This is a genomic window from Micromonospora sp. NPDC005172 (assembly GCF_040608555.1).
Classification (GTDB): domain Bacteria; phylum Actinomycetota; class Actinomycetes; order Mycobacteriales; family Micromonosporaceae; genus Micromonospora.
Map to the genome: position 1 here is coordinate 1 of NZ_JBEXIL010000053.1, position 41,199 is coordinate 41,199.

A 41,199-nucleotide genomic window follows, 5' to 3' on the forward strand; every position below is an offset into this window, starting at 1 on the left:
GTCCCCGGCTCCGGGCGGTCAGGCTTGATCCCTCCGCCGGGGACGCTCGCCCCCCCAGCCCCGACGTTGGTCGCGGTTCGTGGGCCGTCGCGGTTCCTTCGGGGGTACGTCGCTGGTGCGTACCCGTGGGGTGTGGCTCGTTCGGTGGGGGGCTCGGCGGCCCGCGTACCCTGAATGGTCGGTGACCTGGCGCCTCGAAGGGGAGACGATGACCAAGCAGCCCGGCCGCGACTCAGCCGCGGAGTCGGACCAGCCGGCGGTCGACGCGACCGGCCCGAGTGGCCGGCTCACCGGGGCGCCCGGAGCGGCGGTCCTCGCGCTGCTGGCGCTCGGCTGGCTGGCCGCCATGCTCTGGTCGACCCGGGAGGCCATCACCTCGGCGGCGGCCGGCATCACCGCGATCAGCCTCTCCGCGTTCGCCCTGCCCGGCGTGATCTCGGCCGCGCTGGTGGCCGGCGCGGCCACCGCGCTGGCCTTCAACAACCTGCTGGCCCGCCGGTACGGCGACTGGACCACCCTGCGCTTCGTCGGCGCGATCGGGGCCGGGATGCTGGTCGGGCTGGCCGCCGCGGTGGCGATCAACCTGACCTACTTCGACACCTCGACCACCAATGTGATCGCCGGCACCACCGCCGCCGCCGCGATCATCGGTGGAGCGATCGCGGGCGCGCGGACCGCCCCGGCGGTCGGCGCGGTGGTGACCGCCGCGCTGGGCACGTTGATCTTCGTGGTGGCGTTCAGTCGTGCACGGGACCCGCTGTTCGACCTGTTCGGCGCGGGCGACACCCAGCAGTCGCTTGTCGACGCGGCCAAGTGGGTGTCGCGCACCGAGTCGCTCCTGGGTGGCCTGCTGGCCGGGCTGCTCGCCTTCGGCTACCTCACCTGGGCACGGCGGCGCGCCGTACGGCGAGACCCGCAGACGCCGGCGCTGCGCTGGCCGGCGTATCTGCTCGCCGGTGCCGGGCCGGGTCTACTCCTGCTGCTCGCCGAGGTGATCATCCGGATCGGCGGTCGCTCACTGCTGGACCTGGCCAGCGCGCTCAGCGAGGCCGACGCGGTGGCCCAGACGTCGCTGGGCACCTCACGGGTGGACAACGGCATCTGGGTGCTCTTCGTGGGGGCGCTCACCGCGATCGTCGCGTTCGGCCGGACGCTCGGCCCAGCGCAGACCGACGACGAACCGGCCCCGACCGACCGACCCGGTTCCGAGTCGGCGACAACCGCGAACGCCGGCGGCGAGGTCGAGGAAGACGAGCCGGACCCGGCGGTCCGGGAAGCGGACGCCGACCCGGCCCGCTGACCGCTGCTCAGTCGGCGCTGCGCAGCAGGAGATCCAACTCCGTCACGTCGTACCACTCCAGCTCGTGATCCTCGGCGCCGTCGACGGTGAACTGCGCGTCCGGGTCGCCGGCGGCGGCCTCGGCCACCACGTCGGCCGCGGCGGCGACCTCCTCGACGGCCTCCGTGCCGTCCACGTGGATCGCCGCGACAGCGCCCACCGGAACGGTGTCGACCAACGTCACCATGCTGGAACCCAGCTCACCGTCCCCACGGCCGAGCGCGGCGGACGGCAGGTCGACCGAGACGACAACGCGGCGGCGGGGCGCAGCCGGATCGGCCCGGAGCAGGTGCAGGGCATCCTGCGCGGCCCGGGTGAACGCGACGTACTCCAACTCCTCCTCGTCGCCCTCGGCGTACCACTCGCGCAGCGCGGGCGTCACCGCATGCGCGCTGTCGGCGGTCAGCCCCTGCTCACGCAGGCGGGCCAGCATCGGTACGGTCGCCGGCACGTACACCCGGACAAGCTCGTCGGTCACCGGTCGTCTCCCCGCTCGGTTCCGTGCCGGCGGTAGCCGGCACGGGCGCAGATCATGCCGCACGCCGTGACCGTCATACACCTCGCCTCCGGGTCGGTGGAAGTTTCCCGCCGGTGTGTCTGGCACCGGGTGGCAGTCGTGGCGGCTGGGCGGCGAGCGCCGTCGGTGGCAAACTGAGGCAAACGACGTCAACCCTGGGGAGTTTCCGTGGAGCCGAGGTTCCTGCTGCTCTCCGACGTGGCTGCCGAGCTGAACGTTTCGGACTCGCAGGTCTACCACATGGTCCGCAGCGGAGAACTGCCGGCGATCAAGATCGGCGGACGCGGCCAGTGGCGGGTCGAGCGGGCCCGGCTGGAGGAGTACATCGCGCAGAAGTACGCCGAGACCGCCGACTGGGTCCGTGGTAACCCTCTCGTCGAGCGCGATCCGGAATAACCGCCCGACTCACTGCACCGTGATCAACTCCAGCTCACCGAACCGGGGCTGTTCGAGCCGCATGAATACCGCCACCTCCACGATCTGGAGTGGATCATGCCGACGTGTGGCGGGTTCGCGGCCCTACTCATTGACCAAGGCTGTTCTCTCGCTCAGAATCTAAGCAGTAGAAAGCAAACGAAGGCAAACGCAAGATCGAGGGAGCAGCGATGAGCGAGCGGCGACCCGGGCCCTCCCGACCACCCGTACGCCTGCGCCCCGTCCCACCCATCGATCCGCCGTACCCGGACGAGACGTACTGGCCCGGGCCGACCCACGGCCAACTCGCTCTCGACCTCTTCGCCTCGACACGACCGGACCCGGTCCGGCCCGCGGAACGCCGCTCTGCCCCACGCCGGCCGACCGTGCGTCCGGCCAGCCAACCCGGCGCACCTTTGCCACCGGCGACCGCCCCCGAGGCCACTCGCGCCGCGCACCGCTTCGTCGGCACCTGCCTGGAGGTGGTCAACGGCTATCGGTCGCCGGCCCAGGTACGGCCCCTGCTCGACCCGGGCCGCGCCGTCGAACTGCTCACCGAACTCGCGCGGGCGACCGGGCGGGCCGGGCCGGTGCGACGTCGGGCGGCGCGTCCGGCTCTGCGACTGCTACGGCTGCGGGTCTGCGCGCCTCGGGAGGCCGCGGTGGAGGCGGCGGCTGTGGTGAGCGGCCTCGGTGGCCGGAGCTGGGCCATGGCGCTGCGCCTGGAACACCGGCGCGGCCGCTGGCTGTGCACCGCCCTGCACGTTCTCTGACCCCGCCGCCGTGGTTCATCGACCCGACGTCCAGAGAATCGGGGCATCAACCTGCCGCCGACACACCGACTCCCAGGAAGCCGAGTCGATCTCCCACCGCCACCGAATGGCGACCGGGCCGGGCGGGACCAGGGCGGGATCGGGCCAGGCGGGGCAGGACCCGGCCGGGCGGGACCAGGGCGGGGCGGGATCAGGCCGGGCGGGGCGGAGACGCCGACGGGCCCCGGCCATGTCGGCCGGGGCCCATCGGGACGCGCGGTAGGTCAGTTGCCGCCGTTGGGCGCGCCGTGGCACCGCTTGTACTTGCGGCCCGAGCCGCACGGGCACGGCGCGTTGCGGGACGGGCCGTTGCCGGCGTCGGCCTGGCTGGGGGCCGGACGCCGCGATCCCGCGCTCGGGAGCATCGGGCCACGCAGCCCCGAGGCCGGTCGCTGCGGGGCGGACGGCGCGCTCTGCCCGGGTGCCGCCGGAGCGCCCTGGGCCGGCCGGCCCACACCGAGCGCCGGGGCCTGCTGCTGCTCCTGCTCGATGGCGGGGGCGCCAGGGCTGGCCTCGCCGTCGATGGTCGGAGCCGAGTACTGCAGGCCCTGCCGCTGCGGCGTGCGGTTGAGACCCTTGGCCCGGATCTCCACCGGCTTGTCGAGCAGCTTGACCTCTTCCGAGTCGGGGTCGGGCTCCGGCTCGGTGACCTGGACGTCCACGTTGTAGAGGAAGCCGACGGTCTCCTCCTTGATGCCCTCCATCATGGTGGCGAACATGTCGAAGCCCTCGCGCTGGTACTCCACGACCGGGTCGCGCTGGGCGTACGCCCGGAGGTTGATGCCCTCCTGGAGGTAGTCCATCTCGTACAGGTGCTCGCGCCACTTGCGGTCGATCACCTGGAGCAGCACCATCCGCTCGAGCTGGCGCACCCCCTCGGTGCCGAGCTCCTCCTCGCGGCGGTCGTACGCGGCGTTCGCGTCCTCCTTGAGGCGGGCGACCAGGAAGTCGGCGTCCATGCCGGCCCGGGAACCGCCGGCCTCCTCCTCCAGCTCCTCGATCGTCACGGCGACCGGGTAGAGCTGCTTGAGGCTGGACCAGAGCTGCTCCAGGTCCCAGTCCTCGCCGTAGCCGTCGGAGGTGGCACCCCGCACGTACGCCTCGACGGTGTCGTCGATCATGTTGCGGACCTGCTCGGAGAGGTCCTCGCCGTTGAGCACCCGCAGCCGCTCGGCGTAGACGACCTGACGCTGCTTGTTGAGCACCTCGTCGTACTTCAGAACGTTCTTGCGGATCTCGGCGTTCTGGCCCTCGATCTGGGCCTGGGCGCTCTTGATCTGGCGGGTGACCATCTTCGACTCGATGGGCACGTCCTCCGGGATGTTGAAGCGCTCCATCACCGCCTCGACCGCGCCGGCCCGGAAGCGGCGCATCAGCTCGTCCTGCAGCGACAGGTAGAACCGGGACTCACCCGGGTCGCCCTGCCGGCCGGCGCGACCGCGCAGCTGGTTGTCGATCCGCCGGGACTCGTGCCGCTCGGTGCCGAGCACGTAGAGGCCACCGGCGGCGGCGACCTCGTCCGCCTCGGCGTCGCAGGCCTGCTTCCAGGTGGGCAGGACCTCCTCCATCGCCTTGGCGTAGTCCTCCTCGTTCTCCAGCGGGTCGAGACCCCGCTGGCGCAGCTCGTTCGCCGCGAGGAACTCGGGGTTGCCGCCGAGCAGGATGTCGGTGCCACGGCCGGCCATGTTGGTGGCGACGGTGACCGCGCCCTTGCGCCCGGCCTGGGCGACGATCTCGGCCTCCCGGGCGTGGAACTTCGCGTTCAGCACGTTGTGCGGGATGCCCCGGCGGCGCAGGAGCTGGGAGAGGATCTCGGAGTTTTCCACCGAGACGGTGCCGACGAGCACCGGCTGGCCCATCTGGTGCCGCTCGGCGATGTCCTCGATGACGGCGTTGAACTTGGCCTTCTCGGTCTTGTAAATGACGTCCGGCCGGTCCTCGCGGACCATCGGACGGTGCGTCGGGATGCTCACGACGCCGACCTTGTAGACCTTGTTGAACTCGCTCGCCTCGGTCTGCGCCGTACCGGTCATCCCGGACAGCTTGCTGTAGAGGCGGAAGTAGTTCTGGAGGGTGATCGTGGCCAGGGTCTGGTTCTCCTGCTTGATCTCCACCCCCTCCTTGGCCTCGATCGCCTGGTGCATGCCCTCGTTGTAGCGACGGCCGTGCAGGATGCGACCGGTGAACTCGTCGACGATCAGGACCTCACCGTCGCTGACGATGTAGTCCTTGTCGCGCTTGTAGAGCTCCTTGGCCTTGATGGCGTTGTTGAGGTAGCCGACCAGCGGAGTGTTCACCGACTCGTACAGGTTGTCGATGCCGAGCCGGTCCTCGACCTTGGCGACGCCGCGCTCGGTGACCGCGATGGTGCGCTTGGAGTGGTCGACCTCGTAGTCGCCCTCGCCGTCCGTTCCGGGCTGGAGCCGGGCCACGACGCCCGCGAACTCGCCGTACCAGCGGGCCGAGTGCTCGGCCGGGCCGGAGATGATCAGCGGGGTACGCGCCTCGTCGATCAGGATCGAGTCGACCTCGTCGACGACCGCGAAGTTGTGCCCCCGCTGGACCAGCTCGTCCCTCGACCACGCCATGTTGTCGCGCAGGTAGTCGAAGCCGAACTCGTTGTTGGTGCCGTACGTGATGTCGCACTCGTAGGCGGCCTTGTGCTCGGTGGCCGGCCGGTTGGGCAGCACCACGCCGACGGTCAGCCCGAGGAACTCGTGCACCCGGCCCATCCAGGCCGCGTCGCGCTGGGCGAGGTAGTCGTTGACGGTGACCACGTGCACGCCGTCGCCGGAGAGCGCGTTGAGGTAGACGGCCATGACCGAGGTCAGCGTCTTACCCTCACCGGTCTTCATCTCGGCGATGTTGCCGAAGTGCAGCGCGGCGCCGCCCATCACCTGGACGTCGTACGGCCGCTGGCCGAGCACCCGGTCCGCCGCCTCGCGGGCCACCGCGAACGCCTCCGGCAGGAGGTCGTCGAGGGTCTCGCCATCGGCGAGCCGCTCCCGGAACTGCTCGGTCATGCCGCGCAGTTCCTCGTCGGTGAGGTTGACGTAGTCGTCCTCGATCGAGCTGACGGCGGCGGCGATGGCCTTGAGCCGGCGCACCATGCGGCCCTCGCCCGCGTTAAGGACCTTTTCCAGAATCGACACGGATCAACGCTCCCCTAGACAGTCTCGAACCATCGTAGGCGCAACATCGGCGCGATGGTCACTGGTGGCGGCGGTCCGCTCCACCGAACCCGACATAACACGCGCACGGGATGCGCCCGGGACGTTATCCGGTTACGCCCAGGGCGAACGTTCCGGCACGATGCACGGGTGGAGCCTGTGAAGATCGTCGAGGACGGGGTGCTGCTGCGACCCTGGCGGGACGCGGACGCCGACGGCGTACACCGCGCGTGCCAGGACCGGGACATTCAGCGTTGGACCACCGTACCGCGCCCATACCTTCCCGAACACGCCCAGGATTTCGTCACGCGGATGAGTCCGCAGGCGTGGGCGGACGGTACCGGGGCGCCGCTCGCGGTGTGCGACGCGGACACCGGCGACCTGCTCGGCTCCTGCGGACTGATCTCCATCGACGGTGCCGGAACCGGTGAGATCGGCTACTGGACGGCCCCGTGGGTCCGCGGCCGGGGTGTGACCGTCCGGGCCACCCGGGCGCTGTCCCGCTGGTCCTTCGAGAAGCTGGGGCTGCGCCGGTTGCTGTGGCAGGCCGAGGTGGGCAACCACGCCTCCCGGCTGGTCGCCCTCCGCGCGGGATTCCGGATCGACGGGCGGGTACGGCTGGCGAACCCCGCACCGGACGGCGACGCGGACGGCTGGATCGGCTCGCTGCTCCCCGGCGAGGTGCCTGAGCCCGGGACGCCCGGGCCGGCCGCCCGAGGCACCCTGGTGGCTCGCCGGGCCGCCGTCTTCGGCCGCCCACAGCCGACGCTGTTCGCCACCTCGGCAGGCGCTGAGCTGCGACTACGACCAATGGAGGAGCGCGATCTGGACGCCGTGGTGCAGACCTGCCGGGACCCGGAGACGATCCGCTGGACCACGGTCCCGGACCCGTACGACCTCTCCGACGCGCGGGGATACCGGGGCTACGCCCAGGGCGCCTGGGCGCGGGGAGACTCCGCCTGCTTCGTGATCGCCGACCCGGACGACAGGTGGGTCGGCACTCTGGACCTGCGGCTCTCCCCCGCCGACCCGCTGCTCGCGGACGTGGGCTTCATGATCGCCCCGGCGGCACGCGGGCGGGGGTACATGCCGGCCGCGCTCCTCGCGCTCAGCGCCTGGGGCTTCACCACGCTGGGACTGGCGCGCATCGAATGGAAGGCGAACGTGGGCAACACCTCCTCCCGACGGGCCGCCGAGAAGGCGGGCTTCACGTTCGAGGGGACGGCCCGGGGCGGGGTCCAGCACCGGGGTGAGCGGGTCGACACCTGGGTGGCCGCGCTGCTCGCCGAGGACCTGGCATGACGGGCTCGCCGCCGGTCGTCGAGGCGCACGGGGTACGACTCCGGCCGTTCCATCCCGGCGACATCGCGGACCTCGTCGACGGCTGCGCGGACCCGCTCAGCCAACGGTTCGTGTCCACCATGCCGTCCCCGTACACCGAGGTCGACGCCCGCTGGTGGGTCGAGGCCGGCGCGCCGTCGGTCTGGGCCGGCGGCGGCGCCGCGTACGCCATCGCGGACCCGGTCACCGACCGGCTGCTCGGCGCCACCGGGTTGAGCAACCCGATGCCCGCCCGGAGTCAGGCGGACATCGGCTACTGGCTGCGGCCGGCGGCGCGGGGACGCGGACTGGCCACCGCCGCGACCCGTGCGCTGAGCGAGCACGCCTTCGACACGGGAACGCGGCGGCTGGAGCTGCACACCGAGCCGGAGAACGCGGCCAGTCAGCGGGTCGCGCTGGCCGCCGGCTTCCGTTACGAGGGCCTGCGCCGGTCCGCCGGTCAGGACCGGGACGGCGGACGGTACGACCTGCTGACCTGGGTACGCCTCTCCGACGATCCGCCCGGTCCGACCCCTCGGCTGCTGCCGGACCTACCCGACGGGGCGCTCAGCGATCAGGTGGTGGTCCTGCGCCGGCTCGCGCCGGACGACGCGGAGATGATGTACGGGCTGCACAGCCGGCCGGAGGTGCTCGCCAACCAGGCCCCGCCGGTGCCACCGACGCGGGAGTCGATCGGGCGGCGCTGCCGGCTGGCGGAGAGCGCGTGGCTGACCGGTGACATCGCCCGGCTCCTGATCGTCGACGCGGCGACCGGCGAGCCGGCGGGCAGTTGCGGCCTGTCGTACACCGAGGTGTCCAGCGGCGAGGGGTCGATCGGCTACGCGCTGCTCCCGCGCTGGCGGGGGCACGGGTACGCCACCCGCGCAGTGCGGCTGCTCGCGGCGTGGGCGTTCGGGCCGGCCGGTTTCGCCCGGCTGACGGCCGGCACGGTGCCGGAGAACACCGCCTCGCACCGCGTGCTGGAACGGGTCGGCTTCCAGCGCGAGGGCCTGCAACGCGGTCGTCTGCCCGGGCTGGCGGGATCTCGCCTCGACGACCTGACCTTCGCTCTGCTGCCGACCGACCTGCGCTGACGAAGCATGGGGCCGTGCCGGGCGACCGGCACGACCCCATGCTCGGCGGGATGTGACCCTGCTCAGGTGTCGAGGGAGATGATGCCGTAGTCGTAGGCGTGACGTCGGTAGACGACGCTGGGGCGACCGGTTTCCTTGTCCTGGAAGAGGTAGAAGTCGTGGCCGACGAGTTCCATCTGGAACAGCGCGTCGTCGATCGTCATGGGCTCGGCCGGGTGCACCTTCTCCCGGGCGATGTGCCACGGCTGGTCGTGCTCCTCCTCGACGCGCTCGGCGACGGCGGTGCCGGCGCGGGCGGCCGGTGCCGACAGCGGGGCGGCCACCAGGTCCGTGACCGGCAGGTCGGCGGTGGCGGCGGCCACGGAGATCGGCGCGTGGCGACCACGGTGTACGCGCCGGCGATCCGCCGCGCGGCGTAGCCGGGTGTCGAGTTTCGCGATGGCGGCGTCGAGCGCGCTGTAGAAATCGTTCGTGCAGGCCTCGGCCCGGATCACCGGGCCACGGGAGACGCAGGTGATCTCCACCCGCTGGCAGTGATCGGCCTGGCGCGGATTGCGCTCGTGAAACAGCTCGACATCGATGCGAATAATCTTGTGGTCGTAGCGTTCGACCTTTGCGAGTTTCTCGGCTACGTGTACCCGGTAATGGTCCGGCACTTCGACGTTGCGGCCCTTGACCACGATGTCCACGTGACCTCCTTTTTTCGGACGTCTTCGATCCGGTTTCCCGGTCGTGCGCCGTAGGAAGACCCGCTGGCGTCGACCGGTCAGTACGGCTACGCCTCCTCTCACCGCCAGGGGCGGGATGGAACGACCTCCTACCCCCGACAGCGAAACGCTAACTCCTGTTCGCCCGGCAGTCACCCCATGTTGCCAAGACCGCCCGGAATTTTTCGCACCTCATACACCATCGGGTGAAACGGAAACACGGTCGGTTACGAGTGGTGTCTTTTCTCGGTCGCGGCGAGCACCGCCGCGACATTCGGTCGCCATCCGGTCGCGGTCAGCACCCGGGCCGCCGCGGCCAGTGTCACCCCTGTGGTGACGATGTCGTCCAGCAGCACCACCACTGGCGCGTCGCCCGAGGTGCCGGGGCCACCGGACGCCCCGGAGCGGGGACGGAACGCTGCCTCGGCGGCTGCGGCACGGCCCGCGCTGTCCAGGGTCACCGAGTCGGGTCGGGGCAGGGCGCGCAGCGGGCGATGCACCCGCGCGGGCCAGCCGGACCGGCTCAACCGGGTCGCGCAGTGCCGGGCCAGCCGGTCCAGGTGATCGCCGTAGCGGGCACGTGCCGCCGCGGCGGTGTCCGGCACCGGCACCAGCGCGACGGGGCGTACCTCGCCGACCGCCACCGCGACCACCTCGGCCAGCAGCGCGCCGAGCGGACGGGCCAGACCGTGCCGACCATGCTCCTTGTACGCGATCAGCGCCTCGCGCAGCGGACCGGCGTACGGGCCGAGGGCGACGCAGCGCGGCAGGCCCGCCGGGGCGGGCGTGGGGCGGGCCGCCCGGGGGCGCAACGCGTCCAGCGCCGTCGCACAGGCCGGGCAGACTCCCTGTCGCATCGGTTCGTGACGCGCCCGGCAGCCGGCGCAGTCCGCGGGGAGCACCAGGTCGGCGAGGTCCGCCCAGAGCCCGCGCACGACGTCAGTAGAGGAAGAACGGGGCCGACGGGTTGCTCGGGCGGACTCCGGCCGGCGGCGCGGGGACGTCGCGCACGCGCTCGGGCTCGATCCGTTCGAACGGGCTGCTGCGGTACGCCACTTTGTTCGCCTCGTACATGTACGACCCGGTGGGCACCCGCACACTGCGGTTGGTGGGGTACGCCGTCAGGTGGTTGACCTTCGCGCCCACGTCGGTGCGCAGCGGCGTCTCCAGGGCGCCGTCCACGCTGATCTCGTAGATCGCCGGCTGACCGGCCGAGCCGGCCACCACCAGCCGGTCCTCCCCGATCCAGTCCACCGCGGTCAGGTTGGTCAACGAGGTGACGAGTGCCCGGGGCGGGCCGATGGACACTCCGCTGCCGGAACCGTCGAGGTTGAGCGCCGCGACGTAGAGCCGTCCGCCGGCGATCAACGCGATCCGCTGACCGTCCAGCGCGGAGGCCACCGCGGTGACCTCCGACGAGGGCAGGTTGAGCGGCACCTCCGACATCCGGGCGGCCTCGTCGAAGCGGTAGAGGCGACCGTCGGCCACCACCAGCCCCTGCGCGGGACGCGAGTCGGCGGTACGCAGCCAGACCGGGCGGCCGATCGAGGCGTACTCCCCGGCGCTGCGGCCGACCGCGGCCACGGTGTCCGCCCCGGCGCCCACCGCGAGCCGCTGCCGGTCCCTGCCGCTCGTCACCACCAGCGCGGCGAGCACCCGGTTGACGCCCCGCGCGAGACCGGCCGACACGATGGCGCGGTTGACCTCGGGCGTCAGCGGCACCACACCGCTGGGCTCGCCGGCGAAGTCGAGCGGACGGATCGCGCCCTCGTAGACGCCGTACCGCTGCGGGCTCTCCCGGACGGGGTAGAGCTGGTAGGCGGCCCGGCGCTCGTCGAGGTCCTGCACGGGCTGCGAGTTGTTCCGGATCTTCAGCTCCAGCTCGCCCGGCAGGTCACCCAGCGACCAGGCGAGCTGCGTGATCACCTGGTCGACCCGGCTCTGGTCGTCGCCGGACATGTCCAGGTTGACCTCCCACCGGTTGTTCGCGCCGGTGGCGTTGTTGATCAGCTCGGTGCCGTCGGGCAACCCGACGACACCCGGCCGCAGCCAGTCGGAGGGGCCGCCCACCAGCCAGCGCACGACCTCGTTGACCCGGCGCTCGTCCGGCACCGCGTACGGCAGGTAGCGCTGGTCGGGCACCAGCCGGGTGCGGTCGGAATTCCAGAAGTAGATCGACTCGTCCTGGTAGTACTGCTGAAGGGCCACGTCGCTGAGCAGCAGCACGTTCGGCGGGTCGAGCAGGTACTGCCCGGCGCGCTCGTCGCTGCCGGTGCCGCCGAGGGCCGCGCTGCGCAGCCGGAACTCGTACTGCGTCTCGGTCGCCACCGGGGGCGCCAGGGTGCCGTTGGTCCGCAGCACGCCGATCTGCTGCACCGTGATCTTGACGGTGGTGGTGGAGTCGCTGTTGAAGGTGAAGACCGTCTCGCGCAGCCGGACCACGGTCAGCGCGACCTCGCTGCCCTTCTTGTCCTGCAGGCGGGACTTGTGCTCGGGAGCGATGAACGCCTTCACCCGCTCGTACGCCCGGTCCGGCTCGCCGGCGGCGGCGGACAGGAAGTTGCGCACGAAGGCCGCGTTGTCGCTACCGCTGGCGTTCCGCGTCGGCGGTTCGCTACTGCGGCCGTTGCTCGACCCGGCCTCCGTCGCGGTGCCGGCCCTGCCGTCGACCCGTACGTCGGACGAGGCCGGGATGCCGCACCCCGCGCTGAGGAGCAGGGCCGCGCCGAAGGCGCCAAGCAGTGGTCGAGCCCTCACGAGCGCACCTCCTCCCGCTCGCCGCTGTCGGTAGACGCCGGGCCGATCGCCAGCGCCGGGCCACTGCCCGGGCCGATCGCCAGGGGGCCGCCGTCGCGCGGGCCGCCGAACGGAAGGGCAGCGTCGGCGGGTACCAGCCGCAGCGGCGACGTGGTGAGCCGGTCACCGGCGCGGGCCGGCAGGGTGAGGCGGAACTGGGCGCCCTGGCCGGGCGCTCCCCAGGCCTCCAGCCAACCACCGTGCAGGCGGGCGTCCTCCAGACTGATGGAGAGGCCGAGCCCGGTACCGCCGGTCTGGCGGGCCCGCGACGGGTCCGCCCGCCAGAACCTGTTGAACACCAGCTTCTCCTCGCCCACCTTCAGCCCCACCCCGTGGTCACGGACGGTGATCGCCACGGCGGTCTCGTCGATGCCGAGGGTGATCAGCACCGGGCGGGCCTCGCCGTGTTCGACGGCGTTGCCGACCAGGTTGCGCAGCACCCGCTCGACACGGCGAGGGTCGACCTCGGCGATCACCGGGGTGCTCGGCAGGTCCAGCTCGATCTCCACGCCCGCCCGCTCGGCGAGGCCGGCCAACCGGTCGACGACACGGTGCACCACCGGCACCAGGTCGGTCGGCTCGGCGTCCAGCATGGCGAAGCCGGCGTCGAACCGGCTGATCTCCAACAGGTCGGTGAGCAGCTCCTCGAAACGGTCCAGCTCGGCCTGGAGCAGCTCGGCGCTGCGGGCGACCGCCGGTTCGAACTCGTCGCGCTCGGCGAAGATCAGGTCGGCGGCCATCCGGACCGTGGTCAACGGAGTACGCAGCTCGTGCGACACGTCGGAGGTGAACCGCCGCTGCAACCGGGACATCTCCTCCAGGCGCAGGATCTGCCGTTGCAGGTTGGTGGCCATCTGGTTGAACGAGGCGGCCAGCAGCGCGAGGTCGTCCTCGCCGTTGACCACCATCCGCTGGTCGAGGAGGCCTGCGGAGAGCCGTTGGGCGGTCCGCGCGGCGACCCGGACCGGGTTGACCACGAGCCGGGTGACCAGAGCGGCGAGCAGCCCCAGCAGGATCACCAGGACGATGCCGGTGCCGACGACGGTGGCGCGGGCGTCCGCGGCTGTGGCGTCCTGACGGGTCAGCGGCACCAGGTAGTAGAGCTCGATCTGCCCGAAGCGGGTCGGCACCGGGGAGCCGTAGACCAGGTACTTCGTCGGCTCGCCGGTGAGGCGGCCGGTCTGGATCTGGCTGGCCACCTTGCCGCTGGCGACGGCGGCCCGCAGCTCCTTGCTGATCAGGGGCTGGACGTTTGCCGCCGGCGCGGTGCGGGTCTGGATCATGGTGGGGTAGTCGGCGGCGGTGATGGCCACCACCACCCCGCTGGTCTGCTGGGGGTCGCCGCCGGCCAGGTAGTTGACCGTGCCCTCGATCGTCTCCTGGAGCTGCGCCTCCTGCGGCTGACCGTAGAGGGAGACCTGCTTGGCCGCGTACCCCGCGCCGCCCTTGAGGCGCAGTTGGACGTCGGTGCGCGCATTGTCGAGCAGGATCGTCGTGATCTTGTCAGCGATCAGGTACGCGAAACCGCCCACCAACAGGCTGGAGGCGACCAGCGTGATGGTCACCACCCGGACCTGGAGCGAACGCCGCCAGGTCTGGTGCGCCCGGGCCAGCAGTCGCGCGACCCGCCCGCTCAGCACACGCCAGACCTCCCGGCCGGCGGCGAGCCGGCGGGCTGCGGTGGTCTGCGGGGGCGGCGGGGTCGACACAGTGTGACCAGGCTATCCGGTACCCGCCTTGTAGCCCACGCCCCGCACGGTGAGGATGATTTCCGGCCGTTCCGGATCTGGCTCGATCTTGGCGCGCAGCCGCTGCACGTGCACGTTGACAAGTCGGGTGTCGGCGGCGTGCCGGTAGCCCCAGACCTGCTCCAGCAGGACCTCGCGGGTGAAGACCTGACGCGGTTTGCGGGCGAGCGCGACCAGCAGGTCGAACTCCAACGGCGTCAGCTTCACCTCCTCGTCGTTGCGGCTGACGGTGTGGGCGGGCACGTCGATGGTGATCTGGTTGCCGGGCGGACCGATGGTCAGCATCTCCGGCGCGACGTCCTCGCCACGGCGCAGCCGGGCCCGCATCCGGGCCACCAGCTCCTTCGGCTTGAACGGCTTGACCACGTAGTCGTCGGCGCCGGACTCGAGCCCGAGGACGACGTCCACGGTGTCGCTCTTGGCGGTCAGCATGACGATCGGCACGCCGGACTCGGCACGGATCGACCGCGCCACGTCGATACCACTCATTCCGGGCAACATCAGGTCGAGCAGGACGATGTCCGGCCGGCTGTCACGAAACGCGGCCAACGCCCGCTCGCCATCGGCCACGAACGAGGGCAGGAAACCCTCACTGCGCAGCACGATACCGAGCATCTCGGCGAGTGCGGGGTCGTCGTCGACCACCAGTACCCGGGCTCTCATGGGATTAATATTGCATCCCCGTTCAGATCGGTGGGACCGGCGTCACCCGGCACGGACAGCCTCATGATCCCCCCTCGACGCGGTCCGCCGCCACCACAGCTCGGACGGGTTGCGCCGCCGGTCAGCCGAAGAGCGCCCGGCCCCAGTGGTCGCCACCGTCGCGTACACCGGGCGGGCACGCGAACAGGCCGCTGGAGACGTGCCGCAGGTACTCGTTCATCACGTCGTGGCGGGCCAACTGGGTCTGGATCGGCACGAACTGCCGGCGCGGGTCCCGCTGGTAGGCGATGAAGAAGAGACCGGCGTCGAGCCGACCGAGACCGTCCGAACCGTCGACGAAGTTGTAGCCACGGCGCAGCAGGTGCGCGCCGTTGTTGCGGCTCGGATGGGCCAGGGCGACGTGGGCGTGCTCGGCGATCAGCGGCTTGCCGTCGTCACCGCGTGCCGCGAAGTCCGGCTCGTCGAACTCCTTGCTGCGCCCGAGCGGGGCGCCGCTGCCCTTGGTCCGACCGACGATCTCCTCCTGCTCGGCCAGCGGGGTCCGGTCCCAGGTCTCCACGATCATCCGGATCTTCCGGGTGACCAGGTACGACCCGCCCGTCATCCAGTCCGGCCCGTCGCCGGGCTGCACCCACAGTTGGTCGCGGAGCAGATCGGTCTCCTCGGCCTTGAGGTTGGCCGTGCCGTCCTTGAAGCCGAACAGGTTGCGGGCGGTCGCCTGGTCGCGGGAGGTCGACGAGGTACGGCCGAAGCCGAGTTGCGACCAGCGGACGCTGACCACCCCCATGCCGATCCGTGCCAGGTTGCGGATCGCGTGCACCGCCACCTGGGGGTCGTTGGAGCACGCCTGCACGCACAGGTCGCCGCCGGAGATCGGAGCCTGCAACGCGTCGCCGGGGAACCTGGGCAGCTCCGCGAGGGCGGCCGGGCGGCGGTCGGCGATCCCGAACCGGTCCCGCCCGTCGGCATCGCGGAACAGCGTCGGACCGAAGCCGATCGTCAGGGTGAGCTGCGACGGCGGGAGTCCGAGGGCCTCGCCGGTGTCGTCCGGCGGGGCTTCCGGCATCCCGCCGACCGCCCCGAGGACACCGGCGTCACGGCCGGCCGTCATCCGGGCGGCGGCGGCCGTCCACTCCTCGAGCATCCCGGCCAGGCGGGCCCGGTCCTTCGTGATGACGTCGAAGGCGACGAAGTGCAGCCGGTCCTGGGCCGGGGTGACGATGCCGGCCTGGTGCTCGCCGAAGAACGGCACCGCGCCCGCCGGATGGTCACTGGCTGCCGCCGGGCCACGGGAGTCGCCGACGAGCGCACCCGCGCCAGCGGCCACCCCGGCGACTCCGGCCACCCCCGCGCCGGCGAGCGTGATAGCCCGCCGACGGGTCAACCTGCGTACGCTCATCGACTCGACTCCCCCTGCGTCCCGGTCACTTGGCGACGACTGCGGCGACCTTGCTGATCGGCTCGGCGAGCGCGTTGATGCCGTCCGAGAGCTCCTTGAGCTCGGCCTTGCTCAACGCGGTGTGCAGCTTCCACCCGTCGCCGTCGCGGTGCTTGCCGAGCTGCGCCTCGACGTTCGCGAACTCGGTGTCGAGCTGCTTGACCAGCTCCGGCGAACGCTGCTCGAGCGCGGGCCGCAGGGCGGACAGCGCCGCCTTGGAACCTTCCAGGTTGGCGGCGAAGTCCCACAGGTCGGTGTGCGAGTAGCGGTCCTCCTCGCCGGTGATCTTGCCGCTGGCGACCTCGTCGAGCAGCTCCTTCGCGCCGTTGGCGAGCTGGAGCGGCGAGAGCTTCTCGGCGTTGGCCTTCGCCACGATCTCCTTGACGTCGACCAGCAGCCGGTCGGCGATCGGACCGTCCTTGCTGATGTCGCCGGACTGCCAGAGGTCCTTCTCGATCCGGTGGAAGCCGGTGAACTCCATCCCCTCCTCGATGACCTCCTCGCGGCCGTCGATCTTGGGGTCGAGGTCGCCGAAGATCTCGGCCACCGGCTCGATCCGCTCCCAGTAGGTGCGGGCGACCGGGTAGAGGCCCTTGGCCTTCGCCACGTCGCCGGCCTTCACGGCGGCGACGAACTCCTCGGTCTTCTCCAGCAGCGCGGAGGTCTGGCTCTTGACGTAGCGCTGGTAGTTGTCGGTGGCGCCGGCCAGGGCCGCGTCGGCGGTCAGCGGCTGCGCGGACCCGCTGACCTTGAGCGCCCCCCGGATGCCCTTGCCGCTCATGCCCGGCTTGCAGGCCGTCTCGTACGTGCCGGCCGGCAACTCGACGTGCAGCTCGCGGCTCAGCCCGGGGGCGATGTTCTCCACCTCACCCATCACCCGGTCGCCGGAGGCGTACACGTAGAACTCGGTCACCTTCGCGCCCGAGTTGGTGATCTTGAAGGTGGCGGTGCCGGCGCCGAGGTCGGTCGTGGCGACGTCGCAGGCCGTGTCGGTGGCCTTGACCACGATCGGGCCGCCCGCCGCGTCCGACTTACCGGAGTCGTCCTTGGAGCAGGCGGCGATGCCGGTCGTCGCCAACACACCGGCAGCGGCCAGCGCGAAGAATCGGGTGGTACGCATCTGAGCTGTTTCTCCTCGTGGGGGTCAGGCACGCTGCGGCGCGGATGCCGCCTCGGCCTCGGCCTCGGTGCCGGTGTCGGCCCCGCGCTCCGTGACGGTGGTGGTGGACGGCGAAGCTGCGGCCGGTACCGGCGCGGAAGGCTTCGCGGTGGTTGCGCCCGGCGCGGGGGTACGGCGGGTCGGGCGCAGGAAGATCACCAGGACCGGAACGGCGTACCCGATCCAGGCGATCGTCTCGAGCACGGTGGGCGCGGGGGTCACGTTGAACATGCCGGCCAGCAGCGCCGCGTACCAGGTGGTCGGGTCGAGCACGCCTGTGATGTCGAAGGCGAGGTCGCCGAGGCCGGGCAGGACACCGGCCTCCTGGAAGTCGTGGACGCCGTACTTGAGGATGCCGGCGGCGACCAGGATCAGCAGCGCGCCGGTCCAGGTGAAGAACTTGCTGAGGTTGATCCGCAGGGCGCTGGCGTAGAGCAGCACGCCGAGCACGATGGCGGTGACGATGCCGCCGACCAGGGCGAGCAGCGGCCCGCTGTCCCCAGCCGCGCCCTGTGCGGCGGAGTAGAAGATCAGCGCGGTCTCCAGGCCCTCCCGGATCACCGCGAGGAAGGCCATCCCGGCGACGGCGAGCGACCCGACGGCCAGCGCCTCGGTCAGCTTGCCGCGCAGCTCACCCGCGATGGTGCGGGCCGCCTTGCGCATCCAGAAGATCATCCAGGTGACGAACACCACTGCGGCGACGGAGGTGATCGCCTCGAACAGCTCACGATCCTCGGATCGGGCCAGCAGCGAGGTCGAGGTGTACTCGATGAGCCAGCCGAACAGCACGGAGAGCACCACGGCCAGGGCGACGCCCGCCCACACCTGGGGCAACCGGTCCCGGCGCTGCGACTTCACCAGGAAGGCGACCAGGATGCTGACCACCAGGGTCGCTTCCAGGCCTTCCCGCAGGCCGATCAGGTAGGTGGCGAACATCCGAGCTCCGTGTTCATTAGGCACGCCTCAGCTAACTTAGGGCAGCCATACCTTCCTCCAGTTCAGGGGCCTCGTCAAGTTGTTCATGGCAAGCTCACTCTTCCCGTGACCTGGCCTTCGACGCCCCGTCGTACGCCGTTCATCGACCGGCCGTGCGAGGATCCCCGTCGTGAAAGCCTTCCTGCCGTGGCTGGCGGTGCTGGCCGTGGTGATGCTGCTCAGCGCCCTGCGCCAGCGAGCACTTGCCACCGTCGTGTCACTGGGCTGGCTCGCCTGGTGCGCCTGGACCTGGCTCCGCCCCACCCGCCGCCGCCCCCGCTAACCCCCACCCCCGCACCCCCCGCACCCCGGCCCCACCCCACACCCCCGCGATCTTGCACTTTCTGTGGCGACACAGCGGGGCAAGCGCCGCAAATCCACAACAGAAACTGCAAGATCGCGGAGGGTAGGGGCTGCGGGTACGACGAACCGGGCCGGCTTTGTGCAGCCGACCCGGTTCGGTGACGTCGATCAGTAGCGGTAGTGGTCCGGCTTGAACGGGCCCTCCTGGGAGACGCCCAGGTACGCGGCCTGCTCCTTGGTGAGCGTGCTCAGCTTCGCGCCGAGCGCGCCCAGGTGCAGGCGGGCGACCTTCTCGTCCAGGTGCTTGGGCAGCACGTAGACGCCGACCGGGTACTCCTCGGTCTTGGTGAACAGCTCGATCTGGGCGATCGTCTGGTTGGCGAACGAGTTCGACATGACGAAGCTCGGGTGCCCGGTGGCGTTGCCCAGGTTCAGCAGACGCCCCTCGGACAGCACGATGATGGCGTGCCCGTCGGCGAACCGCCACAGGTCGACCTGCGGCTTGATGTTGATCCGCTCCACGTCGGAGCGCTTGGCCAGGCCGGCCATGTCGATCTCGTTGTCGAAGTGGCCGATGTTGCCGACGATGGCCTGGTGCTTCATCCGGGCCATGTGCTCGTTGGTGATGACGTCGAAGCAGCCGGTGGCGGTGATGAAGATGTCCGCCTGCTCGACAACGTCGTCCAGGGTGGCGACCTGGTAACCGTCCATCGCCGCCTGGAGGGCGCAGATCGGGTCGACCTCGGTCACCACGACCCGGGCACCCTGGCCACGCAGCGACTCGGCGCAGCCCTTGCCCACGTCGCCGTAGCCCATGACGACCGCCATCTTGCCGCCGATCAGCACGTCGGTGGCGCGGTTGATGCCGTCGATCAGGGAGTGCCGGCAGCCGTACTTGTTGTCGAACTTGCTCTTGGTGACCGAGTCGTTGACGTTGATGGCCGGAAAGAGCAGCGTGCCGGCGCGGTGCATCTCGTAGAGGCGGTGCACGCCGGTGGTGGTCTCCTCGGTCACGCCCTTGATGCCGGCGGCGACCCGGGCCCAACGCTGGCCGTCCTCGCCCAGCGAGCGGTGCAGCAGTTCGAGGATGACCGCGTACTCCTCGGAGTCGGCGGACTCGACCGGCGGCACGACGCCGGCCTTCTCGAACTCGGCGCCCTTGTGCACGAGCAGGGTGGCGTCACCGCCGTCGTCGAGGATCATGTTGGGGCCCTGCCCGTCCGGCCAGAGGAGCACCTGCTCGGTGCACCACCAGTACTCGGGCAGCGTCTCGCCCTTCCAGGCGTAGACGGGGACCCCGGCGGGGGCGTCGGGGGTGCCGTCCGAGCCGACGACGATCGCGGCGGCGGCGTGGTCCTGGGTGGAGAAGATGTTGCAGGACGCCCAGCGGACCTGTGCGCCGAGGGCGACCAGCGTCTCGATCAGGACGGCGGTCTGGATGGTCATGTGCAGCGAGCCGGTGATCCGCGCGCCGGCGAGCGGCTGCGCGTCGGCGAACTCCCGCCGGATCGCCATCAGGCCGGGCATCTCGTGCTCGGCGAGCTGGATCTCCTTGCGCCCGAACTCGGCGAGCGACAGATCCGCCACCTTGAAGTCGCCCTCGGCGAGCGTGCTCGGCCGAGCCTCGGACGGCGTGCCGCTGGCGGCCGCCGGGAGGGTGCTGGTCATGAAAGCTCCTGTCGAACGATGTCTACGCCGATCCTCCACCTTACGCGCGCCGACGAGGGCCGCCGGGGGACGGGCAGCGGACAGCGCACGGGGCGGTCGGTGGTGGACAGACCTGCTGCCCGCCTCCGCCCGCCCCGCGCATCCCCCCGGTTTGGTTCCCCGCACGTTGCCGGACCGTCGTCGCGATAACGCTGCGTACTCATAGAGTCACACTCGGCCAAAGCTGAGTCAAGCTATTCCGGGAAAGTCGGACTTGTGTCGGGTCAGCGCAGGCCCGACGTCGCCACGTACGCCTCACCGTCACCCGTGATCCGCAGCAACTCGCCGGCCGCCGTGCCGATCGCCGCCTGGCCGGACGTCAGCGTCAGGGCACCCGCCCCGTCGTCGACCGTCACCGAGCCCGCGCCGCACAGCACGACCCGGGGGCCGGGCAGCGCCAGGGTGGCCTCCGGCACGGCAGCGCCGACCCGCACCCGGTGCAGCGCGAAGTCGTCCACCGGCACCGCCCAGCAGTCCACCCCCGGGCCGACGTGTCGGGCGGCACGGACCGGTTCGTCGAGCACCTCGAAGCGCAGCACCCGCAACAACTCGTCCACGTCGACCCGCTTGGGGGTGAGGCCACCGCGCAGCACGTTGTCGCTGGCCGCCATGATCTCGACGCCGCAGCCGCTCAGGTACGCGTGCAGGTTGCCGGCGGGCATCCAGATCCCCTCGCCCGGCACCAGTCGCAGGTGGTGCAGCAGCAGGGCCACCAGCACGCCCGGGTCGCCCGGATACGCCTTCGCCAGCCGGTGGGCCAACTCGGCGTCCGGGCTGTCGGCAGCCGACGAGAGGACGGCACGCAGCAGCCCGTCGCGCTCGGCGACCGGCCAGCCGAGCAGCGTCGCCACCGCCGTGCGCAGGCCAGCCGGTCCGGTCCGCAGCGCGTCCACCACCGGCGCCAACTCGGGTACGCCGAACGCGGCGAGCGCCTCAGCCGACTCCACCGGATCGCGGAACCCGCACAGCGCCTCGAACGGGGTGAGCGCGACCAGCAACTCCGGCTTGTGGTGCGGGTCCGAGTAGTTGCGCTCCCCCGGAGGGAGATCCGCCTCGGCGGCGAACCCCGCCCGGGCCTGTTCGGCGTCCGGGTGTGCCTGCAGGCTCAGCGGCGCGTCGGCGGCGAGAACCTTGAGCAGGAACGGCAGCCGGGTGCCGAACCGGTCGGTCACCCGTTGCCCCAGCCACTGCCCCGGCTCGTCGTGTACCAGGTCACAGAGGCTCACCCGGGCTCCGGCGCGCTCCACGCTCGCCGGCGCGCCCGGGTGGGCACCCAACCACAGCTCTGCCTCCGGTCCGGCGCTGGGCACCGGCCGCCCCTGCAACAGCGCGATGGCGGAGCGGGACCCCCAGGCGTAGTCCCGGATCGGTCCGTACAGCGGTTCCACCGTCTCAGACCCCGGGCCGCCCGACCGCCTCGCCCGCCGCGTCCTCCGGCTGCGGTACGGCGGTGTCGGCGGCGGCGCCGGTGCCCGCCTTGGCGGCGGCGACGCTGTAGATGTCCGGCTCAAGGTAGATCACCCGGGCGATCGGCACGGCGGTACGGATACGCGCCTCCACGGCGTTGATGCCGCGGGCCAGGGCCTCGGCGCTCTCGCAGGCCGGTACGCCGATCTTCGCGGCCACCATCAGCTCTTCCGGGCCCAGGTAGAGCGTCTTCATGTGGATGATCCGCTCCACCTCGGGGCCCTCGGTGATGGCCCGCTCGATGGCGGCGAGGTCCTGCTGCTCGGCACCCTCACCGAGGAGCAGGCTCTTGGTCTCGATGGCCAGCACGATGGCGATGACCACCAGCAGGACGCCGATCATCGCGGTGCCGGCGGCGTCCCACCGGCCGTTGCCGGTGATCAGCGTCATGCCGACGCCGAAGAGCGCGAAGACCAGACCGATCAGGGCCCCGAAGTCCTCCAGCAGCACCACCGGCAGCTCCGGCGCCTTGGCCCGCCGGATGAAACGCACCCAGGACTGCTTGCCCCGGATGTGGTTGGCCTCCTTGATCGCCGTCCGGAAGGAGAACGACTCCATGGCGATCGCCGCCAGCAGCACCGCCACCGGAAGCCACTGCCACTCGGTGATGCCCTCCGCGTGCGACCACTTGTGGTACGCCTCGTAGAGGGCGAACAGTCCGCCGATGCTGAACAGCACGATCGACACGATGAACGCGTAGATGTAGCGCTCCCGGCCGTACCCGAAGGGGTGTTCCGGCGTGGCCGCGCGCTTGGCCCGCTTGCCGCCGAGCAGCAGCAGACCCTGGTTGCCGGAGTCGGCGACCGAGTGGACCGCCTCGGCCAGCATCGACGAGGACCCGGAGAGCAGGAACGCGATGAACTTGGTGACGGCGATGCCGACATTGGCCAGCAGGGCGGCGACGATCGCCTTCGTCCCGCCGTTCGCGCTCACGCCACCACTCCGCTTCGCGTCGTGGTGACGTTCGTGCCGCGCCGCCCCCTGCTTTCGTTCACTGGTTCGACAGCTCCTTCATCTCGGTGATGGCCGGTACGGCCATCGGGTCCAACCCATGTGCCAGAGCAAGATAGATCGAGGCGAAATCCGGTACGGCGATCAGCGAGGCCAACCGCTCCAGAGCCGAGCCGCCCTCGGCGGTCACCACGTCGCACCGCACGCCACGGCGCTCGGCGAGGGTCTGCACCGCGTCCGCGCGGCGCTCCTCGACGGCGAGTGGCTCGTCGGTGTCGTCCTCGGCGTTGAGCCCGCCGTCGCGCAGCAGCACCAGCCGCAGCCGGGTGCCCTCGCCGTCGTCCTCCGACGGGTCGGCGAAAATGTCCCGCTCCCCCTCGGCCAGGCCACCGAAGACGCCGTCCAGCAGCCCGACCCGTCCCCGCCCGGCCTCGCCCAGCGCACCGGTGACCACCGGGTAGCGGGCGTTGGCGGAGAGGGTGTCGCCGAAGCGACGAGCCGCAACGGTGGCCAGCGGCGACGAACCCCACACGATCGGGATCGAGCCGGCCAGGCCCAGCGCCAGGGACTTGGCCGGGTTGACGAACGACTCGGCGGCGGAGCGGCAGCGGTCGGCGTCCGCGTCGAGCCGGGCCGCCGTCTCCGCCAGGTCCGCCTCGTTGACCTTCACCAGGCCGAGCGACCGGGCGGCCAGCAGGACCGGCACGGTGAGCGCCCAGAGGCTGGCCCGGGCCGGCGCCCGTCGGGGCACCGGAATGAACGGCGCGCGGGCCCGCTCGGCCACCGACTGCAACTGCGAGTCCGGTGCGCCCACGGCGACCAGCCGGGCACCGCGACGGTGCGCGGCCTCGGCGGCGCCGAGCGCCTCCGGGCTCCGACCGGACGCGCTCACCGCGATCACCACGTCGGCGGCACCCACCCAACCGGGTACGCCCGCGCTGCGGTGCCCGATGATCGGGACCGGGCAGCGCGGTCCGGCGACCGTGGCCAGCACGTCACCGGTACGCCCGGCGGTGCCGATACCGGCGATGACCACGGCGCGCGGCCGCCCGTCGTCGGCGAGCACCGCGAGGTTCGCCTCGGCGGCCAGGGCGGCGCTCTCGCGTACCTGGGCGCCACCCGAGGCGGTGTGCCGCAGCATGTCGCCCGGATCGTGCTCGGCCAGCGCGTTCGGGTTGTCGAGCAGGGCCTCGTCGGCGTCGCGTCGCCCGCTGACCCCGGCCGTACCGTCGATCATGACTGCTGCCCAGGGCCGCCGCGGGCCTCGTCCAGCAGCAGCACCGGCACGTCGTCGCGGACCTCGAAGATCCGGCCGCACTCCGTGCAAGTCAACGTCTGCGCCTCCGCGTCGTACGTGAGCGGGGCGTGGTGCGTGTCCGGGCAGGCGAGAATCTCGAGCAACTGCGGATCCAGGGCCATGGCACGGCTCCTTCCACGAGTGCGGGGTCACCGGCGGCGGTGCCGACCGGCGCAGGCGATCTTATCGGCGAACGCGGTCGAGCACCTCGTCCCGGAGCGAGACCATCCGCTCGCGGGTGGGTGCCTCCACGTTGAGCCGCAGCAGCGGCTCGGTGTTGGAAGCGCGCAGGTTGAACCAGGCGCCGTCGGGGAAGCGCAGCGTCAGCCCGTCCATCTCGTCGGCCGTCGCGTCCGGGTACGCCGCCCGCACGTCGGCCACCGCCGCAGCCTGGTCGGCGACCGTCGAGTTGATCTCGCCGGAGGCGACGTAGCGCTCGTACTCGCCGGCCAGCACGGACAGCGGCAACGACTGCTCGCCCAGGGCGGCGAGCGTGTGCATCGCGGCGAGCATCCCGGTGTCGGCGAACCAGAAGTCCCGGAAGTAGTAGTGGGCGGAGTGCTCCCCGCCGAAGACGGCGTTGGTGCGGGCCATCTCGGCCTTGATGAAGGAGTGCCCGACCCGGGCGACCACCGGCTCCCCACCGTGCTCACGGATGATCTCCGCGACGGCGCTGGAGGTGATCAGACCGTGGATCACCGTGGAGCCCGGGTGCTTGGCCAGCTCCCGTGCCGCCACCAGCGCGGTGATCGCCGACGGCGAGACCGGCTCACCGCGCTCGTCGACCACGAAGCACCGGTCGGCGTCGCCGTCGAAGGCCAGACCGATGTCGGCGCCGTGCTCGACCACCGCACGCTGAAGGTCGACCAGGTTCGCCGGGTCCAGCGGGTTCGCCTCGTGGTTGGGGAAAGTGCCGTCCAGCTCGAAGTAGAGCGGCACGATCTCCAGCGGCAGGGCCGACAGGGCGGTCTCGCCGAGGACGGTGGGGACGGTGAAGCCGCCCATCCCGTTACCGGCGTCGACCACCACCTTCAGCGGCCGGATGCCGGAGAGGTCGACCAGCTTGCGCAGGTACGAGGCGTAGTCGGGGAGCAGATCGCGCCGCTCGGCCGGCCGGGTCGGCTCGCCCGCCGGGCGCGACGTCCCCGAGTCCAGCATCGCCTGCGCCCGATCGCGGATCTCGACCAACCCGCTGTCCTGGCCGATGGGCCGGGCGCCGGACCGGCACATCTTGATGCCGTTGTACTGCGCCGGGTTGTGACTCGCCGTGAACATCGCTCCGGGCAGGCCGAGCGAGCCGGAGGCGAAGTAGAGCAGGTCGGTGGAGGCGAGCCCGATCTCGATCACCGAGCGCCCCTCGGCGCGTACCCCGGCGGCGAAGGCGGACGCCAGGCCGGGCGAGCTGGCCCGCATGTCGTAACCGACGACAACGGCGTCGCCAGGCTCGTCAGTGGCGTTGAGCAGCTGGGTGAAGGCAGCCCCGAGTGCCTCGGCGGCCCTTTCGTCCCACTGGTCCGGCACCGTCCCTCGGACGTCGTACGCCTTGACGATCTGGGACAGATCAGACACTAGTTCCGCTCCTTGGCCGCAGGTTTCCAACGAACCTGAGCGTATCGGAGCGGCCGGGCCCCGCCCCGCTCAGCCGGGGAGCCGGGGCATGAACACGGTGTGATCGCCGCCGTCGGGGTCGTCGGGCCCCGGGCGAGCACCCGGAGCACCGGGGGCACCCGGCAGCAACTGAGTGGCGTCCGGCGAAGGCGTGGCGGGTCGCGCTCCGTAGACGCCGCCGGGGGCGGGCCGGGGAACGGGCACCGTCGGCGGCTGCTGGCCGTACACCGGGCCGGGGTGACCGGGCACGGCCGGCGACCCACCGCCGGCGCGGTAGGTGGTGCCACCGGGGTTGCCCGGCAGCGGACCCTGCTCGTCGGCCGGCGTGCGGTCCTGCCGGAAGCGGCGGACCAGCAGCACGATCAGCAGCAGACCGATCGCCACCAGCCCGATGCCGACGAACATGATCGGCGAACCACCGCCGGACTCGGCGGCCACGGCCGTCGTGGAGGGCGCGACGGAGGCCGGACCCAACGCGGCCGGGTCCACCACCTCGCCCGCTGCCGCGACCTCGGTCGGCGTGGGGCTCGGAGTGGGCTTCTTCGACGGCGTCGGGGTGGGCGACGGGAAGACCCGTCCGGAGACCTTCGCCGTATCGGCACCATGCCCCAACTGCTGGCCGGTCGCGGTGAGACCCGCACCGGTCACGTAGAGCCGACCACCCGGCGCACCGGCGGCGAACGCCACCCGGTACCGCACCGTGATGCTCTTGCCCTTGCACAACGTCGGCTTGGCCGGCGAGGTCTGCCCGGTCGTCACGGTGCCGCCACCACCGGAGACGCTCACCGGCAGCCAGTGCCCGCCCGTGTTGACCTGCACCGCCACCTGATCCGGCTGGAGACCATCGAGGCGCAGACCCAGCGCCGTGCGCAGCAGGACGCATCCCCCCGAACGCTTATGCACCGCGACGTTCACACCCTGGGGAGAACCTCCGGCGGCGAAGCTGCTGGCCGCACCCACACGGACCGAGTCCTCGTCGGCCAGCGCGGGTGACGCACCGAGCATCACCAGGCCGACCAGCAGACCGCAGACCGTCGCGAGCCGTGCGGCACGTCGACGCAGCGTCATGATCACCTCACCGTTTCTCCCCGGACGGGGTCCGCCGGTCAGGCTACTACCGGGCCACCCTTGCCACCTGTCATAGAGCGCCCCGCATGTGTGCGGCGTTACGGTTTACGACCCGCCTCCGCTGCCGCGTCCGGCCCGGGCGAGAGCGTCCCGGCAGAGCCGGTCGGCGGTCCGCGTCGTCTCGGGGAGCCGATAGCGCGGCGTCAGTGCGAGCACCCGGGCAGTGGCGTTCTCCAGACTCATCCGGTGCCCGACGCTGACGAACACCGGCTTGACCCCGTCCTGGGTACGCAGCACCCGGCCGACCACCTCACCCCCGTCACGCAGCGCCGACCAGGCACCCCGCTCGGCGGCCGGGGCGTCCCACTCGCCGACCAGCGGCGTCTTGCCCACCCCGATCGCGGGCAGCCCGGTGACCACCCCGAGGTGACAGGCCAGCCCGAACCGGCGCGGATGCGCCACCCCGTGCCCGTCACAGACCAGCAGGTCCGGGATTGTCGCCAACGTGTTCAGGGCGGCAAGCAGCGCCGGCACCTCGCGGAAGGCGAACAACCCCGGCACGTAGGGGAACGCCGGCCGGCCGACGCTGACCGCCGTATCCACCACGGCCAGCGTCCGGGCGTCCAGCACGGTCACGGCCGCCGCGAGAAGGTCACCGCTATCGGCGTACGCCACATCCAGGCCGGCCACCGTCTCCGGCGCGAGCGGACCGGGCCCGACCAGGTCGACCAGCGGCCGCAACTCCTCCTGTACGGCCACCGCCTCCGCGACCGAAAGCGGAGCTCGTGTCAGCGCCACCTGTGATTCACCCGACCTCGGCGATGTCGCGGTATTCCGAACCCCGGACACCCCGACCTCGGCGATGTCGAGCCGATCATGCTCGGCGACGGCATACCGGTCACCTCGTCTCCGAGCTGCCCTAACGGGAGGACCGGCTCGCGTCGCCGTCTCCGGCCGGAGTCGACGCCCCGACAGACTCCTCGTCGGTGCCGCCGTCGACTCGCCTCCAGGGAGCACCGCACGCGACACCGACGAAGACGGCCATGGCGACACCGAACGCCACCCCTCCCTTCGGGCCGAACGAAGGGATACCGATCGCGAGGCCGAACAGGAGGCTGATCACCCACGCCCAGAAAACAGACCTGCTACTGCCAGTAGTGGATCTCGCCATGGAACGGTGTTAATGGGCACGGCCGAACAAAAGGGAGCGCCCGCAGTCGAGCGTTACGCTCCGGGACCCGCTCGCCCAACCGCCATCAGGCGAGTTTCAGCTCGTCGCGGGCCTCGTCGATCCAACGGGCGATACCGTGCGCGCCGCTGCTGGTGGCCAGTGACGCGGCCTCGTCGAGCAGGCCACGGGCGGCGTCCCGGTCGCCGTCGCTCGCCGCCAGGTCCGCCAGCCCGATCAGGTTCGCCGCCACTCCCGGAGTGAAGCTCAACCTCCGGCGCAGCCGCGTCGACTCCTCCAGCAACTCCCGCGCCGCCTCGACCCGGCCGGCGGCCTGCTCGCCGAAGCAGAGGTGCCGCAACACGTACGACAGGGTCAGCTCGTCCCCCGCCTCGGTCGCCAGCTCGCGCGCCCGGGCGAAGGCCGGGTCGGCGGGGGCCTGGTCCTGCCGGATCACCTGGTGGACCGCGCCCACCCAGAACAGCGCCTCACCCTCGCCACGGGCGTCACCCAGCTCGCGGAAGAGCTGCGCCGCCCGCTCGAAGAACGGCAGTTCGGCCGCGTCCTCCACACCGGTCCCGAGGAAACGGGCGTGCAACAGCCGCCCACGGGCCAGGGCAGTGTCCGCCTCCAACGCGACGAGATCCCGCTCGGCCTCGTCCAACGACGTGGCGTCACCACCGAAGACGGCCTGCTCGTAGCGCTCCTGCGCCCGCGTCAACCGGACGTCGAACCCTTTGGTTATCACTGACCCACCCTTCCGTCGATACGCTCGCGTAGGAGATCGGCGTGGCCATTGTGCCGCGCGTACTCCTCGATCATGTGCACCAACAGCCTGCGCAGCACGATGACGTTGCCGTCGCGTTGCCGCCCCCGCACGTCGAGATCCGCAGCCTCGCTGACGAACTGTTCGGAGAACGTCACCTCCGCACGCCAGGCCCGGTACGCCTCGGCGACCACAGCGGAATCGGCGACCGCGCCGTCGAAGTCGCCGTCCGGATCGTCATCGGAGCAGTACAGCGGGGGCGCGGTCTGGCCGGCCATCGTCCTGCGGAACCAGCCGCGCTCCACCTCCGCCAGGTGACGAATCAGCCCGAGCAGCGACATCGTCGACGGTGGCACCGCCCGCCGGGCCAACTGCTCAGCGTTCAACCCGTCGCACTTGAGCTCGAACGTGAGGCGCTGGTCGCGCAGATACTCGACCAGAACGCTCCGCTCGTCGGCGAAGTTGCCGTCCGAGCGCGGGTCGTCGTCCGGATGGACGAACAGGTACGACCAACCGAAGGTCCGCGTGGGTTCGCCGTCGGAGGTCGTCGCCTCGGCACCTGAATCAGCCATGCGGCGACTCTTGTCGATACCCGCCTACACCAGCAACCGGGAACCCGCTCGGTCGTCTGCGTTGGTCAGCGGGACCCGGTGGCAGAAGGGCCGGCAGCACTTCGACGAGTGGGCCCACGCCCGCGCGTGATGATCTCAATTAGCCGGTAGCCAAATCGGGATCGGCACCCGGATCGCCGGCTGCACGGAGTTGCTCCTCGAACATCACGAAGGTGCGCTGTCGAATCCCCCGGATCAGAGCCTGCTCACGCGGCGTCAGGTGACGCCCCTCAGCGGCTGCCAGATCCTCAATCGATCGCACCGTCTCGTACAGCGCGAAGATTGGCCCGTCGCCCTCAAGGTAGTGGGCACGGAACGCCTCTACCTCCTGAACGAAATCCGCCTCCGAACACCGGAAAATGTCTCCGCCCACGGCGAAGACGATCTCTGTGAAGAGTTCGCTCTTCACCTGCCATCCCCCCGTGTCGATGGCCACTCGCCACACCCGGGCCCCACCATCGGGTGTCTTCACGATCTTGACGGGAGACTGGTGATAGAGGTAGTAGGACGGAAGCATTAGACCGGGCATTTGCACCACTAGAACTTACCTTCACGGGTCGATTGAAGGGCTTCCCAGAACAACTGCTGCTCGCGTCGGAGAATCCCATCCGCGATCGCCGCTTCGCGCCCTGTCAAATCTCGGCCCTCAAGGCGGGCCAGGGCATCGATGTCGCGGCGTACCTCATACAGCGCATGCTCCCAGACCGCCACCGCGTCAAGTGCTGCCAGGTGCAGACGGAACTCCGCCAGGTGCCCATTTCGCGTTCGCAGGACAAGCTGCACGTCACGGTAGCCACTACTCATCGGAGTGATGAAACGGTCGTCGCACCGGACGATCACGACGCCCGGGCTCTCCTTGATCCGAGCAAGCGCAGCATAAAGGTCATCGAGAGAGCTGAACTCAACCTTTGCGGCCGCTAGGTCCAGCAGCGTCGACGCGTCGCCTTGCCGGCTGTTCACCTTGTCCTCGGCTCGCCGTCGATCCTTGGGCTGGGAGCGCCAACCTGGGTTACCCACGGAACGACCATCTACAACAGACAGAGACGTCGCGAGGCGATTCAGGTCGGCCTGGGCGCTGACTGCTGCCGCATATAGATCGTTGAGATAGCTTCTTCGATAGTCGGGATCGTCGATCCGGCGCCTGTCGAAACCTGGTTGGGCCACAGGTCCCCGCCGCATCTGCAAGCTGGCGCTGATCCGCAACTGATCGACGGTGAGAGGTGTGGGTTCCGGTTGAGACAACGCCGGACCAGGCTCCGTGTCCGGTCCCGCTGCTCCCCGCGCATTGATGTCATCGAGCAGCTCGGCAAGGGCGTCGATGGCTTGTTGGTGACTCGCCAGGTGGTGCAGCGTCAGCGGGCGGGCCGTCAGTGACGCCGCCAACTCGGGGGTCCCCAGAATCACCCGCGCCAGATCCGGTGCCTGCGCCAGCTGCCGGGCCAACGCCTCGGCCAGCTTCGGCTCATTCTGGGGCGGCTCTCGCAGGGCAGCGTCCAGCATGTCGTGGACACGAGCGTCGGCGAACAACCGCGACACGTCCTGCGCTGCTGCGTCGTCGAGGCTGGGCACCAGCCGCCGGAGGCTCGACGGGTCGACCGCCCTCGCGAAGTCGACGGGACTCATCCCAGCCGAGAAGACCTCATCCAGACTGCCGCTCTGCGCGAGCACCCGGCTCGGATCACGGCCTGTCGCCGGCCGACCGTCCGACGGGGACGGCACAGCGTCCGGCGTCGAGCCCGGGCCGTCCAGCAACAGGTACATGCGGTTGACGTACGGGTCACCGTGGCCGCCGTCGTCGTACCCGGGTGGATGGGTCGGCAGGTCGGGGCGCTCACTGAAGCGGCCCCGCGGCAGCCCGCCGAGCGGCATCGGCCGGCCGTCTCCGCTCAGCACCAACGCGTCGATGCCCACCACGTCGGGATACAGCGGCCGGTCGCGCACCAGCCCGGTCTGCGGGTCGACGTAGAGCACCGTGCCGTTCTGGTTGAGCGCCACCCAGGCGTGCGAGCCGCCGCCGGCCCACTCGGTGATCAGGAACGCGTAGCTGCCGTGGCCGCCCAGCAGCAGTTGGTCGTGCAGGTTGGCATACCCCTGCCGCGCCTGCGTCGGGTCTGGTCGTTGACCGGGGGCGAGTACGCGTTGGAAGCGACCACCGGTGACGTCCTCCACCCGGCCCGGGCCGCCCGCCTCGCCGCGGATCGGTCGTCGGATGTCACCGTCCAGGTAGCCGTCGAAGGTGCGCGGCGCGGACACCCGAGGTCGCCCGTGCACCCAGGTCTCGAACAGCGACAGAGTGCAGTCCAGACAGTTGATGCCCCGGGTGGCGTCGGCCTGCGGGCCGCCGTCGTTCAACAGGCGGAACCAGCCGCCCTGGCGCGGATCGGCGGTACGTCGGACAGTGCCGTCGCGCTCGCGGGGCATCTGCCGTTCGACGTCGACCTGGTGCAGCGCGAGTGGTGGCCGCAGCCCGCCCGGCTGCCCGTACGGGCGGGTGTCGTCGATCGGCGGGGGGACGTCGTCGCCGGTGAGCAGGGACGGACCGGTGGTCTCCACCGCGCCGAGCGCGAGGGCGCCGACGTCGGTGTTGGCGTGCGTGAACGATCCGTCGACCAGGTCGACGACCGGCGGCGCCGTGACGCCTGCCAGCACGTCGTTGGCCAGGTCACGCCAGTGGGCGTACGCGCGTGTCTCGTCGTTCGCCGCCCGCTGCCAGCCGTCGGCCCACTGCCGGTGACCGGTCTGGTGCAGGTGTCGGGCGTAGTTGGCGTACTCGACGGCCCTGCGGTCGTGTTCTTCGGCCCGTGCCCGCAGACGGGCGGCCTCGACCTGCCGGCGGTTGTTCTCGAAGCCGATCCGCTGCGACTCGAAGTGGCCCTGGTAGCGCCGCCGCTCGGCGGCCTCCGCCTCGGCGACCCACTGGGCCGCGTACCAGTCGTCCACGTCGGTCGTCGACACCGCCGGATCGCCGAACGCCACCACGTCGACGGGCACCGGGGCGCGACCTCGGGCCCTCTGTCGGGGTACGCGGGCCGGCGCGGGCGTCTCCCGCGTCGCGGGCCGCTCGGGTGCGGAGTGTCGGCCCTCCGGCGCACCGAGCAGCACGCCCCCGCCCGTCTGGGTCGCGACCCCGCCGTGCCCGGTGCCGGTGTCGGGGGCGCTGACCACCGGCCCGGGAGGCGTGAACGGGGACATCACCGCGGGGGTGGTCGTCGAGGCGGGACCGGCGGACAGGCCCGCAGCGCTCGCCGCCACGCCGACCGGAGGCGCCACCCCCACCGACGCTCCGCTCGACGGAGCCAGAGGAACCGACGACGGCAGAGAAGCCGACGAGGCAGTGGGCGGGGTAGCCCCGACCAGGCCGGTCGACGAGACAGCCGGGGCGGGACCACCCGTCGAGCCGGACGGAGGAGCCTCGACGGCTGGCCCGCCGCCGAGCACATCGATGGCGCCGGCCGCGGGCGTGGAGACCGCCGAGAGCGTGAGGGCTGCCGCGCCAGCAGGACGCCCCGGTTCCGCAACGTCCGAGAGGACGGGGTCACCGTTTACGGTCGGGAGCACCGGATCGCGCTCGACGGTCGACAGTGTCGGACTCGTGCTCTGCTCGCCACCCGCCGATCCCACGGCCTCGGAGGCTGTCGGCACGGGAGCGCCGACGACATCCGACCCGGGCACCGCCCGCGCCGCGCTGTCATCATGCGCCGCGGCAACCGGCAGGGTCGCGGGCGACGACCCGTGTCCCGCCAGTTCGGGAGTCGGTGCCTGCGGGATCGGCAGCGGCGGGCCGCTGAGGGATGCCCCGGCCAGCGCGTCGGCCTGTGCGCGCAGGCGCGCCTGCAAGGCGTGGTCGGCCTGCGCGGTCGTCGATCCGGTGACGCCGGACGCGGCGGCACGCACCACATCGTCCACCGAGGTCAAGCCCTGCCCGGTGGCGATGCTGGCGGCGCTCTCGGCGAGCATCTCGCCGGTCATCTCCCGACCCAGGTGCTCGCCGATGCGGGCCGCACGGCCGGTCATGTGGCGGCCCAGGCCGGCCAGCGGCGCGACCGCTCCCCCGGCGAGCCCGCCGACCGCCGACGCGCCCAGGTCGGTCAGGTCGACGCCGTGCGCCCGGCCCGTGGAGTTCTGGTACGCCTGCGTGGCGAGGCTGATCCCGGACTCCTCGGCCGCCTCCTCCAGCCCTTCCCGGGTGGCCCGCTTCGCGAGCCCGCGCGCGCCACCCTTGGCGACCTCCTTGGCTGCCCGCTCACCAGCCTCCGTGAGCCCGCGCCGCAGAGCCTTGCTCGCCAGTTGGCCCATCAGGCGCTTGAAGATCTGCTGGATCAGCAGCCGGGTGGCGGTGACCGCCGCGCCGGCCGCCGGCGACGCGGCACCTGCGGTGAGCAACGCCGCCACGGCCACCGACAGCAGCTCGACGACCAGGATGCCCAGCTCGATCCAGACCTCGATCTTGGCACCCTCGATGTCGCAGCCGCACTCCTCGACCAGGCGGCCCAGGTCGGCGGTGACCGCGAGCAGCACCGGCAGGGGCGCGTCGTCGCTCTCGGCGATCCCACGCCAGGCCGCCTCGAACGCGGCGTCGACGGCACCGACACCGCCGTATCCGCTGCGTACCTCGGTGGCGGCTGCGGCGGCGTCGGCGTGCGGGCCGGCGAGGACTGCGGCGACCGCGTACCACCGGTCGGCGAGGTCCCAGACGGCCCGTTCGTTGCCCTCGGGCCACTGCACGCCGATCACCCAGTCGAGGGCCTCGTAGATCCAGCCGGGCACGTCCCAGGGCGCGTAGTCCAGCGGGTGCGGGATCGGGCTGGGCAGCACGCTCATCCGGATCGTCCCGCCGTCAGCGCTGGTCGGCGGCCCGGTCGAGCCGGGCGGCGCTGCTCTGGTCGGTCTGCACGCTCGCGTCGACCGCGCTGACCACGTCGACGCCCAGCTCGGTGAGCCGCTGCCCGATGCCCGCCCAGGCGCGCAGCACGGTCTGCTCGATGCCGCGGTAGCTCTGCTCGAACGCGCCACCGATGTCGTCACGCCCCCACGGACGGGCACCGCTGGCGGCCTCGATCTCGCCGCCCTCGGACGCCCGTCGGGCCGTCACCGCCTCACCGGACAGGGCCAGGTCGGCGCCACCGCGCCGAGCCCGGGACGCGTCGAGCCAGAGCTGACCGTCCGTCATGCCGGCCCCTCGCGTCGGCCGAGCACGGCGTCGGCACGGCCGAGCAACGTGCCGAAATCACCGGTACGCAGGAACTCCGCCGAGCCGGAGCCGGAGGGCATGGTCTCGGCGACCAGATCCTGGGTGGCCTGGGTGGCGGCCGCCACGGCGGCGTGCACCGTCTCGGTGACCTTTCGGCTCAGCGCCTCGGCGTCGCGGTCCCGGTAGATGGCCGGGGCCAGCACGACCTCGATCAGCTGGCCCTGCGCGCCGACGGTCGCCGTGACGTGGCCGTCCGCCGAGCGCCGGGTCACCCGTAGCTGGGCGAGGCGCGCCCGCAGAGTGTCCAAACCAGACCTGAGCTGCTGGTACTGGCCATACACGTCGTCGAATCGGGCTCGTAGCTCGCGATTGGCGTCCCGGTCCACGCGTTCGCTCACCGCCACTCCTCCCGTCACCGTCGGTATCCAAGACCATACCGGCCGCCATCGATCCGCGTAGTCCGGTAGTTTCGGTGTGTGATCGACCGTCAGCAGGCTGAGCAGCTCGCGTCCGCCTGGGCCCGACGCGACTCACAGCGCCTCGGCCACGAGTGCATCCCGGTGGTCGACGAGTTCGACCTGGGCTTCGTCATCACCTCGATCGTGTCGGGCGCAGCGCGGGCGATCCCCGGCGATCTGCCGACCACTGTCATCGACAAGCGCACCGGAAAGGTCACCACCTGGCCCCGGGTGCCGAGCACCGTCGTGGCGGACCTGTACCGGCGCAGTCAGCCCAGCGGGCCGACGGCGCCGCAGACGGTCGACGCGTCGAGCCTGCTGATCCGGGAGATCCATCGAGGCCTGACGCCGAACACGGTGGCGCACCTGACCCTCGACGGTCGCATCTGGACGGCCCAGGGCACCCGAGGAGCCGCCACGCTCAACCACCACCCGCTCGTGCGCGGCTACCTGGACGAGAGGCCCCCGGGCGAGCTGGTCCGCGGCGTCGAGTGCCACGCCGAGCTGATCGTGGTCTCCGACGTGCTGCACGAGTACGACCACCGCCGGGCCGCCGAGGGCATCGAGCCGATGGGGCGGGCCGAGGCGGCGGCCCTGTTGGACGCCGCCCGCTTCGAGATCTTCCGGGTTCGTGAGCCGGGCGACCCGGCCGGCGGCGCTGCCGAACTGCCCTGCGACTCGTGCACCGCGTTCCTGGTACGCGCCAACGTCCTGCCGGAGTCTGCGCGGGCCTACACCGAGACGTGGCTCGCACCGGCCGAGCCCGACCCCGATCCGGGCCGCTTCCCGCCGGAGGTGACGAACGCGCTGGTGGCGGCGGGGTGGCGCCCGCACATCGGCGATCAGATCATGGCCGCCGCCGGCGTACGCGATGTCACCGCCGTTCCGGGCCGGACCCATCGGCACGAGGTCTTTCCCGCTGCAGTGGAGGCGCTGACCGCGTTCCCCAGCCTGGTGGGTGCCCGGCGCGGCCCGGGCGAGCAGGTGTGGATCTCCCGTTTCGACATCCGCCCACACATGATCGCGCATACCGCCGACACGCTGGCCGACCTCGGCGCGGTGCTCGGCGTACGGCTCTTTCCGATCGGCACCGAACAGCAGGACAGCATCCTCGCCGTCGACGAGCGAGGCCGGATCTTCGCCCTCGACCAGGCCGGCGACTGGTTCCTCGGCGACACGATCGACGCCGCGCTCACCACGTTGCTGCTGGGCCGTGCTCCCGCCCGCGTACGCGACGACGGCACCTGGGCCTAGAGCGGGATCCCGGTCAGCACCAGGACGCGCGGCTCGGTGTAGTCGTCCATCGCGCTGCGCAGACCCTCCCGGCCGACGCCGCTGCCCTTCACCCCGCCGTACGGCATCTGGTCGGCCCGGTACGACGGCACGTCGCCGACGATCACGCCACCCACCTCGAGAATTCGCGCGGCGGTGAAGGCCACGTCGAGTCGCCGGGTGAACACGCCCGCCTGCAACCCGTACGCCGAGTCGTTGACCGCCGCGAACGCGGCCTGGTCGTCGGCGACCGGGGTGACCACCAGCACCGGCCCGAACACCTCCTCGGCGACGACCTTGGCGCCGGCCGGCACGCCGGTGAGGACGGTCGGGGGGTAGGTAGCGCCGCTGCGGACGCCGCCCACCTCGACCGTGGCACCCGCCGCGACGGCCTCGGACACCCACGTCTCGACCCGGTGGGCCGCGTCCTCGGACACCATCGGTCCGACGTCGGTCAACTCCGAGGCGGGGTCGCCGGTGCGCAGCGCGCGCACCGCCGCCACCAGCCGGGGCAGGAAGTCGGCGTACAGCGCGTGGTGCACGTACACCCGCTGCACGGCGATGCACGACTGACCGGCCTGGTAGTTGGCGAAGGTGGCGATGCGCTGTGCCGCGAAGCCCAGGTCGTCGGCGGACGTCCAGTCCGCGCAGAGCACCGCCGCCGCGTTGCCGCCCAGTTCCAGCGTCACGTGCTTCTCCGGTACCTGTCGCCGGATCGCCGCCCCGACAGGCCCGGACCCGGTGAACGAGACGACCGGCAGCCGGGGGTCGGCGACCAGCTCGCCCGCACGGTCGTTGGGCAGCGGCAGCACCGAGAACATGCCGGCCGGGAGGTCCGTCTCGGCCAGCAGCTCGCCGAGCAGCAGCGCGGACAGGGGCGTCGCCGGCGCCGGCTTGACGATGATCGGCGCGCCGACCGCGATGGCCGGGGCGACCTTGTGCGCGACCAGGTTGAGCGGCGGGAAGTTGAACGGCGCGATGCCGAGCACCGGGCCCCTCGGCACCCGCCGGACCAGTGCGATCCGACCGGCGGCGGCCGGGTCGGTGTCGAGTCGTTGCAGCTCACCGGAGAAGCGCCGAGCCTCCTCGGCGGCCCACCGGAACGTCGACACCGCCCGGCCGACCTCGGCGCGCGCCCACTTCACCGGCTTGCCGTTCTCGGCGGTGATCAGGGCCGCGACCTCGTCGGCACGCTCGGCCAGCCGACGGGAGACGTGGTCCAGGGCCGCCGCGCGGACGTGCGCGGGCAGGGCCGCGGCCTGCGCGGCCACCCCGGCCGCTGCCGCGACAGCGGCGTCGACCTGGTCGTCCGTGGCAAAGGTGGTACGTCCGACCGCGCGCCCGTCGTACGGATGGTGGACTGTCAACTCGCCCACGCCCGAGGCGGGACGGGAGGCGACGAAGAAGGCTGCGGGTTCCACGTCGTGCAGCGTAGACGAGGCGACAGCCGACGGAAACAGTCGCCGCATCCCTTGTCTGCTGCGGATTCAGTAGCGAAGATGGCAGGAAGATTGCGATAACCGCCGCAGACCGCACCCCCGGCCCCCCTCGGAGTGATCCCGCCATGAGTGACCAGCAGCAGCTGCGCAACTTCGTCAACGGCTCCTACGTCGAACCGGCCGACGGCGGCTACGCCGATCTGGTCGACCCCTGCACGGGCGAGGTGTTCGCGCAGGCGCCGGTCTCCGGTGCGGCCGACGTCGACGCGGCGATGAGCGCCGCCGCCACCGCCTTCGAGACCTGGCGGGAGGCCACCCCCGCCGAGCGGCAGAAGGCGCTGCTCAAGTTCGCCGACGCCGTGGAGGCACGGGCCGACGAGCTGGTCGACGCCGAGGTGCGCAACACCGGCAAGCCGCGCCAGCTCACCCTGGAGGAGGAGCTGCCGCCGGCGGTGGACGAGTTCCGGTTCTTCGCCGGGGCCGCGCGGCTGCTGGAGGGGCGCTCGGCCGGGGAGTACCTGGCCGGGCACACCTCGTACGTGCGGCGCGAGCCGATCGGGGTCTGCGCCCAGGTGACCCCGTGGAACTACCCGCTGATGATGGCGGTCTGGAAGATCGCCCCGGCCCTCGCCGCCGGCAACACGGTCGTGCTGAAGCCGTCCGACACCACGCCGGTGTCGACGCTTCTACTCGCCGAGATCGCCGCCGAGTTCTTCCCCCCGGGGGTTTTCAACGTGGTCTGCGGCGACCGAGACACGGGTCGTACCCTCGTGTCCCACCCGACCCCGCGGCTCGTGTCGATCACCGGCTCGACCCGCGCGGGCATGGAGGTGGCCGCCGCGGCGGCCTCCGACCTGAAGCGCACCCACCTGGAGCTGGGCGGCAAGGCCCCGGTGGTGGTCTTCGACGACGCGGACGTGGCGGCGGCGGCCGAGGCCATCGCGGTCGGTGGCTACTTCAACGCGGGGCAGGACTGCACGGCCGCGACCCGCGTGCTGGCCGGACCCGGCGTCCACGACGACTTCGTGGCGGCGCTCACCGAGCAGGCCCGCGCCACGAAGACCGGCGCGCCGGACGACGCCGACGTGCTCTACGGCCCGCTGAACAACGCCAACCAGCTCGCCCGGGTCAGCGGTTTCGTCGACCGGCTGCCCGACCACGCGGCGATCCAGACCGGCGGCTCCCGGCAGGGCGAACGCGGCTACTTCTACACACCGACCGTCGTGTCCGGGCTGCGGCAGGCCGACGAGATCATCCAGGACGAGGTGTTCGGCCCGGTCATCACCGTGCAGCGCTTCTCCGACGAGGACGAGGCAGTGCGCTGGGCCAACGGCGTCGACTACGGCCTGTCGGCGTCGGTCTGGACGCGCGACCACGGCCGGGCGATGCGGATGACCCGACGGCTCGACTTCGGCTGCGTCTGGGTCAACACGCACATCCCGTTCGTCTCGGAGATGCCGCACGGCGGCTTCAAGCACTCCGGGCACGGCAAGGACCTCTCGGTCTACAGCCTGGAGGACTACACCCGGATCAAGCACGTCATGCACAACATCGAGGGCTGACCGGTGAGCGCGAGGAGTGAGCCGGGTTTGCGAGCCCCGCAGTCGCGAACGAAGAGCGCTGCGGTGCCGTCCTCGGATGAACTGCACAGGCGGCGGGGCAGCGCGGTCGCCCGCGGGGTCGGGAGTGTCATCTCGTCCTACGTGGACAGCGCCTCGGGCGGGACGATCACCGACGTCGACGGGCGGGAGTGGATCGACTTCGCCGCAGGCATCGCGGTGACAAGCGTCGGCAACTCCGCGCCGACGGTGGTCGAGGCCGTCCGCACGCAGGTCGAGCGGTTCACGCACACGTGCTTCATGGTCGCGCCGTACGAGTCGTACGTGGCGGTGTGCGAGCAGCTCAACGCGTTGACGCCGGGCGGGTTCGAGAAGCGGTCGGCGCTGTTCAACTCCGGTGCCGAGGCGGTGGAGAACGCCGTCAAGATCGCGCGGCATGCCACCGGACGGCCGGCGGTCGTGGTGTTCGACCACGCGTACCATGGCCGGACCAACCTGACCATGGCGTTGACCGCGAAGAACATGCCGTACAAGCACCGCTTCGGGCCGTTCGCCGGGGAGATCTACCGGGTGCCGATGTCGTACCCGCTGCGCGACGGCGGGCTCTCCGGCGCCGAGGCGGCAGCTCGGGCCATCGAGATGGTCGAGAAGCAGGTCGGCGCGGAGAACGTCGCCGCGCTGCTCATCGAGCCGATCCAGGGTGAGGGCGGTTTCGTCGTACCCGCGCCGGGTTTCCTGCCCGCGCTGCGTGCGTGGGCGACGGCCGCCGGGGTGGTCTTCGTCGCCGACGAGATCCAGACCGGCTTCTGCCGTACCGGCGACTGGTTCGCCTGCCAGCACGAGGGCGTCGAACCCGACCTCGTCACCCTCGCCAAGGGCATCGCCGGTGGTCTGCCCCTCGCGGCGGTGACCGGCCGGGCCGAGCTGATGGACGCGGTGCACGTCGGCGGCCTCGGCGGCACGTACGGCGGCAACCCGATCGCCTGCGCCGCCGCGCTGGCCACCATCGAAATCATGCACGAGCAGGACCTGGCAGGCGCGGCCCGCCGGATCGAGTCCGTGCTGGCCCCCCGGCTCCGGGCCATCGCCGAGCGGGACCCCCGGGTCGCCGAGGTACGCGGCCGAGGCGCGATGCTCGCCGTGGAGCTGGTGCAGCCGGGCACCCTCGCCCCCGACCCGAGCGCCACGGCCGCCATCTCGGCGGCCTGCCACGCTGCCGGCCTGCTCACCCTGACCTGCGGCACGTACGGCAACGTGCTGCGCTTCCTACCGCCGCTGGTCATCTCCGACGCGCACCTCGGCCGGGGCATCGACATCCTCGACGCCGCGTTCGGGTGACGGTGTGAAGGGGCCGCGTGGGGCCCCTCCACGCACGTCACGCGTGGGGCCCCTGCACGCACGTCAGCGCAGAACCTCGACCGTGTTGTTGCGGACGAGGTTCTTGCCCGGCTCGCGGATCTGGTCCATCGCCGCCGCGTTGAGCAGCACACAGCTACCTGACGGGCCGGTCACCGTCACCGTGGTCGCCCGGTCGTTGTCCAGGTTGGTCACCCGCAGTCGCGTACCGACCGGGAACTGCCCGCTGGTCGCCGCCGGCGCGGCGTTCTCGGCGAAGAAGGTGATCGCGCCCGAGCAGACCGAGCGGGGTACCGGGCGAGTGGCGGCGGGCGAGGCGGCACCGGGGCGTACCCCACCGGGCGCCGGCTGGGCGACCGCTCCGTCCAGCCTCTCCACCACGTTGCGGCGGATCACGTTCTTGCCCGGCTCCCGCACCAACTCCATCGCGGCCGCGTTGAGCAGCACACAGCTCCCCGACGGGCCGGTCACCGTCACCGTGGCGGCCCGGTTGTTGTCCAGGTTGGTCACCCGCAGTCGCGTACCTACCGGGAACCGGTCGCTCGTCGCCGCCGGCGCTCCCGCCTCGGCCGAGAACATGACCGACCCGGAGCAGACGGACGGCCGTGCCGCAGCGGTGTCGGCGAACCCGAACCCGGTCCCCACCGCCACGCCCGCCGCGGCGACAACCGCCACGGTCACCGCCAGCACGTGCTTGCGCTGCACCCTCATCGCCGTCACTCCCGCCCTAGGTGGTGTTCCCTCACCGCCTGGTACGAAAAGCAACCCCAAACCGTTCACCCCCTCCCCCTCCCCCCCCCCACACATCCCGAGAGCCCACCACGGA

35 protein-coding genes are annotated in these 41,199 nt (G+C 71.6%); 9 read left to right on the forward strand and 26 right to left on the reverse strand.

The annotated features are described in order from the left end of the window. The first annotated feature begins 208 nt into the window (after window positions 1-208). Window positions 209-1,300 carry a hypothetical protein gene (locus ABZV06_RS26770; RefSeq protein WP_355624919.1) on the forward strand — a complete coding sequence of 364 codons (1,092 nt, stop codon included), beginning with the start codon at window positions 209-211 and terminating at the stop codon, window positions 1,298-1,300. A gap of 7 nt (window positions 1,301-1,307) precedes the next feature. Here the strand turns inward: ABZV06_RS26770 and ABZV06_RS26775 are convergent, their stop codons facing one another. Further along, window positions 1,308-1,817 carry a hypothetical protein gene (locus ABZV06_RS26775; RefSeq protein ID WP_355624921.1) on the reverse strand — a complete coding sequence of 170 codons (510 nt, stop codon included), beginning with the start codon at window positions 1,815-1,817 and terminating at the stop codon, window positions 1,308-1,310. 207 nt (window positions 1,818-2,024) lie between these two features. Between ABZV06_RS26775 and ABZV06_RS26780 the strand changes: the two genes are divergently transcribed. Both ABZV06_RS26780 and ABZV06_RS26785 read left to right on the forward strand, forming a co-directional pair. Beyond that, entirely contained in the window at window positions 2,025-2,252 is a 228-nt protein-coding gene (locus ABZV06_RS26780) for a helix-turn-helix domain-containing protein (protein WP_355624923.1), read from the forward strand. 209 nt (window positions 2,253-2,461) lie between these two features. Further along, complete coding sequence (locus ABZV06_RS26785) at window positions 2,462-3,043, forward strand: Rv3235 family protein (protein ID WP_355239802.1); 582 nt, start codon at window positions 2,462-2,464, stop codon at window positions 3,041-3,043. 263 nt (window positions 3,044-3,306) lie between these two features. On the opposite strand, the gene secA is transcribed toward ABZV06_RS26785, so the two are convergent. After that, window positions 3,307-6,234 (reverse strand): preprotein translocase subunit SecA, encoded by a 2,928-nt coding sequence (secA, locus tag ABZV06_RS26790; RefSeq protein WP_355239799.1) that lies wholly within the window; start codon window positions 6,232-6,234, stop codon window positions 3,307-3,309. Between the two features lie 168 nt (window positions 6,235-6,402). On the opposite strand from secA, the gene ABZV06_RS26795 reads away from it, so the two are divergent. Both ABZV06_RS26795 and ABZV06_RS26800 read left to right on the forward strand, forming a co-directional pair. Continuing rightward, on the forward strand, window positions 6,403-7,554 hold the full coding sequence (locus tag ABZV06_RS26795; protein ID WP_355624925.1) for a GNAT family N-acetyltransferase: 1,152 nt from the start codon (window positions 6,403-6,405) through the stop codon (window positions 7,552-7,554). Further along, complete coding sequence (locus ABZV06_RS26800) at window positions 7,551-8,666, forward strand: GNAT family N-acetyltransferase (protein ID WP_355624927.1); 1,116 nt, start codon at window positions 7,551-7,553, stop codon at window positions 8,664-8,666. The genes ABZV06_RS26795 and ABZV06_RS26800 overlap by 4 nt, the downstream gene beginning before the upstream one ends. A 62-nt stretch (window positions 8,667-8,728) precedes the next feature. Here ABZV06_RS26800 and raiA read toward each other — a convergent pair whose 3' ends face one another. From raiA to efeU, 8 genes are all read right to left on the reverse strand, one after another. Beyond that, window positions 8,729-9,355 carry a ribosome-associated translation inhibitor RaiA gene (gene raiA / locus ABZV06_RS26805; RefSeq protein ID WP_355239790.1) on the reverse strand — a complete coding sequence of 209 codons (627 nt, stop codon included), beginning with the start codon at window positions 9,353-9,355 and terminating at the stop codon, window positions 8,729-8,731. 245 nt (window positions 9,356-9,600) lie between these two features. Continuing rightward, window positions 9,601-10,308, reverse strand: coding sequence for a ComF family protein (locus ABZV06_RS26810; protein WP_355624929.1), 708 nt, complete (start codon window positions 10,306-10,308; stop codon window positions 9,601-9,603). A 4-nt stretch (window positions 10,309-10,312) separates the two neighbouring features. Beyond that, window positions 10,313-12,130, reverse strand: coding sequence for an LpqB family beta-propeller domain-containing protein (locus ABZV06_RS26815; protein WP_355239784.1), 1,818 nt, complete (start codon window positions 12,128-12,130; stop codon window positions 10,313-10,315). Then, entirely contained in the window at window positions 12,127-13,878 is a 1,752-nt protein-coding gene (mtrB, locus tag ABZV06_RS26820; protein WP_355239781.1) for an MtrAB system histidine kinase MtrB, read from the reverse strand. The genes ABZV06_RS26815 and mtrB overlap by 4 nt, the downstream gene beginning before the upstream one ends. A gap of 12 nt (window positions 13,879-13,890) precedes the next feature. After that, window positions 13,891-14,580, reverse strand: a complete 690-nt coding sequence (mtrA, locus tag ABZV06_RS26825) for an MtrAB system response regulator MtrA (RefSeq protein ID WP_007455837.1) — start codon at window positions 14,578-14,580, stop codon at window positions 13,891-13,893. A gap of 121 nt (window positions 14,581-14,701) precedes the next feature. Further along, the gene (efeB, locus tag ABZV06_RS26830; RefSeq protein ID WP_355239776.1) at window positions 14,702-15,979 is read right to left on the reverse strand and encodes an iron uptake transporter deferrochelatase/peroxidase subunit; all 1,278 of its coding nucleotides are present in this window, start codon (window positions 15,977-15,979) and stop codon (window positions 14,702-14,704) included. Between the two features lie 25 nt (window positions 15,980-16,004). Further along, window positions 16,005-17,138, reverse strand: coding sequence for an iron uptake system protein EfeO (gene efeO / locus ABZV06_RS26835; RefSeq protein WP_355239773.1), 1,134 nt, complete (start codon window positions 17,136-17,138; stop codon window positions 16,005-16,007). Between the two features lie 24 nt (window positions 17,139-17,162). After that, a complete protein-coding gene (gene efeU / locus ABZV06_RS26840; protein ID WP_355624931.1) occupies window positions 17,163-18,113 on the reverse strand; it encodes an iron uptake transporter permease EfeU in 951 nt (316 codons plus the stop codon). 169 nt (window positions 18,114-18,282) lie between these two features. Here efeU and ABZV06_RS26845 point away from each other — a divergent pair, with 169 nt between their 5' ends. Beyond that, the gene (locus ABZV06_RS26845) at window positions 18,283-18,435 is read left to right on the forward strand and encodes a hypothetical protein (RefSeq protein WP_355239768.1); all 153 of its coding nucleotides are present in this window, start codon (window positions 18,283-18,285) and stop codon (window positions 18,433-18,435) included. Between the two features lie 188 nt (window positions 18,436-18,623). On the opposite strand, the gene ahcY is transcribed toward ABZV06_RS26845, so the two are convergent. From ahcY to ABZV06_RS26915, 14 genes are all read right to left on the reverse strand, one after another. Next, window positions 18,624-20,123, reverse strand: a complete 1,500-nt coding sequence (gene ahcY, locus ABZV06_RS26850) for an adenosylhomocysteinase (RefSeq protein WP_355624933.1) — start codon at window positions 20,121-20,123, stop codon at window positions 18,624-18,626. Window positions 20,124-20,386: 263 nt separating this feature from the next. Beyond that, the gene (gene manA / locus ABZV06_RS26855; protein ID WP_355624935.1) at window positions 20,387-21,550 is read right to left on the reverse strand and encodes a mannose-6-phosphate isomerase, class I; all 1,164 of its coding nucleotides are present in this window, start codon (window positions 21,548-21,550) and stop codon (window positions 20,387-20,389) included. A gap of 4 nt (window positions 21,551-21,554) precedes the next feature. Next, window positions 21,555-22,562 (reverse strand): cation diffusion facilitator family transporter, encoded by a 1,008-nt coding sequence (locus tag ABZV06_RS26860; RefSeq protein ID WP_355239763.1) that lies wholly within the window; start codon window positions 22,560-22,562, stop codon window positions 21,555-21,557. A 58-nt stretch (window positions 22,563-22,620) separates the two neighbouring features. Continuing rightward, complete coding sequence (locus tag ABZV06_RS26865; protein WP_355239761.1) at window positions 22,621-23,817, reverse strand: SIS domain-containing protein; 1,197 nt, start codon at window positions 23,815-23,817, stop codon at window positions 22,621-22,623. After that, the gene (locus tag ABZV06_RS26870) at window positions 23,814-23,999 is read right to left on the reverse strand and encodes a Trm112 family protein (RefSeq protein ID WP_007455824.1); all 186 of its coding nucleotides are present in this window, start codon (window positions 23,997-23,999) and stop codon (window positions 23,814-23,816) included. The genes ABZV06_RS26865 and ABZV06_RS26870 overlap by 4 nt, the downstream gene beginning before the upstream one ends. A 61-nt stretch (window positions 24,000-24,060) precedes the next feature. Further along, window positions 24,061-25,446 carry a phosphomannomutase/phosphoglucomutase gene (locus ABZV06_RS26875; protein WP_355624937.1) on the reverse strand — a complete coding sequence of 462 codons (1,386 nt, stop codon included), beginning with the start codon at window positions 25,444-25,446 and terminating at the stop codon, window positions 24,061-24,063. 69 nt (window positions 25,447-25,515) lie between these two features. Continuing rightward, on the reverse strand, window positions 25,516-26,553 hold the full coding sequence (locus tag ABZV06_RS26880) for a hypothetical protein (RefSeq protein ID WP_355624939.1): 1,038 nt from the start codon (window positions 26,551-26,553) through the stop codon (window positions 25,516-25,518). 105 nt (window positions 26,554-26,658) lie between these two features. After that, the gene (gene nfi, locus ABZV06_RS26885) at window positions 26,659-27,345 is read right to left on the reverse strand and encodes a deoxyribonuclease V (protein ID WP_355239845.1); all 687 of its coding nucleotides are present in this window, start codon (window positions 27,343-27,345) and stop codon (window positions 26,659-26,661) included. A 464-nt stretch (window positions 27,346-27,809) separates the two neighbouring features. Then, a complete protein-coding gene (locus tag ABZV06_RS26890) occupies window positions 27,810-28,469 on the reverse strand; it encodes a tetratricopeptide repeat protein (RefSeq protein ID WP_355624941.1) in 660 nt (219 codons plus the stop codon). Beyond that, complete coding sequence (locus ABZV06_RS26895; RefSeq protein ID WP_355624943.1) at window positions 28,466-29,059, reverse strand: DinB family protein; 594 nt, start codon at window positions 29,057-29,059, stop codon at window positions 28,466-28,468. Before ABZV06_RS26895 ends, ABZV06_RS26890 begins: the two co-directional genes overlap by 4 nt. A gap of 139 nt (window positions 29,060-29,198) precedes the next feature. Further along, window positions 29,199-29,534 (reverse strand): hypothetical protein, encoded by a 336-nt coding sequence (locus ABZV06_RS26900; protein ID WP_355624945.1) that lies wholly within the window; start codon window positions 29,532-29,534, stop codon window positions 29,199-29,201. 101 nt (window positions 29,535-29,635) lie between these two features. Then, entirely contained in the window at window positions 29,636-33,919 is a 4,284-nt protein-coding gene (locus tag ABZV06_RS26905; protein WP_355624947.1) for a toxin glutamine deamidase domain-containing protein, read from the reverse strand. A 16-nt stretch (window positions 33,920-33,935) separates the two neighbouring features. Beyond that, entirely contained in the window at window positions 33,936-34,268 is a 333-nt protein-coding gene (locus ABZV06_RS26910; protein ID WP_355239735.1) for a hypothetical protein, read from the reverse strand. After that, window positions 34,265-34,687 (reverse strand): YbaB/EbfC family nucleoid-associated protein, encoded by a 423-nt coding sequence (locus ABZV06_RS26915; RefSeq protein ID WP_355239732.1) that lies wholly within the window; start codon window positions 34,685-34,687, stop codon window positions 34,265-34,267. The genes ABZV06_RS26910 and ABZV06_RS26915 overlap by 4 nt, the downstream gene beginning before the upstream one ends. A 78-nt stretch (window positions 34,688-34,765) precedes the next feature. Between ABZV06_RS26915 and ABZV06_RS26920 the strand changes: the two genes are divergently transcribed. Beyond that, entirely contained in the window at window positions 34,766-36,001 is a 1,236-nt protein-coding gene (locus ABZV06_RS26920) for an SUKH-3 domain-containing protein (RefSeq protein ID WP_355624949.1), read from the forward strand. On the opposite strand, the gene ABZV06_RS26925 is transcribed toward ABZV06_RS26920, so the two are convergent. Further along, entirely contained in the window at window positions 35,998-37,440 is a 1,443-nt protein-coding gene (locus tag ABZV06_RS26925) for an aldehyde dehydrogenase family protein (protein ID WP_355624951.1), read from the reverse strand. The genes ABZV06_RS26920 and ABZV06_RS26925 overlap by 4 nt on opposite strands. 143 nt (window positions 37,441-37,583) lie before the next feature. Here ABZV06_RS26925 and ABZV06_RS26930 point away from each other — a divergent pair, with 143 nt between their 5' ends. Further along, a complete protein-coding gene (locus ABZV06_RS26930; RefSeq protein WP_355239723.1) occupies window positions 37,584-39,020 on the forward strand; it encodes a gamma-aminobutyraldehyde dehydrogenase in 1,437 nt (478 codons plus the stop codon). Window positions 39,021-39,023: 3 nt separating this feature from the next. Beyond that, window positions 39,024-40,355: a 4-aminobutyrate--2-oxoglutarate transaminase gene (gene gabT, locus ABZV06_RS26935; RefSeq protein WP_355624953.1), complete on the forward strand. Its 1,332-nt coding sequence runs from the start codon at window positions 39,024-39,026 to the stop codon at window positions 40,353-40,355. Window positions 40,356-40,418: 63 nt separating this feature from the next. Here the strand turns inward: gabT and ABZV06_RS26940 are convergent, their stop codons facing one another. After that, on the reverse strand, window positions 40,419-41,084 hold the full coding sequence (locus tag ABZV06_RS26940; protein WP_355624954.1) for a hypothetical protein: 666 nt from the start codon (window positions 41,082-41,084) through the stop codon (window positions 40,419-40,421). Window positions 41,085-41,199: the final 115 nt, after the last annotated feature.

What these genes read in the sequence shown, in the direction of transcription:
- ABZV06_RS26770 (WP_355624919.1), top strand. Translation starts at nt 209, where the DNA reads ATGACCAAGCAGCCCGGCCGCGACTCAGCCGCGGAGTCGGACCAGCCG.
- ABZV06_RS26785 (WP_355239802.1), top strand. Translation starts at nt 2,462, where the DNA reads ATGAGCGAGCGGCGACCCGGGCCCTCCCGACCACCCGTACGCCTGCGC.
- ABZV06_RS26800 (WP_355624927.1), top strand. Translation starts at nt 7,551, where the DNA reads ATGACGGGCTCGCCGCCGGTCGTCGAGGCGCACGGGGTACGACTCCGG.
- mtrA (WP_007455837.1), bottom strand. Translation starts at nt 14,580, where the DNA reads ATGAGAGCCCGGGTACTGGTGGTCGACGACGACCCCGCACTCGCCGAG.
- efeB (WP_355239776.1), bottom strand. Translation starts at nt 15,979, where the DNA reads ATGAGCGTACGCAGGTTGACCCGTCGGCGGGCTATCACGCTCGCCGGC.
- efeO (WP_355239773.1), bottom strand. Translation starts at nt 17,138, where the DNA reads ATGCGTACCACCCGATTCTTCGCGCTGGCCGCTGCCGGTGTGTTGGCG.
- efeU (WP_355624931.1), bottom strand. Translation starts at nt 18,113, where the DNA reads ATGTTCGCCACCTACCTGATCGGCCTGCGGGAAGGCCTGGAAGCGACC.
- ahcY (WP_355624933.1), bottom strand. Translation starts at nt 20,123, where the DNA reads ATGACCAGCACCCTCCCGGCGGCCGCCAGCGGCACGCCGTCCGAGGCT.
- ABZV06_RS26865 (WP_355239761.1), bottom strand. Translation starts at nt 23,817, where the DNA reads ATGATCGACGGTACGGCCGGGGTCAGCGGGCGACGCGACGCCGACGAG.
- ABZV06_RS26870 (WP_007455824.1), bottom strand. Translation starts at nt 23,999, where the DNA reads ATGGCCCTGGATCCGCAGTTGCTCGAGATTCTCGCCTGCCCGGACACG.
- ABZV06_RS26880 (WP_355624939.1), bottom strand. Translation starts at nt 26,553, where the DNA reads ATGACGCTGCGTCGACGTGCCGCACGGCTCGCGACGGTCTGCGGTCTG.
- ABZV06_RS26895 (WP_355624943.1), bottom strand. Translation starts at nt 29,059, where the DNA reads ATGGCTGATTCAGGTGCCGAGGCGACGACCTCCGACGGCGAACCCACG.
- ABZV06_RS26905 (WP_355624947.1), bottom strand. Translation starts at nt 33,919, where the DNA reads ATGAGCGTGCTGCCCAGCCCGATCCCGCACCCGCTGGACTACGCGCCC.
- ABZV06_RS26910 (WP_355239735.1), bottom strand. Translation starts at nt 34,268, where the DNA reads ATGACGGACGGTCAGCTCTGGCTCGACGCGTCCCGGGCTCGGCGCGGT.
- ABZV06_RS26930 (WP_355239723.1), top strand. Translation starts at nt 37,584, where the DNA reads ATGAGTGACCAGCAGCAGCTGCGCAACTTCGTCAACGGCTCCTACGTC.
- ABZV06_RS26940 (WP_355624954.1), bottom strand. Translation starts at nt 41,084, where the DNA reads ATGAGGGTGCAGCGCAAGCACGTGCTGGCGGTGACCGTGGCGGTTGTC.